The organism is Vibrio sp. GLN_1 (genome assembly GCF_043106015.1).
Classification (GTDB): domain Bacteria; phylum Pseudomonadota; class Gammaproteobacteria; order Enterobacterales; family Vibrionaceae; genus Vibrio; species Vibrio parahaemolyticus.
In genome coordinates this window covers 403,700-461,370 of the sequence record NZ_JBICMD010000004.1, presented here as the reverse complement: position 1 = coordinate 461,370, position 57,671 = coordinate 403,700, and the positions used below count along the sequence as shown (strand labels likewise).

The window sequence follows — 57,671 nt, the reverse complement described above, 5'->3', positions numbered from 1 at the left end:
GTGTATTGATAAACCTTTGACGCGCCACCTGTCGCTAGAACCACAAATTTGGCGCGCACGGTTTCTACGTGCTCTTCGTTTCGGTTCCAGATATAGGCACCGATGACTTTGTTTTTATCACCGCCGATTTTATCTTCAGTGATCAAGTCCAGAGCGTTATGGCGTTCAAGAACATGAATATTGGGATGGTTGTGGGCGTTGTCCTGCAATGAGGTTTGCATTGCCATACCGGTTGCGTCTGCGGCGTGCAGAATACGGCGGCGGCTGTGGCCACCTTCGCGGGTTAGGTGGTAACGAGGTTCATCGTCAGAATCATCGTCTTCACGGTCAAACGGTACACCGCCGTCAATCAGCCATTGCACACATTCTTTTGAGTGTTCTGCAATGAATCTCACGGTCTCTTCGTCGCAGATACCATCCCCGGCAATTTGGGTATCTTCAACGTGCGACTCAATGGTGTCGGATTCATCGAACACAGCGGCGATACCGCCTTGAGCGTAGTAAGTTGCCCCTTCGCTGCGCGGTCCTTTGCTGAGTACCATTACTTTACAGTGGTTTGCGACACGTAAAGCCAACGACAAGCCCGCAGCGCCACTCCCTACCACTAACACATCACATTCATGTTCACGATTTGTGTTCATATAACTTTTATAATCCCAAGCTAAGGTAACAACGTTACCTTGTGTATTATTTGCACACCATGTGCATTCCATATGCGTGACATCCGTCACTAAGGGCTAAGTTGGGAGACTTATCTAAATCACAGTTACTCTGGTGACTTGAGCCACTCTTCTTTTTGCATGCTTAGGTCATTGAGGCCTAATGACACACGGTTGTTTTCTGAGTTTTGGTTGAAAACGCGTTATTCAGACAGCCAATAGCCATGCAAATGAAAAGTAATAGTTTGTCAATCTCATTGCTTTTCTAGTTTCTACCCAGCACAATCTGGGACAGAGATCATCCATTATACCCATTTCCCTTTAATATGCTCGCTTGTCAAATTAGACATAAGTCAGGCAGTGCATGGGATTTGGCGCATGACATCACACTGTGAAAAAACAATGACAAAAAACTTGAGAAACCATGGAACTTTCTCATTCACATTGGAGTCACAATAGTGCTCAAGTAAGCAGTGGTGTCAATACTACGTTTTGCATAATTAGTACCCATATCTGAGAAGAGTAGGGGCATAACAAATAGGAGTATCCGCTCGAATGAACGAGCAGCTGACCGATCAAGTATTGATTGAGCGAGTTCAGAATGGTGATAAGCAAGCATTCAACCTGCTGGTAACAAAGTATCAGAACAAGGTGTGTAATCTTATTTCCAGATACGTTAGTAATCCTGGCGATGTACCAGATGTAGCACAAGAAGCCTTTATCAAAGCTTACCGAGCTATCCCTAGCTTTCGTGGGGAAAGTGCGTTTTATACGTGGCTGTATCGCATTGCAGTGAATACTGCGAAAAATCACATTGTGGCTCAAGGGCGCAGACCCCCAGCGACAGATGTTGATGCTGAAGAAGCTGAATTTTACGAAACAGGTAGTGCACTTAAAGAAATTTCGAACCCTGAGAACTTAACGTTGTCCAAAGAATTGCAACGGGTAGTGTTCAGTGCAATCGAAGCTTTACCTGAAGATTTAAAAACAGCAATGACATTGCGAGAGCTCGATGGCTTAAGTTATGAAGAAATTGCTGAAGTGATGGATTGCCCGGTAGGAACGGTACGTTCACGTATCTTCCGTGCTCGTGAAGCGGTGGAAAAGAAAATCAGACCTCTTTTACAGCGCTAGTACAAGTAATAACTATGGTGAAAACAATGGCTGACAAAGAACAACTTTCAGCTCTCATGGATGGAGAATTGGTCGATAAGGCTTTAATTCAAGAGTTAGAGCAAGACCAAGAGAGCCGTGAAGCTTGGCAGAATTATCACCTAATTGGTGATGTGATGCGAGGCGAAACGCCAGCAAAACCTGAGTGGAATATTGCTGAAAGCGTAGCGTTAGCGTTAGAAGACGAACCTGTGCATCGTGCGATCGATTCGCGCAGTGCCAATGTCATTTCAATCGCTGATGCGCCTAAAGAGTCGCAACCAGAACCGCAAAAAGCCAAACGTCAGTTGCCAGCGTGGTTAACTCAGTTTGGGCAAGTCGCTGTTGCTGCATGTGTGTCGCTAGTCGTTATCTTAGGTGTGCAGCAATACGGTGGTAGCGATCCAATGTCGCCACAAGCTGAACAGTTACCAGTTTTGCAAACCGTTCCGTTTGCAGGCAGTGCTGAACCTGTGAGCTTAACTCGTGAGTCCGTAGAGCGCTCAGTGGGTGAGGCAAATATGCAGGAGCAACGTAAACGCGTTCATGCTATGCTGCGTGACTACGAATTGCAGTTAAGAATTAACAGTGACGCATCTCAGCAAGATGCGCATCTGACTCCGGATAGTGAATGAAAAAATTTCTGATCAGCGCTTGCGCTCTGTTCAGTATGATGTCTTCGCAAGCCTTTGCTGGTGATAAGCCGGCGGAGGCTTTATTGCATCAAATGAGCGAGGCGAGTAAGAATTTAAGTTACGAACTTTCTTACATCCTTATCAAAAAGAACAGCATTGAGCCTTTGCTGTATCGTCACGCGACACACGGCGAAGATCAGTACGCTCATCTTGTTTATTTAAGTGGACCTGTACGTGAGGTGATTCGTCGCGGAACAGAAGTGAGTTATATCGAAACTGGCGTGGAACCGTTCACTATCGAATCAGGCAAAATGGTTGCACCAACGATACCGATGCTTAACACCAATATCGACGAGCTAAACCTGTATTACGACTACGTTCAAGTAGGGCGTGCGCGTGAAGCCGGTGTTCCAACTCAGGTATTACGCATTGTGCCGAAAGACGGACTACGTTATTCCTATGTCCTTTGGATTGACGAAAAGAGCAAATTGCCACTTCGCGCCGATCTTGTCGATCGTGATGGCGAGATGCTAGAGCAATACCGCACGATCTCTTACACAGTAAACCCTAAAATTGCAGAGTTGATGAGCGGCCTTGAAGACGTTCAACTTCCTGCTGTGCTTACCATGCCGAAAGGTGAAATTGGCACGAGCAATTGGACTGTGGGCTGGACTCCAGACGGTTTTCATCCAAACGATCTCAACCGCTACCGTATGGCATCAACAGACCAAATGGTAGAAAGTCAGTTGTATTCTGATGGCTTGTTCAACTTCTCTGTTTACGTAGCAAACAAAGATGAGCATTCATTAAAAGGACAACTGGTTCGTCAAGGCCGTAGAACCTTACACAGTTTTGTTAATGGTGATTATGAAATCTCTGTGGTCGGAGATATTCCGCCAGCTACGGCGCAGCGCATTGCTCAATCTGTCACATTTAATGTAACAAAGAGTAAGCAATAATGATGACTGCGTTAGCTACCGTGATCGGAGTAGAGCGTCACGGTAAGCAGTACGAGATAGATTTAAGCTGCGAGCAGCAAACGAGTTGCAGCAGCTGCTCCTCGCAAAAAAGTTGTGGCACAGGTGTTGTCACTAAAGCGATAGGTAATAAGAGCCTGTCGTGGCATCTGCGCACAGAAAAAAACGTGCAAGTCGGTCAAGTCGTGGAAATCGGCTTTCCTGAATCCAGCCTTATCAAGTCAGCCATGGCAGTGTATCTACTGCCTTTATTTGGTTTGATTCTTGGTGCTATGGTTGGTCATTTCTTACTGACTCCTTTGACCGCTGGTGGAGAAGGCATTGTTATTCTCGCATCCGTGCTATTTGCAGGCGGTGGTATGTGGTTCGCAAAACGCCTATCAAAACCGCTTGAAGATGAGTCAAAACGCCAAGTCACCCTCATTCGAGTTCTCGGTGAACCTATCCAATAAGCTCTACACTTTAAATTAGGTGCGCCCGTTAACGAAATTCGGTAGAATCTGCCAACTTGATTGAAATGCCGTCAAATGATGGCTTTCTTACTGTCCCAATTTGTAAAGAGTTAGTCACCCTAAATCTATGAAGCACATTCGTAACTTTTCGATTATCGCCCACATCGACCATGGTAAGTCGACCCTATCAGACCGTCTAATCCAAGTTTGTGGAGGATTAAGCGATCGTGAAATGGCCGCACAGGTTCTGGATTCTATGGATCTTGAACGTGAGCGTGGTATCACCATTAAATCTCAGAGTGTGACGCTAAACTACACCGCTAAAGACGGTGAAACTTATCAGCTGAACTTCATCGATACTCCGGGACACGTAGACTTTGCATACGAAGTATCACGTTCTCTAGCGGCTTGTGAAGGCGCGCTATTGGTTGTTGATGCTGGTCAGGGTGTAGAAGCGCAAACACTTGCTAACTGTTACACCGCGATCGAAATGGATCTGGAAGTAGTGCCAATCCTAAACAAGATCGACTTGCCAGCCGCTGATCCTGAACGTGTAGCTGAAGAAATTGAAGAAATCGTTGGTATTGATGCGATGGACGCAACACGCTGTTCTGCGAAGACAGGTCTGGGTGTTGAGGACGTTCTAGAAAACATCGTATCAGCAATTCCAGCGCCAGAAGGTGATCCTGATGCGCCGCTACAAGCGCTGATCATTGACTCATGGTTTGATAACTATCTTGGCGTAGTATCTTTGGTACGAATCAAAAACGGTTCACTGAAGAAGAACGACAAGATCAAAGTAATGAGCACAGGCCAAGCTTGGGGTGTAGACCGTTTGGGTATCTTTACACCTAAGCAAGTGGATACTGATGTTCTAAATACTGGCGAAGTAGGTTGGGTTGTTTGTGGTATCAAAGACATCCTAGGCGCACCAGTAGGTGATACGCTAACGTTAGCGAAAAACGGCAGCGATAAGCCACTCCCTGGCTTTAAGAAAGTAAAACCTCAGGTATACGCGGGTCTGTTCCCTGTATCATCTGACGATTACGAAAACTTCCGTGACGCACTGGGTAAATTGAGCCTAAACGATGCATCGCTATTCTACGAACCAGAAAACTCAGCAGCGCTTGGTTTTGGTTTCCGTTGTGGTTTCCTTGGCATGCTGCACATGGAAATTATCCAAGAGCGTCTAGAGCGTGAATACGATCTCGACCTGATTACCACAGCGCCAACGGTAGTTTACGAAGTTGAGAAAACGGATGGTGAGCTACTGTACGTTGATAGCCCAGCGAAGCTACCTGCAATTAACGACATCGAAGAGATTCGTGAGCCGATTGCGCGTTGTAACATCTTGGTGCCTTCTGATTATCTAGGTAACGTGATCACACTGTGTGTGGAGAAGCGTGGTCTCCAAGTTGATATGGTTTACCACGGTAACCAAGTGGCAGTGACTTACGACATCCCAATGGCAGAAGTAGTACTCGATTTCTTCGACCGTCTGAAGTCAACTTCTCGTGGTTACGCGTCTCTGGATTACAACTTCCAACGCTTTGAAGCGTCAAACATGGTACGCGTCGACGTACTATTGAACGGCGACAAAGTGGATGCACTTGCGCTTATCACGCACAAAGATCAGTCTCAGACTCGTGGTCGTCAGCTGGTTGAGAAGATGAAAGAATTTATCCCTCGTCAGATGTTCGATATCGCGATTCAAGCGGCTATTGGTAACCACATCATTGCGCGTTCTACCGTTAAGCAGCTACGTAAAAACGTAATCGCAAAATGTTACGGTGGTGACGTGAGTCGTAAGAAGAAACTTCTGAAGAAACAGAAAGAAGGTAAGAAACGTATGAAGCAGATCGGTAACGTTGAACTGCCTCAAGAAGCGTTCCTAGCAATTCTTCACGTCGGCAAAGATTAGAGTTGAACTTTGTCCCACTGTTGTTGGTCATAAGACGTTAGAACTTAAATAAGTGAAAGGGTTTAGGCTCTTTCACTTTCGTATTTTTAGATAAGGGAATTTAATGGCGAATACATTCTCACTGATGCTGGTTATCGTCACCTTGGTAACGGGTGTAGTTTGGCTACTGGAAAAGCTGGTGTTTGCAAAAAAACGTCAAGCGAAAGTAGCGGAGATTCAAGCGCAAACTACAAATGGTTTGGATGCGGTCACTCTACAGAAAGTGGAGCGCCAGCCATGGTGGATTGAAAACAGTGTGTCTATTTTCCCTGTTATCGCTTTCGTCTTAGTATTACGTTCTTTTATCTATGAACCGTTTCAAATCCCGTCAGGCTCAATGATGCCAACCTTGCTGGTTGGTGATTTCATTTTAGTTGAGAAGTACGCGTATGGTCTAAAAGACCCAGTATGGCGTACTCAGCTAGTGGAAACTGGTAAGCCTGAACGTGGTGATATTGTTGTCTTTAAATACCCACCTCAACCAAGCGTTGATTACATCAAACGTGTCGTTGGTTTGCCGGGTGATATTGTTCGTTATTCTGGTGATAAGCAGTTGTGCATTCAAAGCCAAGGCGAATCCAGCTGTAAGCCAGTTAAGCTGAGTAATGTAGAAGAGAGTCAATTCAAATCAAACGGTATCCCAATGATCCAACTGGATGAGAAATTGGGTAACGTTGAGCACAATATTTTGGTTAACCCACTTGTTCGTAACCGTGTGGAGCAATACTTCCCACGTAGCGGTACAACTGAATGGGTGGTACCTCAAGGTCAGTACTTTGTGATGGGTGATAACCGTGACAACAGTGCAGACAGCCGTTACTGGGGCTTTGTTCCTGAAGCTAACCTTGTCGGCAAAGCTGTTGCCATTTGGATCAGCTTTGAGTTTGATCGTGGCGCAGATAGCATTCTACCTTCATGGATCCCAACTGGTGTGCGTTTCAACCGCATCGGTGGTATTCACTAACTATTTAATATCGAGAGAGTATGAATTCTCCAATTGATAAACTAGAGAGAAAGCTCGGCTACCAATTTAAGGATGCTGGGCTTATCAACTTGGCGCTGACTCACCGCAGCGCCAACAGCAAGCACAATGAACGTCTTGAGTTTCTGGGCGATTCAATTTTAAGTTTTGTCATCGCTGATGATCTGTACCATCGTTTTCCGAAAGTGAACGAGGGTGACATGAGCCGTATGCGCGCTACTCTGGTACGTGGGCACACATTGGCGGAACTGGGTCGTGAATTCGATCTAGGAGATTATTTAAAATTAGGTCCAGGTGAATTGAAGAGTGGCGGTTTCCGCCGAGACTCTATTCTAGCCGATGCGGTAGAAGCCATTATCGGTGCGATTTACCTAGATAGTGATATTGAGAAAGTACGCAGTATTGTTCTGAGTTGGTACAACTCGCGTCTTGAAGCCATCAAACCTGGCGTATCACAAAAAGACCCAAAAACTCGCCTACAAGAGTTCCTGCAAGGCAGAAGAAAACCGCTGCCTGCCTACACAGTGACTAATATTAAAGGTGAAGCGCACAACCAAGAGTTTACGGTTGAGTGTGAAGTAGCAGGTGTGGATAAGCCTGTAATCGGTAAAGGCACCAGCCGCCGCAAGGCAGAACAGGCGGCAGCAGAAACAGCACTAGAGCAATTAACTAATGGCTGATAACGAATTCGACATCGATGCGTTTTTCGCATCACATGGTGAGGTGAGCTCACCGGAAAACCAGCATTGTGGTTTCATTGCCATTGTTGGTCGTCCTAACGTGGGTAAATCGACGCTTCTGAACAAAATTCTAGGTCAGAAGATTTCGATAACGTCACGTAAGCCACAAACGACGCGTCACCGCATCATGGGCGTCGACACAGATGGCGATTACCAAGCGATTTACGTTGATACACCAGGACTTCACATTGAAGAAAAACGTGCAATCAACCGTTTGATGAACCGCGCTGCAAACTCCTCGTTGAGTGACGTGAACCTAGTTTTCTTCTTGGTCGATGGTACCCATTGGACTAAAGACGACGAGATGGTGTTGACCAAGCTTCAGAAATCGAACTTCCCTGTTGTACTTTGTGTTAACAAAGTTGATAACGTGCAAGATCGTAATGAAGTGATGCTACACATGGCTGAAATGTCTAAAAAAATGGACTTTGTCGATGTAGTGCCAATCTCTGCGAAGCAAGGTAAGAACATTGATGTATTGCGCAAGCACGTACGTAATCACCTGCCGAAAGCGACGCATCACTTCCCTGAAGAATACGTAACGGATCGCTCTCAGCGTTTCATGGCTTCAGAAATCGTACGTGAAAAGCTAATGCGCTTTACTGGTGATGAACTGCCATATTCTGTAACGGTTGAGATTGAGCGTTTCGATTACAACCCAGAAACGGACGGTTTCCATATCAATGCTTTGATTCTTGTTGAACGTAATGGTCAGAAGAAAATGGTGATTGGTAAAGGCGGCGAGAAGATCAAAACCATTGGTCGTGAAGCACGTCTAGATATGGAAGAGTTGTTCGGCCGTAAAGTTTATCTAGAGACTTGGGTGAAAGTGAAGTCTGGTTGGGCAGATGACGAACGTGCACTACGCTCACTAGGTTACATCGACGATCTATAATTTGAGGCGAGAACACTTCGTTTCAATATTAAGTAGAATCCAATATCGATTAAAATAAGGAGCCGCATGGCTCCTTATTTTTTACTATTCTGGCATTAGATTTTTAGGCACACAGATTTAGATGAGCAACTTATCCGCAGAAGGTTTTCAACGCTGCTTTGTCCTGCACCGACGCCCTTACAGTGAATCGAGCTTAATCCTTGATGTATTTAGCGAGGAGTATGGTCGTATCACGCTAATGGCCAAGGGCGCGCGTAGTAAACGCTCCAATCTAAAAGGCGCACTGCAACCTTTTACGCCGCTATTGCTTAAATGGTCTGGTAAAGGGTCGATGAAAACGTTGCGCCAAGCAGAGCCTATCAGCCTCGGTTTACCTTTATTTGGGATCAACCTGTACTCCGCCATGTACGTCAACGAGCTCGTTGGGCGAGTGCTAATGGCAGAAGTCCCAATGCCTGCACTGTTTCATGATTACCTGCATGCCTTAACCGAGCTCGCTCAGTGTGAAAACCCAGAACCCGCATTACGCCGTTTTGAGTTGGCTTTGCTCTCTTCAATGGGGTATGGCGTCGACTTTTTGCACTGTGCTGGCACGGGTGAGCCGGTCGATCCTGAGATGACGTACCGCTATCGAGAACAAAAGGGATTTATCGCATCGGTAAGGCGGGACAACCTAACATTTCTGGGCAATGAGCTGATTGCAATCAGTGAGCGGCGGTTTGTCACTAAAGAGCAGTTAAAAGCGGCAAAACGCTTTACACGTATAGCCTTAAAGCCGTATCTTGGCGGCAAACCTTTAAAAAGTCGTGAATTGTTTATTCAGACACCCAGAGCACGGAGTAATGGAAAATGAGCTCAATTTATTTAGGCGTTAATATCGACCATATTGCCACTCTACGTAATGCGCGTGGTACAAAATACCCAGATCCTGTACACGCTGCGGAAATCGCAGAGCGTGCTGGGGCGGACGGCATTACCATCCACCTGCGTGAAGACCGTCGCCATATTTTGGATCGTGATGTGCGTATTCTACGTGAGACGATTCAAACACGTATGAATCTAGAAATGGCGGTCACTGAGGAAATGGTTGAGATCGCACTAAAAACTAAGCCAGAGTTTGTTTGTCTCGTACCAGAAAAGCGTGAAGAGCTCACCACTGAAGGCGGCTTAGATGTGGTTGGCCAACTTGAGAAAGTAAAAGCGGCAACGCAAAAGCTAACGGAAGCGGGCATTAAAGTTTCTCTGTTTATTGATGCGGATCGTCAGCAAATTGAAGCGGCGAAGCAGTGTGGTGCACCATTTATCGAGCTTCATACTGGTCATTACGCTGATGCAGAAACAGAAGAAGAGCAACAAGCAGAGTTGAAGAAGATTGCTGCGGGTGCAAGCTACGCTGATGACCTTGGTATTATTGTGAACGCTGGCCACGGTCTGACTTACCACAACGTGGCACCAATTGCTGCGCTACCAGAAATTTACGAGTTGAACATTGGTCACTCTATCATTGGACGTGCAGTGTTTGATGGCCTAGAAAAGTCAGTGGCAGAGATGAAAGCACTGATGATCGCGGCACGCAAATAACTAGGTTCTGCGAATGGCTATTTTAGGTTTAGGAACCGACATTGCTGAAATCGAGCGTATAGAGAAAGCGCTAGGCCGCAGTGGTGAACCTTTTGCTCGACGTATTCTCTCTGAGGATGAAATGGCAAAGTTTTCGCAACTTAAGCAGCAAGGGCGTTATCTTGCTAAGCGTTTTGCCGCTAAAGAGGCAGCATCGAAAGCGCTAGGTACAGGAATTGCACAAGGCGTAACTTTTCATGATTTTACCGTCTCGAATGATGAGTTGGGTAAGCCAATTTTAATGCTGTCTGGCGTGGCTCAAAAAATGGCGCAGACGATGGGCGTTAATCACGTGCACTTATCCATTTCTGATGAACGTCACTACGCGGTTGCGACCGTGATTCTTGAATCCTAACCCTTTAAGCTGAATAACAAAAGCCAGAGCAAATGCTCTGGCTTTTTTGTATGAAGTTTAGTCAGAATGCTACTGCTCTAGATAAAGTTTTGCAGTGGTGGTGACCTTAATCATTTCATCTTGCAGTTCAAACATTTCAGGTTCAATTTCTTCAATGCTGGCTCCTGAACGAAGTGCGTGTTCAAGCGTAGCACAGAGAGATTTTAGCCTTGGTACGCCACAATAAGAGCTACTGCCGTGCAGTTTGTGGATCACATGAATTAACTCTTCACGCGAATAATCGTCTTGTTCAAGTGCGTGGTCGACAACTTCTTCTACTTCTGGAATGAAATCGATCAACATACGCAGCATATCTTTGGCTAAGTCTTCCTTATTAGCGCTCTGTTTCAATGCGGCTTGCCAGTCAATAATCACATCAGGTTGTGTATTTTCAGCTGTAGCAGGTGCTTCACTTGCTGGTTCATCGACGTAGGACGGCGCAACTTTCCCTATGCTTTCTGTACAGGTATTCGGATTCCAGTGGACCAACACTTGTTGCAGTACATGCTCTTCAATTGGTTTGGTTAGGTAATCATCCATACCTGCGGCGAGCAGACGATCGCGCTCCCCGGCCATGGCGTGCGCGGTAACGGCGATAACTGGTGTGTCTTTGTTTAACTCAAGCTCTTTGATGTTCTGACAAGCGGTCACGCCATCCATTAATGGCATTTGGATGTCCATAAAAATCAGGTCGTATTTCTTCTCGGTAGCGAGATTTACGGCTTGCTGGCCATTGCTACAAGCCGTTACGGTTTCAACCCTTTCTTTCAGTAGTGCTGAAATCAGTTTTAGGTTTGCAGGGTTATCATCCACCGCGAGCACTGTCAGTGGCAGTCGTTCGCTTTCTTCTGTTTCAACAGGAGCGGCAATAGCTTGAGGTGCTTCAACATGTTCATTGATCAAACTTTGCAGCAGCTTACGGCGTGATAGCGGTTTGGTTAAGCACTGGATTTGATGCTCGGTCATGATTTGGTCGGCAAGCGCTAATTCGGTGCTCGGTGTACCCATGATGACACTTGGCGCCATGCGCTTCGCTTGCTCAATCCAAGCAGCGACTGATTGCTCGTCATAAGTTTGGTTAGCTGCCAAGTTCAGCAATACGTAATCGTAGTGCTCTTCGTTCTCTGGTAAGGAAGAACGATAGGTCACGAGAATACCTTCTTGACTCAAGATCTGCTGAGTCACCGATGCCGCTTGCATGTTTGGTTCTACCAACAGCAACTGTTTGCCCGTTAGTAGCTCGACTTCAATCAGATCGCTCATTGGCATTTCTGTCGAGTTGAGGCGAAGCGTAAACCAGAATGTCGAACCTTGGTGAAGACGACTGGTCAAACTGATTTCGCCGCCCATCTGACTAACCAGTTTCTGGGTGATAACCAAGCCCAGACCCGTACCACCATATCGACGAGAGATGCTGGCATCCGCTTGGCTGAATGCTTGGAATAACTGCGCTTGTTGACGCTCTGAAATACCGATACCGGTGTCTCGCACCATAAATTGCAGCTCAACCGAGTCACCTGCTTGTGAACGCATTTCGACGCTAACATCGATGTTTCCGCGCTCAGTAAACTTAATGGAGTTCCCCACCAAGTTAGTCAAAATTTGTTGGATACGTAGCGGGTCTCCGACTAGACCTGGCGGGATCTTCGGATCCACTTTCAAGGTGATCTCCAGACCTTTCTCATGCGCGCTGGTGGCTTGTAGGTTGATTACTTCTTCTAAGCTTTCGCGGAAATCAAACGGAATGTTTTCCAACGCCAGCTTACCGGCTTCCAATTTCGAGAAATCGAGAATGTCATTGATGATGTTTAATAGGTTGTTTGCGGACTTCTCAATGGTTTGCAAGTAGTCGGTTTGGCTATTAGAAAGCTGCGTTTTGAGCATTTGACGAGTAAAGCCAATCACGCCATTCAATGGCGTACGTAATTCGTGCGACATATTGGCCAAAAATTCTGACTTCACACGTGCGGCTTCTTGTGCACGCTTCTTCGCAATATCGAGTTCAACGTTTTGAATTTCTAACTGTTCCAAGGTTTCGCGTAGGTCTGACGTGGCTTGGTCTATACTGTGCTGCATCTCGACGTGGTATTCCGATAGCGAAACCGCCATGGCGTTAATACCGTTTTTCAGTTGGTCTAACTCGCCGTGCATTTTGCCTTCGATACGCACATCCAAGTGCCCACGACGAATGCGATCAACGACGTTTTTCATGTGCGTGATTGGTTGGGTAACATCATGCATTAAGCGGGAAGCAAACACGCTTGCAAGCCCTAGACCAAGGATCAAAACAAGGAAAGCGGAGAAGACTTCTTGGTATTGCTGTAAGCGCAGAGAAGAAAGATCCATTTCTACCGCGATGTAGCCAATGGCTTTCGTGCCTTGGTTTTCGTTAGACAGTTCTGATAAATAGTGTCCTTCCGATAAAATCGGCACACGCAGGATTAGGGAGTTCTCATAGATTTCCGAATTTCCCAGCTTCGGGATCGGCTTATCTTTTGGGAACATCAGCGCTTCAAAATTAGGATGGAAGTTTGACGTGACGAACAGTTCATGGTGTTCATCAAATACGGCAATACTGCGAACGAGTTTGGAATTTTTACGGTGCGCGTAGCTAATCAGGCGACGTACGGCTTCACGGCTTTCAGCAAGTAGGTGAGATTCACTGGCGATCGCAAGAGGTTCAATAATGCTATTGCCCGTAGTGATAACTTGTTTCTCTAGGTCCTGATAGCGATTAAAGGAGAAAAAGCCGCTCAGTAATAAACCAATAATGAGAGTGGGAGCGAGAGTCAGCGTAATTACACGTGCTCGTAAGCCATATCTGGTCATGTTATCTAATTACATCGGAGTCTGGATATGGGAAAATAACGCATTATTTCTCAAGAGTAGTCATACTGCCTTGAGCAAAGAAGTGACGTCACCGGATAAACGGTAAGCATAATCAAGTCACTCGAATCACACAACGGCTGCAATCAAGAATAGTGAAGCAGCAGAGCAATTAGACACTAATCAGGCACAGAGCATGGCACGTATCTTTCAACCTAAAAAGAAAACGCAATTAAACACTCGTCACCAAGCGGTACAAGTAGAGCGTTTGGATCACCACGGCGCAGGTATTGCTTACCTTAAAAAGAAACCGTTGTTCATTGACGGCGCATTACCAGGTGAAGAAGTGGTGACGCAATTGGTGGAAGAGAAGAGCAAATTTGCTCGCGGCAAGCTGATTAAAATCCTAAAACCAAGCGACGCGCGCGTTGAGCCATTTTGTCCGCATTATCATGAATGTGGCGGGTGCGATTTGCAGCATCTCAATTATGACCAACAATTGACGCACAAACAGCAGACGCTTCGTCAGTTAATGCGAAAATTTGCTGGCAGTGACATTGAGTTGGATGCGCCAGTATTGGGCGAGTCTTTAGGTTACCGACGTCGTGCTCGCGTGAGTTTGTTTGTCGATAAGAAAACGCGTCAGTTGCACTTCGGCTTCCGCAAAAAGCAAAGCAAGCAAATTGCGCAAGTGACGGATTGTCCGGTATTGGCTCCTGAGTTGAATGTACTATTACCTGAGATTTATTCGGTGCTAACAGCGTTCAAAAAGCCAGAGCAATTGGGGCATGTAGAACTGGTGTTGGGTGACAACGGGCCTTGTATCACGCTGCGACACTTAAGTAATTTGGCCGATGAAGAAGTCAGTGCATTAGTTGAATTAGCGACACGCCATCAAGCCTCGTTGTATCTGATGCCAGAAACTGACCAACTTAACTTAGTTGCAGGTGAGGTGCCTTTCTATCAAGAAGCGGGCGTAAAAATCCCTTTTGCACCGAACAACTTTATTCAGGTCAACCAAGCGGTGAACCAGAAAATGGTGGAACAGGCGATTGAGTGGTTAGACCCTCAAAGTGACGAACGAGTGTTAGATTTGTTCTGTGGATTAGGCAACTTCAGCTTGCCGATCGCAAAGCGTGCTAAACATGTCGTTGGCGTAGAGGGTGTGGCTGAGATGGTCGAAAAAGCCTCAAATAATGCATCTTTGAACCAAATCAATAACGCGCAATTTTATCACGCTAACCTTGAGCAGGATTTTGACGGCCAAGCTTGGGCTGCGGAAAAGTTTGACAAAGTATTGCTGGACCCTGCACGAGCAGGAGCGAGTGGGATCATCGATCAAGTTTCTGCGCTTGGCGCTCAGCGTGTAGTTTATGTTTCTTGTAATCCTGCTACCCTTGCAAGGGACAGTCAGAGCTTGCTAGAGCAAGGCTATCAACTAACCAAATTAGGTATGCTGGACATGTTCCCTCATACCAGCCATCTAGAATCGATGGCACTGTTTGAAAAGTCTTAACTTTTAAGACTTTGGCCGCTTACTTGTGGTGGGCGGTCATAAAGCCAACACTCAACGTGGAGGCAAAGAACTAACCTGGACGGTGTTAGTCAAACCACACAAATATAATAATTAGGATGATGAGATGGTTGCGGTAAGAAGCGCGCATTTAAACCAAAATGAACAGTTTGAACTTGAAAACTGGGTGGCTAGCCTAGGACAAGAGAAAAGCACAGCATCACGCTTAATCGAAGTTTATCGAGATTGCCAAACGATTTTGGCGGGTCACGAACAAGCCGAACTCCTGTTGTGGCGTGGACGAGAGATGATCGAAATTCTGATCACCTTGTCGATGGACAAAGCAACATTAGTGGCGGCTCAACTGTTTCCTTTGGTTTCAAGTGGTGCTTTCAACAGAGAACTTCTTGAAGAAAAATACAGCAAAGAAATCATTAAGCTCATTGATGGCGTAGAAGAAATGGCCGCTATCGGTCAGCTTAACGTCACGATGGAAGGCAGCGCTGCGTCGTCTCAAGTAGACAACGTTCGTCGCATGCTGCTTGCCATGGTGGATGATTTTCGTTGCGTTGTCATCAAGCTAGCAGAACGAATTTGCAACCTTATTGAAGTCAAAAAAGCGCCGGACGAAGTTCGACGTGCTGCGGCAAAAGAGTGTGCCAACATTTATGCTCCACTGGCTAACCGCCTAGGTATCGGTCAGCTTAAGTGGGAAATCGAAGACTACGCTTTCCGTTATCAACAACCGGACACTTACAAGCAGATTGCAAAGCAGCTTGCTGAGCGTCGTATTGTCCGTGAGCAATACATCAAAGATTTTGTCGAAGACTTATCTCAAGAGATGAAAGCTTGTGGCATTAATGCCGAAGTCAGTGGTCGTCCTAAACACATCTACAGCATTTGGCGAAAAATGCAGAAGAAGAGTTTGGCGTTTGATGAATTGTTTGACGTGCGTGCAGTACGTATCATCGCCGACAAACTGCAAGATTGTTATGCTGCGTTAGGTGTGGTTCATACCAAATACAAGCACTTACCGAGTGAGTTCGACGACTACGTTGCAAACCCAAAACCAAACGGTTACCAATCGATTCACACCGTGATTCTTGGCCCTGAAGGCAAAACTATCGAGATTCAAATTCGTACCAAGCAAATGCACGAAGAATCTGAGCTGGGCGTTGCCGCACACTGGAAATACAAAGAAGGTGCGAGCAGCCGCAGTGGTTACGATGAGAAAATTACCTGGCTGCGTAAACTGTTGGATTGGCAAGAAGAGATGTCCGATTCTGGTGAAATGTTGGATGAACTCCGAAGCCAAGTCTTCGATGATCGCGTCTACGCATTTACACCACGCGGCGATGTTGTCGACTTACCAATGGGGGCAACTCCACTAGACTTTGCCTACCACATTCACTCAGAAGTCGGGCACCGTTGTATTGGTGCCAAAGTTGGTGGCCGAATCGTGCCGTTCACCCATAAACTCCACATGGGCGATCAGGTCGAAATCATCACTGCAAAAGAGCCAAACCCATCGCGAGACTGGTTAAACCCATCACTAGGCTTTGTTCACTCAGGTCGTGCTCGTGCGAAGATCAACGCTTGGTTCCGTAAACAGAGTCGTGAGAAAAACCTCGAAGCGGGACGTGAAATCCTAGAACACGAGTTGGTGAAGATTGGTGCGACGTTAAAAGATGCAGAGCATTACGCCCTAAAACGCTTCAATGTCAATACGCCGGATGAACTCTACGTCGGTGTAGGCAGTGGCGACCTGCGTATCAATCAGATCATCAACCACATTAATGCACTGGTGAATAAACCAACCGCGGAAGAAGAGGATCAGCAAGCGCTAGAAAAACTTCAAGAAGCCGAGCACAAAGCACCAGCGCAAAGTCGCCCGAAAAAAGACGCGGTAGTAGTAGAAGGTGTTGATAACCTAATGACGCACCTAGCTCGCTGTTGTCAGCCAATTCCAGGTGATGACATTTGTGGGTACATCACCCAAGGCCGAGGCATCTCAGTGCACCGCAGTGACTGTGAACAGCTCGAAGAACTGCGTCATCACGCTCCAGAACGTATCATTGATACCGTATGGGGCAGCGGATTTGTAGGGTCATACATCCTCACCGTGCGTGTTGAAGCGATGGAGCGAGGCGGTCTATTGAAAGACATCACCACACTATTTGCCAACGAGAAAATCAAAGTGACCAGCATGAAGAGCCGTGTCGATTACCGTCGTCAGCTCGCCATCATGGACTTTGATCTTGAGGTGACCAATATTGAGGTGCTCTCTCGCGTTTCGAAACGTGTCGAGCAGATTAAGGATGTTATGTCGGTAAAACGCTTAGGCTAACTTTCACGTCGTACTTGTCACTTTTACTGCGTTTACTCCGGAGTGCCGGCCCAGGCTCATCACATAGGCGAGCTATGCTCAGGAGTCGCGAAAACTTGTTGCCTTGTCAAAGTAACAATTACTTAGTGAAAGCTGCTGAGAAAATATAATGTAGAAGGTGAGTGGTTTTGGCTGCTCACCTTTTTCTTTAGATAACAAGGTTTAAAGGAACGAAAATGAGTCATCCAATTGAACAATTAGAACAAATCATGGCGAAGCTACGTGACCCTGAAAGCGGTTGCCCTTGGGACTTAAAACAAACCTTTGACACCATCGTTCCGCACACCATCGAAGAAACCTACGAAGTGGTGGATGCGATTCAGAATCGTGATTGGTCAAATCTGAAAGAAGAGCTGGGTGATTTGTTGTTCCAGGTGATTTTTTACAGTCAATTAGCGAAAGAGCAAGGGCTGTTCGAATTTTCGGATGTGGTCGAAACCGTGAACGAAAAACTGACGCGTCGCCATCCGCATGTTTTTTCGGATGTTGAGTTTGAGTCTGACGAGGAAATTAATGCCAACTGGGAAACGGAAAAAGCAAAAGAAAAAGCGCAAGTAGGCAAAGCTGAAGAAAGTATCCTAGACTCAATACCAAACTCTTTACCGGCGCTTTCTCGTGCTACAAAGATTCAGAAAAAATGTGCGAAATACGGATTCGATTGGGATTCGCTTGGGCCAGTAGTCAGTAAGGTTCAAGAAGAAGTGGATGAGGTGATGGAAGAAGCGCTTCAAATCGAACCAGATGAAGAGAAAGTTGAACTTGAGTTAGGGGACTTGTTGTTTGCCACGGTCAACTTAGCACGTCATCTTGGCAAAGACCCAGAAGTGGCATTAAGCAAAGCGAACATTAAGTTTGCCAAGCGTTTTAAGCAAGTTGAAGGTAAGGTCGCACAATCAGGAAGAACACTCACCGAGTGTACGTTGTCAGAACTCGACAATTTTTGGAATGAAGTGAAAAAAGAAGAGTGAAGTTGCAGACAAAATAGTCACAGCGCGATTTATGGGACAAGTCTGACTCAGAACATAAATAAGCACTTTGCTTTGTCTCTACCCACTTTGATTTGAAGCAAAAAATAAAAAATTACGGTGTGATAGATTTCACGTTGTGGCGGTAAGGAGCTTCTGGTATATTTATCTCCCGTCCAGAAGCACTCCATTTCCCTCATTCAACCAATTTCAGGTTAAACATGACGACAAATTACATTTTTGTTACTGGCGGGGTTGTATCCTCTCTAGGTAAAGGTATTGCAGCAGCATCTCTTGCAGCTATTCTAGAAGCTCGTGGTCTTAAAGTGACTATGATGAAGCTTGACCCTTACATCAACGTTGATCCAGGCACAATGAGCCCAACTCAGCACGGTGAAGTGTTTGTTACGGAAGATGGCGCAGAGACTGACCTTGACCTTGGTCACTACGAGCGTTTCATCCGTACCAAGATGACCAAGCGTAACAACTTCACTGCAGGTCGTGTTTATGCCGACGTACTTCGTAAAGAACGTCGTGGTGACTACCTAGGCGCAACAATTCAAGTTATCCCTCATATCACTAACGCTATCAAAGACCGCGTAATCGCAGGTTCTGAAGGCCACGATATTGCTATCGTTGAAGTTGGTGGTACGGTAGGTGATATCGAATCGCTACCATTTATGGAAGCAATCCGTCAGCTAGCAGTAGAACTTGGCCGTGAACGCGCAATGTTCATGCATCTAACTCTTGTTCCTTACCTAGCAGCAGCTGGCGAAGTGAAAACTAAACCGACTCAGCACTCTGTTAAAGAGCTACTGTCTATCGGTATCCAACCAGACATCCTAGTTTGCCGCAGCGATCGCATGATCCCAGCGAACGAGCGTAAGAAGATTGCACTTTTCTGTAACGTTCCTGAGAAAGCGGTAATCTCAATGAAGGACGTAGATTCAATCTACAAGATCCCTCAACTTGTTAAGTCTCAAGGTCTTGATGACCTAGTGTGTACTCGTTTCGGTATTGATGCGCCAGAAGCTGACCTTTCTGAATGGGAACAGGTTATCTACGAAGAAGCGAATCCAACAGGTGAAGTAACTATCGGTATGGTCGGTAAATACATCGAACTACCAGATGCGTACAAATCTGTGAACGAAGCACTTAAGCACGCAGGCTTGAAAAACCGCCTAAACGTAACCATTAAGTACGTAGACTCTCAAGACATCGAAACTAAAGGCGTTGAGCTTCTAGAAGGTCTAGACGCTATCCTAGTTCCAGGTGGTTTCGGTGATCGTGGTGTTGAAGGCAAGATCCGTGCGGCTCAATACGCACGTGAAAACAAAGTGCCTTACCTAGGTATCTGTCTAGGTATGCAAGTTGCCCTTATTGAATACGCGCGTAACGTTGCGGGTATGGAAGGTGCACATTCAACAGAATTTAACAAAGACACGAAGTACCCTGTGGTAGGTTTGATCACAGAATGGGTTGATGAAACAGGTAACGTGGAAGAGCGTACTGAATCATCTGATCTTGGCGGTACGATGCGTCTAGGTTCTCAGCTATGTCACCTAGAAAAAGGTACAAAAGCTCGTGAACTGTACGGTAGCGCGACGATCCATGAACGTCACCGTCACCGTTACGAAGTGAACAACGTTCTTCGTCCACAAATTGAAAAAGCAGGTCTTAAAGTGTCAGGCCTATCTGCGGACAAGAAGCTAGTGGAAATGATTGAGAACCCAGCTCACCCATGGTTTGTAGCGGCTCAGTTCCACCCTGAATTCACATCGACTCCTCGCGATGGTCACCCATTGTTTGCAGGTTTCGTTAAGGCTGCGGGTCAATACTCACGCGGCGAATTCGAGAAGTAAAAGGATACGGGCGGCGGCGAAGGTTGTGCTGCTGCCCTTTAAAATTGACATTTATATTTGAAACGAGAGGAAACATTAATGTCTAAGATCGTTAAAGTTCTAGGTCGTGAAATCATCGACTCACGTGGTAACCCAACTGTAGAAGCTGAAGTACACCTAGAAGGCGGTTTCGTAGGTATGGCGGCAGCTCCATCTGGCGCATCTACTGGTTCTCGCGAAGCTCTTGAGCTACGTGACGGTGACAAAGCACGTTTCCTAGGTAAAGGTGTTCTTAAAGCAATTGAAGCTGTAAACGGCCCAATCGCTGAAGCTCTAGTTGGCAAAGACGCTAAAGACCAAGCTGCAATCGACGCAGTAATGATCGAACTAGACGGCACTGAAAACAAATCTAAATTCGGTGCGAACGCTATCCTAGCAGTTTCTCTAGCAAACGCTAAAGCTGCAGCAGCAGCTAAAGGCATGCCTCTATACGAGCACATCGCTGAGCTAAACGGTACTGCTGGTCAGTTCTCTATGCCTCTACCAATGATGAACATCATCAACGGTGGTGAGCACGCAGACAACAACGTTGACATCCAAGAATTCATGATTCAACCAGTTGGCGCTGCAACTCTTAAAGAAGCTGTACGCATGGGTGCGGAAGTATTCCACAACCTAGCTAAAGTTCTTAAGTCTAAAGGCTACAACACAGCTGTTGGTGACGAAGGTGGTTTCGCTCCTAACCTTAAATCTAACGCTGAAGCTCTAGAAGTTATCGCAGAAGCTGTTGCTGCTGCTGGTTACGAGCTAGGCAAAGACGTTACTCTAGCTATGGACTGTGCTGCATCTGAGTTCTTCGACAAAGAAGCTGGCATCTACAACATGAAAGGTGAAGGCAAAACTTTCACTTCTGAAGAGTTCAACCACTACCTAGCTGGTCTAGTTGAGCAATTCCCAATCGTATCTATCGAAGACGGTCTAGACGAGTCTGACTGGGATGGTTTCGCACACCAAACTCAACTTCTAGGCGACAAGATCCAACTAGTTGGTGACGATCTATTCGTTACAAACACTAAGATCCTAGCTGAAGGTATCGAGAAAGGCATCGCTAACTCAATCCTAATCAAGTTCAACCAAATCGGTTCTCTAACTGAGACTCTAGCTGCGATCAAGATGGCTAAAGACGCAGGTTACACAGCAGTAATCTCTCACCGTTCTGGCGAAACTGAAGATGCAACTATCGCTGACCTAGCGGTAGGTACAGCTGCAGGTCAAATCAAAACTGGTTCTATGAGCCGTTCTGACCGTGTTGCTAAGTACAACCAACTAATCCGTATCGAGGAAGCTCTAGGTGAGCGCGCTCCTTTCAACGGTCTTAAAGAAGTTAAAGGCCAAGCTTAATTCTTAGTGAGTTAGTTTAGCTAAATAGCTTTTTGAAACCCTCGCTAAGGCGGGGGTTTTTGTTTATTGGCGTATGTTTAAAAGCAGATGGTTAAGAGCGATGAGCTGTTTTGACCGTGTTGCTGCTATACCTAAAAGAAAGCAACCAACTCATCTGTATCTAGCAAGCTCTTAGTTAGCTAACTGCCCTGGTTTCTCAGGTAATTGAAACCGAGCCTTCCTCTTTCTAGCACGTAAACGGTTCTTTACTTTCTCGATTAAAGAGTGCCATCGAACTTAGGCATTTTTTATTTTCGTGCTTATTTCCTGTAAGGAGCGTGTGAGTCTCCCTTTATCCCCTAGAGGCAACTCGGCATTTATGCTATATATGTCACCTTATCTAATTCCTTCCGGTACAGAATGTTAGCAGCGATATGCGAATCTTTGTTATAGCCCTTACGTTACTGTTTGGTTGGCTTCAATACACTCTATGGTTTGGTAAAAACGGGGTGTCTGACTACTACACAGTAAAAGATGAAATTGAAGTTCAACAGCAGGTGAACAGCAAGCTACAAGCTCGCAATAATGAAATGTTTGCTGAGATAGATGACTTAAAGCAAGGACTTGATGCGATTGAAGAAAGAGCTCGTCATGAACTTGGCTTGGTGAAAGAAGGAGAGACCTTCTACCGCATAGTTGGTGAGGAAAACCCGTAAGATGTCAGAGAACGTTTCATCTCATATCGCTATTGTACCTGCGGCTGGTGTTGGTAGCCGAATGAAAGCAGATCGACCTAAACAGTATTTGTTAATCGATGGAAAAACGGTATTGGAACATACCGTAGAGAAACTGCTTGCTCACCCTCAAATCGCGAAAGTTGTGGTTGCGATTACAGAAGGTGACCCATACTACCCTGAACTATCGATTGCCCAGCACCCAGACGTAATACGTGTCGCTGGTGGTAAAGAAAGAGCCGATTCAGTGCTTTCAGGGCTAAACTATGTAAGTGCGCAGCTTCCGTGTGAATGGGTTCTGGTCCATGATGCCGCGAGACCTTGCGTAACATTAAACGATATTGATCGTCTGATTGATGTTTGTTGTGCTCATCCTACTGGTGGCATTCTTGCCTCGCCCGTGAGAGATACAATGAAACGAGCGAACAAAGAAAACAACATCGATCATACCGTAGACAGAGAAGCATTGTGGCATGCACTGACTCCACAAATGTTTAAAACTCAGCAGCTAACAAGAGCACTGGCAGACGCATTGCAGCAAGGTGTTGCGATCACTGATGAAGCATCGGCTTTAGAGTGGTTGGGAGAAACGCCAGCTTTAGTTCAAGGTAGTGCGAATAACATTAAAATTACTCAGCCAGAAGATCTCGCCTTAGCCGAGTTTTATCTTAGCCGCGAGCGCGGTTAGAAAATAAAGGATAAAAAATGATTCGAATTGGTCATGGTTTCGACGTACACAAATTTGGCGGTGAAGGCCCTGTGATTATTGGTGGTGTTGCAATTCCTTACGAACAAGGCCTGATTGCGCACTCAGACGGCGACGTTGCTCTGCATGCTCTCACTGACGCTTTGTTAGGTGCGATTGCTGCGGGTGATATTGGCCGTCATTTTCCAGATACCGACGATAAATGGAAAGGTGCAAACAGCCGCGAATTATTGAAAGACGTTTACCGTCTAGTAAAAGAACAAGGCTACCGCCTTGGTAATGCAGACGTCACCATCATGGCGCAAGCGCCGAAAATGGCGCCTCACATTGATGCAATGTGTGCAGCCATTGCCGAAGATCTAGAAACCGATATTAGCAACATTAACGTAAAAGCAACGACGACAGAACGTCTTGGTTTTACTGGACGCAAAGAAGGCATTGCTACAGAAGCAGTCGTGCTTCTATTTAAGCAATAATCGAATAATTTGCTCCTTAAAGCTGCGTAAGCAGTGGAAATACATCATGTCAGATATTTTATCCTCATTGGCTTACCTCACAGGCAAGCCAGTCGCATCAGCAAAAATTAAAGCGCAACCAGAACACTTTCAGGTTCGCGAAGATTTGGGTTTTGCCTTCACGGGAGAAGGTGAACACTTAATGGTGCGCATTCGAAAAACAGGTGAGAACACCAGTTTCGTCGCTAACGAGCTAGCGAAAGCTTGTGGTGTTAAGTCTAAAGACGTTAGTTGGGCAGGCCTGAAAGATCGCCATGCAGTAACCGAACAATGGCTAAGTGTTCATCTGCCTAAAGGTGAGACTCCAGATTTTTCGACATTTTTGGCGCAATACCCAAGTATTGAAATTCTAGCGACCGATCGACACAACAAAAAACTGCGTCCTGGTGACTTAATCGGGAACGAGTTTGTGGTTACCTTGTCTGAAGTGACAGATGTGGCGGATGTAGAGCAACGCCTTGAAAAAGTTAAACAAGTTGGTGTGCCAAACTACTTTGGTAGCCAACGTTTTGGTAACGATGGAAATAACCTCGACGAAGCCCGTCGTTGGGGACGAGAGAACGTTCGTACGCGTAACCAAAACAAACGCAGCATGTACCTGTCTGCCGCGCGTTCATGGATCTTCAACCGCATCGTTTCTGCTCGTCTAGAAAATGGTGTGTTTGATAAATTCATCGATGGTGACATCGCACAGACATCACAAGGATTGTTGGCTGTTGATGCGAATAACCTTGCTGATATGCAAAACAAGCTTGCATTGAGTGAAGTTGAGATTACTGCCGCTTTAGCGGGTGATAATGCGTTACCGACCCAAGCTGATGCACTTGCATTAGAACAGCCATTTATTGATGAAGAACCTGATTTAATGGCTCTGATCCGTGGTAATCGTATGCGTCACGATCGTCGTGAAATCGCACTCAAACCAAAAGACTTAGCTTGGAACGTTGAAGGTAACAATATTACGTTGACCTTCTCACTCGATGCAGGCTCTTTTGCCACATCTATTGTTCGTGAGTTGGTGAATGAGGTCAAAGTAGAAAGAGAATACTAATGGAACTGGATTCACTAAATACAAAACCTTTAAGAATTCTAATTAGTAATGACGACGGTGTGCATGCTCAAGGAATTCACGCGTTAGCGGATGAGCTGAGAAGCATCGCGGAAGTGATCATTGTTGCCCCAGACCGAAATCGTTCTGGTGCATCAAACTCACTGACATTGGAACAGCCTCTGCGAGTCACAGAAATTGCTCCTAATACTTATTCGGTTCAAGGGACACCGACAGATTGCGTTCATTTTGCTCTAAATGAGCTGATGAAAGATGACCTGCCAGATCTTGTATTATCTGGCATTAATCATGGTGCAAATCTGGGGGATGACGTTCTGTACTCTGGTACCGTCGCTGCTGCAATGGAAGGGCATTTTCTTGGCGTGCAAGCCATTGCATTTTCACTGGTTGGTAAACGTCATTTTGAGTCGGCTGCTAAAATTGCTCGACAGTTGGTTGAGCAACACTTGGCAGCGCCAATTCCAACCAACCGTTTGTTGAACGTGAATGTACCTGATTTGCCTCTCGAGAGTCTTGGTGAAATCGAAGTGACCCGTTTAGGTGCTCGTCATCACGCAGAGAATATGATCAAGCAGAAAGATCCGCGTGGGCATGATATCTATTGGTTAGGGCCTCCGGGGAAAGAACAAGATGCGGGTGAAGGTACCGACTTCTATGCGATTGAGCATGGTCGAGTTTCTATTACCCCACTGCAAGTAGACCTCACGGCTCATGAGTCTCTGCGTGCGATGGATAGTTGGTTGAAGGAAGAGAAGTAATGAGTAACCCACATGCTGACAGGTTGATAGCGTTTCTTATCTCCAGTGGCATCAAAGATCAACGCGTTTTGGATGCAATGCATTGTTTACCGAGAGAGAGCTTTGTTTCTCAAGCGATGATGCACCAAGCCTACGATAACAATGCGCTACCGATTGGTCAGGGACAAACTATTTCTCAACCTTACATCGTCGCTCGCATGACCGAGCTGCTTGAGCTTCAACGTGCTAGTAACGTTTTGGAAATCGGAACCGGTTCTGGGTACCAAACCGCAGTTTTAGCACAAATCGTTGACCATGTTTATTCCGTTGAACGCATCAAATCTTTGCAATGGGAAGCGAAACGTCGTCTTAAGCAACTTGATATTTACAATGTCTCGACGAAGCATGGTGATGGCTGGTTAGGATGGGAAACGAAAGGTCCGTTTGACGCCATCATTGTTACCGCTGCTGCAGAAGTGATTCCCCAAGCGCTTCTCTCACAGCTAAAAGATGGCGGTAAAATGGTGATTCCTGTCGGAGATGCTGAGCAGCAACTACTTAGAATTGAACGCAAGGGTGACGAGTACCTTTCTACCGTTGTGGAAATGGTTCGCTTTGTTCCTCTTGTCGCGGGTGATTTGGCTTAAGGATCTGAGGTTAGGTGAGTAAGTTACTGCGTCATATTGGTATTAGCTTTGTATTAGCTGCGGGACTCGTTGGTTGTGCGGCTCACTCACCTGCGCCTGTTTCCAGCTTAAAGAAGGATTATTCGAGCGTTGAGCGTGGTAGTTATAGAGGGAGTTACTACGAAGTAAAGAAAGGTGACACACTTTATTTCATTGCTTACGTCACAGATAAAGATGTAAATGATCTTGTACGTTACAACGAACTCTCTCAGCCTTACACCATTTATCCAGGTCAAAAGCTAAAACTTTGGGCTCCGAAATATGTCGCGCCAAAATATGGCCAAAAAGTTGAACCCGTTGTAGTACCTGTAGTTACAACGACACCGCCGCCAGTGGTGAAGCCAACGACGACGACAAAGCCTGTGACTTCAAGTAAAAACTCTAGTCAAAAGCCTACAACAACTCCGACTAAAGTCGCACAAAAAGAGCCGCCAAAGAAAGTTGAACAAACCAAAGCAAAGGAGTATGTTGGTTCAAAAGATAACCAACCTACTAAACCGAAGCCGCCAACAACGACGGTACAAAACGACAAAGTATCGAAGTGGTTGTGGCCGACAAAAGGGAGAGTAATCAAGAACTTCTCGGCGGGAGAACAGGGAAATAAAGGCATTGACATCGCAGGACAGCGTGGTCAGCCTATCGTTTCAACCGCAGCCGGCACGGTCGTTTATTCGGGTAATGCGCTAAGAGGTTATGGCAACCTAATTATAGTGAAGCATAACGACAATTATTTAAGCGCATACGCACATAACGACAAACTGCTGGTAACAGAAGGTCAGAGTGTAAAAAGCGGACAGAAAATTGCGACCATGGGTAGTTCAGGCGCAAAATCCGTCAAGCTGCACTTTGAGATTCGCTACCAAGGTAAATCAGTGAATCCAAAACGCTATTTACCGTAAGACTTTGAAAAACAACTTGCGAAATCATTTAGCGACATATTGAGTTGTCATGTCTTGCTAACTCGCCAGGGGGAGGCGTTATGAGTATCAGCAACACAGTATCCAAAGTTGAAGAGTTTGAATACGACAATGCGTCAGAGACGACCATTGATAACGAACTCGAAAAATCATCATCTACTACCGAAGGCAAAACAGCTGTCCGTGAAGAGTTTGACGCGAGCAGTAAAAGCCTAGACGCAACTCAATTGTATCTAGGTGAAATTGGCTTCTCACCTCTACTTACTGCTGAAGAAGAAGTCCTTTACGCCCGCAGAGCATTGCGTGGTGATGAAGCGGCTCGTAAGCGCATGATCGAAAGTAACTTGCGTTTAGTAGTAAAAATTTCTCGTCGGTACAGCAACCGTGGCCTAGCGCTACTCGATCTTATTGAAGAAGGTAACCTCGGTTTGATCCGAGCGGTTGAAAAATTCGATCCAGAAAGAGGCTTCCGTTTCTCAACTTACGCAACATGGTGGATCCGTCAAACGATCGAACGTGCGTTGATGAACCAAACTCGCACCATTCGCTTGCCTATTCATGTCGTGAAAGAGCTGAACATTTATCTGCGTACTGCGCGTGAACTTTCTCAAAAGCTCGATCATGAACCAACTGCAGAAGAAATTGCTGCTCAATTAGATATACCAGTAGAAGATGTCAGCAAAATGCTGCGTCTTAACGAGCGTATTAGCTCCGTTGATACCCCAATTGGTGGTGACGGTGAAAAAGCACTTCTGGATATTATTCCTGACGCAAATAACTCTGATCCAGAAGTGTCGACTCAAGATGATGACATCAAATCGTCTTTGATCCATTGGTTGGAAGAGTTGAATCCAAAACAAAAAGAAGTGCTTGCACGCCGTTTTGGTTTGCTTGGTTATGAGCCGTCTACGCTTGAAGAAGTGGGACGAGAGATTGGTCTTACCCGTGAGCGTGTACGTCAAATTCAAGTGGAGGGTTTACGTCGACTTCGTGAAATCCTAATTAAACAAGGCCTAAATATGGAAAACTTGTTTAACGTTGAAGACGATTAATACTAAGCTTTCTCGAAACACAAAGGGCTATGGATAACCATAGCCCTTTTTCTGTTTTAGGGGAGATTAGATATTCTCGTTAAAGCATTTTCTTCAAACGATACAGCTCTTCAAGGGCTTGACGAGGTGTTAAGTCGTCTGGATCGATGTTTGATAACGCTTGTTCAATTTCGCTAGGTTCAGGGATTAAGCTGAGCTGATTTGCTACATCCACAGTGCTTGGACGAGGCGAGTCGCTAGCTTGACCGAGTTGCTCTAGTTGAGACAGTTTAGTACGAGCATTTTTGATGACCGTTTTAGGTACGCCAGCTAAGCCCGCAACCGCCAAGCCGTATGATTTGCTTGCGGCGCCTTCTTGAACAGCGTGCATGAAAGCAATGCTGTCGCCATGTTCTACCGCATCTAGGTGAACATTCGCTAAGTTTGGTAGCAAGTTCGGTAATTCGGTTAGTTCAAAATAGTGCGTAGCGAAAAGTGTCATCGCGCCAATTTGTGTTGCAAGCCATTCGGCACTTGCCCATGCCAATGAAAGACCATCGTAAGTACTGGTACCGCGACCGATCTCATCCATTAACACCAAGCTGTTCTTGGTTGCGTTGTGGAGAATGTTGGCTGTTTCTGTCATCTCTACCATGAAGGTTGAACGACCTGATGCCAAGTCATCTGAAGCACCGATACGAGTAAAGATGCGATCCAATGAGCCAATTTGTGCTGATTCTGCAGGTACATAAGAGCCGATGTGAGCCATCAACGCAATTAGTGCAGTTTGGCGCATGTAGGTTGATTTACCCCCCATGTTTGGACCCGTGATGATGAGCATTTTACGGCTTGGGCTTAATTCTATTGGGTTAGCAATGAACGGGTCCGAGGTGACTTGCTCTACTACCGGGTGGCGACCTGCTTGAATGTGAATACCTGCGTCTTTAACTAGAGTTGGGCGGCAATAATCCAATGAGTCTGCGCGTTCTGCTAGGTTTTGTAACACGTCCATCTGTGAAACGGCAGAAGCTAGGTTTTGCATTTGTTCAAGATGAGGCATCAGCAAATCGAACAGCTCTTCCCACAGTTTTTTCTCTAGTGCGAGTGCTTTTGATTTTGAGTTCAGAACTTTGTCTTCATGCTCTTTAAGCTCAGGAATAATGTAGCGCTCGGCATTTTTCAGAGTTTGGCGACGCACGTAATGTGGCGGTACCAAATGGCTTTGGCCACGGCTTACCTGAATGAAGAACCCATGTACGGCGTTGTAGCCAACTTTCAGCGTATCGATGCCATGACGCTCGCGTTCATCCGCTTCGAGCTTTTCTAGATACTCGGTTGCACCATCAGCGAGCTTGCGCCACTCATCCAATTCTTCGTTATAGCCTTCTGCAATCACACCACCATCGCGGATCACTACCGGCGGGTTTTCTTTGATAGCACGTTCAAGAAGCTCACATACTTCATCTATTGGCGCAGCATATTGAGCCAACTTCACTAGGTATGGATGAGTTAAGGATGCAGTGAGTGATTCTAGTTCAGGAAGTTGCTGCATGGCATGGCGTAGGCGAGCCATATCTCGTGGACGAGCAGAACGTAGAGCAAGACGCGCTAAGATACGTTCAATATCGCCAATCTGTTTTAAAGTTGGCTGAAGATCGGTAAATAAGCCTTGATCTTTAATTTCACCAATCGCATCCAGACGGTTGTTTAGCGTATCAATACAACGCATCGGTTGATGCAGCCAACGCTTTAACATGCGGCTGCCCATCGGGGTTGAGCAATGGTCGAGAACTGCGGCGAGTGTATTGTCCGTGCCGCCAGCTAAATTTTGGGTGATTTCTAGATTGCGACGCGTTGCAGCATCTAAAATTACAGAGTGATCTTGGCGATCAAACGTTAGTGAGCGGATATGTGGTAGAGCAGTGCGTTGTGTGTCTTTTACGTATTGGATCAAACAACCTGCGGCGCATAAACCAAGAGAGGCGTGCTCAACACCAAAACCGACAAGATCACGAGTGCCAAACTGCTGGTTCAACTGTTGTTTGGCAGTATCTAGTTCAAACTCCCATACAGGGCGACGACGGTTCCCGTTACGGTTCGACATCAAGTGGACTGGCTCGAAATCTTCAGGGAACAACAACTCACGCGGTGCGGTGCGTTGTAGTTCTGCCATCATGGCTTCTTCGGTTTCTGGCTCCGTTAATTGAAAACGGCCAGAAGTCACGTCCAATGTCGCGTAACCGAATTTACCATTGTGGTGGTAAATCGCCGCAATCAGGTTATCGATGCGCTCAGACAGCAGTGCTTCGTCAGTCACTGTACCTGGCGTGACGATGCGTACTACTTTACGTTCAACCGGACCTTTGCTTGTTGCAGGATCGCCAATCTGTTCACAGATCGCGACTGACTCACCAAGCTGAACTAGTTTCGCGAGATACCCTTCCACTGCATGGAATGGCACTCCCGCCATAGGAATAGGTTCTCCGGCCGATGAACCGCGCTTGGTTAATGAAATATCAAGCAGTTGAGACGCTCGTTTCGCGTCATCATAGAAGAGTTCGTAGAAATCGCCCATGCGGTAGAACAGCAAAATTTCTGGGTTCTCAGCTTTTAGCTTGAGATATTGCTGCATCATCGGAGTGTGTTTTTGTTCAGCTTTCACAGGTAAGTTCTTTTGTTTATTTCCGTAGCGGCTTAGGATACGTGAATCCCTATCAAGTAAAAAGAGACAAAGGGCATTTTGGCTATGGAAAAAACAACAAAATTAAGTGCTGATTTAGGTGTGTTACTTGCGCGACATGGGCATGTGCTGACTACAGCAGAGTCCTGTACTGGCGGTGGCGTTGCAGCCGCAATTACTGATATTGCAGGTAGCTCCGGTTGGCTTGACCGCGCTTTTGTTACGTACAGTAATGAGGCCAAAATGGAGATGCTTGGAGTGCAGTTTCAAACACTCGAAGCGTATGGCGCAGTGAGTGAGCCAGTTGTAACTGAAATGGTGCAGGGGGCATTAAAACATTCCAATGCAACAATTGGGGTGTCTATCAGTGGCATCGCTGGTCCTGGTGGTGGCAGTGAGGAAAAGCCGGTTGGAACGGTGTGTTTTGCCTTTGCAGATAATCAGGGGTGGCAGTTAGTAGAAACCATGCATTTTTCTGGAAATCGAGCAGAAGTTCGCGAACAAGCGGTGATTCATGCATTGAGTCAATTGCACCAACACTTAATCTAGATTTTTTGGATCTGCGTAAGCCCAGAGAAAACAAGGGCTAGAGAAAACTGCACGATATTGTGAGCCAAATTTTTTTCATACAGGTATAGACACTGTATGAATCAACAGTATAATGACTTTCATTGCTGAGCAGAACTTCTGCTTAAGAAAAATGAATTACTATTCGTCGCCCAAAGAAGATGAATAAATCGGAGAAAGTAATGGACGAGAACAAACAGAAAGCGCTCGCCGCTGCGCTAGGTCAAATTGAAAAGCAATTCGGTAAAGGCTCTATCATGCGCCTTGGTGATAACCGCGCAATGGATGTAGAAACCATTTCAACGGGTTCGCTTTCTCTTGATATCGCTTTGGGTGCTGGTGGTCTACCAATGGGTCGTATCGTTGAGATTTACGGTCCAGAATCTTCAGGTAAAACAACACTAACTCTTGAACTTATTGCTGCTGCGCAACGTGAAGGCAAAACTTGTGCGTTTATCGATGCAGAGCACGCTCTAGATCCTGTATATGCAAAGAAACTTGGCGTTGATATCGATGCACTATTGGTTTCTCAACCAGACACTGGTGAGCAAGCTCTAGAGATTTGTGATGCATTAGCTCGCTCTGGCGCAATCGACGTAATGGTTGTTGACTCTGTTGCTGCTCTAACACCTAAAGCTGAGATCGAAGGCGAAATGGGCGACAGCCACATGGGTCTCCAAGCTCGTATGCTTTCTCAAGCAATGCGTAAGCTTACAGGTAACCTGAAACAGTCTAACTGTATGTGTATCTTCATCAACCAAATCCGTATGAAGATTGGTGTGATGTTCGGTAACCCTGAAACGACTACTGGCGGTAACGCGCTTAAGTTTTACGCTTCTGTTCGTCTAGATATCCGTCGTACTGGCGCAATCAAAGAAGGCGATGAAGTTGTAGGTAACGAAACGCGTATCAAAGTGGTTAAGAACAAGATTGCAGCACCATTTAAAGAAGCAAACACGCAAATCATGTATGGCCAAGGCTTTAACCGTGAAGGTGAGTTGATTGACTTAGGCGTGAAGCACAAGCTAGTAGAAAAAGCGGGTGCTTGGTACAGCTACAATGGCGATAAGATTGGTCAAGGTAAAGCAAACGCTTGTAACTACCTGCGTGAGCATCCAGAAATCGCGAAAACAATCGATACCAAACTGCGTGAAATGCTACTTTCTCCAGCTCAACCAGAAGCACCTGCTGCCGGTGAGAAGCCTGAGCAAGAAGAAGAGTTTTAATCTTCTGATAGACTAAAAATAAAGCCCTGCGTTGCAGGGCTTTGTTGTATTTGTCGAAATCAAAATCGAAGAAATTTAAGGCAAACGAAAAGCCTGTACAGCCAAATTACCTTTAGGATCACTATGTACCAAAAGCGACAAGCACCGACGCTATCTAGCAAAGAAGCCGCGATTCAGTTACTTAGTCGTCGAGATCATGGCTTATATGAGCTCCATCAAAAGCTTGCGATGAAAGGCTATGAAGAGGCTGATATTGAAGCTGCGATTAACTTTTGTTTAGAACACAATTATTTGGATGACTTGCGTTACGCCAAAAGCCAAGTGCGTCAACACGTTTACAAAGGTCATGGTGAGCGTCGTATTCGCCAAGAGCTTAACCAGAAGCGAGTTGCAGAATCTGTCATTGAACAAGCAATGGCAGAAGAGCCCCAAGATTGGTTTGAATTGGCAAAGTTGGCAGCAGAGAAGAAATTTAAAGGAATAAAGGCCAAAGACCAGAAAGAGTACGCTAAACAGGTTCGTTTCTTACAATATCGCGGCTACAGTTTTGACCAAATTAGCTATGCGTTAAGCTTTGAAGACGAAGATTAGGCGTGAATTATTCACGCTGATTTTTGTTTTGCTTCAAATTTTTTCTTCTACCCCCTCTTTTCCGCAAGAAAACTAGTCTCAGCTGATTGCATGATCTACAATACGGCAAAATTCTAACTCGACTATTTTCAGGAAGAGCTGCATGTACATGAGCACTGACGAGGTTCGTAACGCGTTCCTCAAGTTCTTTGAAAGCAAAGGACACCAAATCGTAGAAAGTTCATCGTTAGTTCCACATAACGACCCAACCCTGCTGTTCACAAACGCAGGTATGAACCAATTTAAGGATTGTTTCTTAGGCTTGGAAAAACGAGCCTATACTCGAGCGACTACGGCTCAACGTTGTGTACGTGCTGGCGGTAAACACAACGACCTGGAAAACGTGGGCTTTACAGCTCGCCACCATACTTTCTTTGAAATGCTAGGTAACTTCAGCTTTGGCGATTACTTCAAAGAAGACGCGATTTCATTCGCTTGGGAATTTCTAACAGACGTTCTTAAGCTGCCTGCAGACCGTCTATTGGTGACCGTTTACGAAACTGATGACGAAGCATTCGATATCTGGAACAAGAAAGTAGGTGTTCCTGCAGATCGCATCATCCGCATTGGCGACAAGAAAGGTGGTAAGCCATACGAGTCAGACAACTTCTGGCAAATGGGTGACACTGGTCCTTGTGGTCCATGTACTGAAATCTTCTACGATCACGGTGAGCATATCTGGGGTGGCCGTCCTGGCACACCTGAAGAAGATGGTGACCGTTTCATCGAGATCTGGAACAACGTATTCATGCAGTTCAACCGTCATGCTGATGGCACGATGGAACTGCTACCAAAACCGTCGGTAGATACAGGTATGGGTATCGAGCGTATCTCTGCAATCATGCAAGGCGTTCACTCAAACTACGAAATCGACGTATTCCAAGCTCTTATCAAAGCAGCCGCAGAAGTGATCGGTTACGAAGACCTATCAAACCAATCGCTACGCGTTATCGCTGACCACATCCGTTCATGTTCATTCCTGATTGTTGATGGTGTTATGCCTTCAAACGAAGGTCGTGGCTATGTTCTACGTCGTATCATTCGTCGTGCTGTTCGTCACGGTAACAAGCTAGGTGCGCAAGGTGCATTCTTCCACAAATTGGTTGGTGTACTAGCTGACATCATGGGCACTGCAGGTGAAGAACTGAAACGTCAGCAAGCTGTCGTAGAAAAAGTACTGCGTATCGAAGAAGAAAACTTCGGTCGTACACTTGAACGCGGTATGGCGATTCTAAACGAAGCGCTAGATAACTTAGATGGTAAAGTACTCGACGGTGAAACCGTATTCAAACTTTACGATACTTACGGCTTCCCAGCTGATTTGACTAACGACGTTGCGCGTGAACGTGAGTTCGCGATTGACGAAGAAGGCTTCGAGAAAGCAATGGAAGAGCAGCGTCAGCGTGCGCGTGAAGCGGGTCAGTTCGGTACAGACTACAACGCAGCAATTAAAGTTGATACACAAACTGAATTCTGTGGTTACGTTGGAACAAAAGGCTCTAGCTCAGTGGCGGCAATGTTCGTTGAAGGCAACGAAGTGGATTCTCTATCTGCTGGCGACAAAGCGATCATTGTGCTTGGTGAAACCCCATTCTACGCTGAGTCAGGCGGTCAATGTGGTGATGCGGGTGAAATCCGCACTGAAGCTGGTGTATTCCGAGTAGAAGATACTCAAAAGCTAGGCAACGCAATCGCACACCACGGTGTTATGGCGGAAGGCGTTCTAGCGAAAGGCGATGAAGTCGCTACTATCGTTGACGCAGAACGTCGCGCAGCTATCTCTCTAAACCACTCAGCAACGCACTTGCTACACGCCGCACTTCGTCAAGTTCTTGGTGAGCACGTGACGCAAAAAGGCTCTTTGGTTAAAGCAGAAAACTTACGTTTTGACTTCTCTCATCTAGAAGCGGTAACGGCGGCAGAGCTAAAAGAAGTTGAACGTCTAGTGAACGCGCAAATTCGTCGCAACCACGTTATTGAAACCAACGTGATGGACATTGAGTCTGCGAAGAAGAAAGGCGCAATGGCACTATTTGGCGAGAAGTACGATGATGAAGTACGCGTACTGTCTATGGGCGATTTCTCTACAGAGCTTTGTGGTGGTATCCACGCTTCTAACACTGGCGATATCGGCTTATTCAAGATCACCTCTGAGAGCGGCATCGCGGCGGGCATCCGTCGTATTGAAGCAGTAACAGGTGAAGCAGCTCTAGATGCGATCGAAGCTCAAGCAGCAAAATACGAAGAGAAACTAGCAGAATCTGCACAAAAAGCGAAAACGCTAGAAAAAGAACTTCAGAAGCTTAAAGACAAGATGGCTGCTGCTGAAAGCGCAAACATCATGGGTAAAGCAGTGGAAGTAAACGGCACGAAAGTACTGGTTGCTGCACTAGAAGGCGCAGATAGCAAAAACCTACGTACAATGGTTGACGACATCAAGAACCAAATGGGCTCAGGTGTTGTGCTTCTAGCAAACGTAACTGATGACAAAGTTGGCTTGATTGCTGGTGTGACGAAAGATCTCGTAGGCAAAGTTAAGGCGGGCGACCTCGTTAAAATGGTTGCAGAGCAGGTTGGTGGTAAGGGCGGTGGTCGCCCTGACATGGCGCAAGCTGGTGGTACTGATGTGTCAGCATTACCAGAAGCGATCAAAACTGTTCAGCCTTGGCTAGAAGAGCGCTTATAAGCATTACATAACGAATTTACGCTCAATCAAGTTTCTTTGATTGGGCGTAATTTTTTTACGGTAACCAAGTGGTTTAATTGACCGAAAAATAACCAGGTCATTTAAGCTGCTTGGTTTTTGTTGTAACTACCGCTTATATAATTTCAACTAGTGGAATATAAGTGGTCCGAATGAGACTTTGGTCTTGGGAAGGTGAAGACTGGTGAAAAAGCCCCTTATCGTGCAAAAGTTTGGTGGAACCTCCGTGGGTTCAATTGAAAGAATCCACCAGGTCGCTGAACACATCATTAAGGCGAAAAATGATGGTAATCAAGTTGTCGTAGTTGTGTCTGCAATGTCAGGCGAAACAAACCGACTAATGGACCTAGCGAAACAAGTAGATAGTGTTCCTACGGCTCGAGAACTTGATGTTTTGCTCTCTGCTGGTGAGCAAGTGTCAATGGCGCTATTGGCGATGACACTCAATAAATTGGGCTATGTAGCTCGCTCACTTACCGGAGCACAAGCGAACATTGTGACGGATAATCAACACAATGACGCGACGATTAAACATATTGATACCTCAACGATTACGGATTTACTTGAACAAGATCAAATCGTCATTGTCGCAGGTTTTCAAGGTGTGAATGAAAATGGGGATATCACCACATTAGGTCGAGGCGGCTCTGATACGAGCGCCGTGACGCTTGCAGGCGCATTGCGCGCTGACGAGTGTCAAATCTTTACCGACGTTGATGGTATTTATACTTGTGACCCACGTGTAGTGAAAAATGCTCAGAAAATGGCGGTCATTGACTTTCCTTCAATGGAAGCAATGGCAAGTCGAGGAGCAAAAGTTCTACATTTACCTTCTGTGCAGTTCGCATGGAAGAATAATGTACCGCTACGCGTGCTTTCGACCTTTGAAGTTAATGAAGGCAGTTTGGTTAAGGGGGAATCAGGCCATCAAGCCGTCTCTGGTATAGCCATTCAACGTGACCTTGCCATTATTGAAGTCGATAAAGAACATTTATCTAGTGCTACAAAACAATGTCAGATGTTAGGCATAGACATTTGGAATGTGATCGAGGAAACAGAACGAACAGGTATCATGATAAAACAAGAAGCATGTGCCAAGTTCGATCTGGTGTTCAGCGATAAAATCCGTAATAGTGAAGCAGTAAGTCTGTTAACCGCAGTAGGGCTTGAAGCCAATGGAATGGTGGAACATGCATGCGGTTTGTTGGCTCAGCAAGATATTGCGATCAATTTCTGCGCAACGAATGCACTCACTATGATGCTGGTATTGCCACCTGAGAGTGTGGATACAGCTGCAAACATTCTTCATGATGCTTACATTACGTCTAGTGAAGCATTGAACATTCAGCAAAAACATGCCTTTTTAGGCTGATTTTCCGTGACAAGGTAGTTTACGAAAATATAACTTTTGTTGGATAATAGCTTTGTAGCAAGAAAATTTAGAGATTACTCAAGGAGCAAAGAATGCTAATTTTGACTCGCCGCGTAGGCGAAACACTTATGATTGGTGATGAAGTGACTGTAACTGTACTAGGTGTTAAAGGTAACCAAGTACGTATCGGTGTTAACGCTCCGAAAGAGGTTTCGGTTCACCGTGAAGAAATCTACATGCGCATTCAGGCTGAAAAAGGCAATGGCAACGTTGCTTCAGGTAACTACTAAGTCGCTCCTGTTTACAGAGCTTAGTTTGAATGAAAAAGGCTAGCCGATCGGCTAGCCTTTTTAGTTTCTGATAAATGTCATTTTTTAAGAGAAGATTCTCTTTTTTTCATCATAATAGAGTGATAAGGTTTGTTTTATAGTCACTTTGATTAAATCCGCATCGGTTAAGCGTTTTTTGCGTTTTTTTTCAAAGAAAGTGTTTGACATATTTTCGGTAAAACGTAATATGTGCCTCCGCAAGACGGTGAGGTGGCCGAGAGGCTGAAGGCGCTCCCCTGCTAAGGGAGTATACGGTTTATCCCGTATCGAGGGTTCGAATCCCTCCTTCACCGCCATTCTTGCAACGTTGATTTATCAACAAAAAGTGCGTCCTTAGCTCAGCTGGATAGAGTACCTGGCTACGAACCAGGCGGTCGGAGGTTCGAATCCTCCAGGACGCGCCATATCTCTTTTGAGATATAACAATGAAAACGGTGAGGTGGCCGAGAGGCTGAAGGCGCTCCCCTGCTAAGGGAGTATACGGTTTATCCCGTATCGAGGGTTCGAATCCCTCCTTCACCGCCATTCATTGATTGGCCCGATGGCCTTTTTTTTGTTTCGCAAGAAATGAATGTGATTTACTTCACAACTTCCTAGCAAGAAGATCTGCGCGTCCTTAGCTCAGCTGGATAGAGTACCTGGCTACGAACCAGGCGGTCGGAGGTTCGAATCCTCCAGGACGCGCCACTATTTAATAATTCGTTTGATAAACGGGTTATACAAAGTAAAATAAAGATTATTGCGCGTCCTTAGCTCAGCTGGATAGAGTACCTGGCTACGAACCAGGCGGTCGGAGGTTCGAATCCTCCAGGACGCGCCACTCTTTAGGGTTTCCTTGTGAACTCCTGATGTTGGTAATACTGATATCGAAAACTGCGCGTCCTTAGCTCAGCTGGATAGAGTACCTGGCTACGAACCAGGCGGTCGGAGGTTCGAATCCTCCAGGACGCGCCACTCTTTAGGGTTTCTTTGTGAACTCCTGATATTGGTAATACCGATATCGAAAACTGCGCGTCCTTAGCTCAGCTGGATAGAGTACCTGGCTACGAACCAGGCGGTCGGAGGTTCGAATCCTCCAGGACGCGCCACTCTTTAGGGTTTCCTTGTGAACTCCTGATATTGGTAATACTGATATCGAAAACTGCGCGTCCTTAGCTCAGCTGGATAGAGTACCTGGCTACGAACCAGGCGGTCGGAGGTTCGAATCCTCCAGGACGCGCCACTTATCAAAAAGCCTCGCTTATGCGAGGCTTTTTTTGTATCTGAAAAACAAACACTCACTACTTATTCTCTAGTCTGCGCTGTCAAAGTAGGTTTCTTTTCTTATCTGATTGAACTGCAATGTCACTTTGCGTATCTAGTCAATCATCTCTAATAATTCATCATCGGTGCTCCATGCTTTCTTCGTTTCCAGCAAAATGATGACTAGCGTGATTTAAATAAAATATGTTAATCACATGTTGTAATGGTGTTTTTGTTTTGATCTTTACTCCTATCTTTTTGTTTTAATGGTTCTTTCTTTTAATCTCACTTGTTTTGTTTTGAAATCTTAATCGCAGTTTTCTCGTGCTCTTTGAATTAACCTGTTTATATATTGAGCATTCGTTCTAACTCGATGGTTTAAGTTTGAATTGTGATCTGGGTAGTGAATAAATAATCAATTATGGAGATTATTTAAATCCTTCCTTAAACAAAATTGACAAAATTTAACCAATCGAGATAATCCATTGGTCGGGATTTGACGCTAATAAAGTCCTGCACGTTGTCAGGATGACAAAGAAAGGAAGCAACATGACGAATATAGGAAGCCTGCTAGTAGATGCGGCCACCCTTATGGTTACGGGGATGGCGGTCGTATTTATTTTCCTCACCATTCTTGTTTATCTCGTTCGGCTATTGTCGAAACTGGTACCAGAAGAAGTACCAGAGCCGATCGCAGCACCAAAAACAAATACCAAAGTTCAATCAACCTCTTCAGCTGTTAGTCCACAAGTAGTGGCAGCGATTTCAGCGGCGATTCATCAACATCGCGCTTCAATCGCGAAGTAGCCGAATATAGGATTAAAAAGGAGTTTAAGAGCATGTCTAAACCACTAGCTATTACCGATGTGGTCCTTCGAGACGCCCATCAATCACTGTTTGCTACGCGTATGCGTATCGAAGATATGCTGCCTATCGCAGCTGAGTTGGATAAGATTGGATACTGGTCCCTAGAAACCTGGGGTGGTGCAACGTTTGATTCGTGTATTCGATTCCTTGGGGAAGACCCTTGGGAGCGTCTACGTGAGTTGAAAAAGGCGATGCCAAATACACCAATGCAAATGCTACTTCGTGGTCAAAACCTTTTAGGATATCGCCATTATGCTGATGACGTAGTAGAGAAGTTCGTTGAGCGTGCTCATGCCAACGGTATGGATGTATTCCGTATCTTTGATGCGATGAACGATGTTCGCAATTTCCAAAAAGCGGTGAAATCGGCGGTAGATGTTGGCGCTCATGCGCAAGGCACCCTGTCATACACAACAAGCCCTGTACACAATACGGATACTTGGGTTGATTTAGCAAAGCGTTTGGAAGATCTCGGTTGTCATTCACTGTGTATTAAAGACATGTCTGGCTTGCTAAAGCCTTACGAAGCGCAAGAGCTAATCACACGCATTAAATCCTCTTGTGATGTACCACTGGCACTTCACTGCCATGCTACCACTGGTCTTTCTACTGCTACGGCAATCAAAGCGGTAGAGGCTGGTATCGACATCCTCGATACGGCTATTTCTTCGATGAGCTGTACTTACGGGCATACTCCGACAGAAACGGTTGTAGCAATGCTGCAAGGTACTGAGCGCGACACCAACCTGAAACTTGATCAACTAGAACCTATTGCAGCTTACTTCCGTGAAGTACGTAAGAAATACGCGAAGTGGGAAGGGCAACTAAAAGGCGTGGATTCTCGTATCCTTATCGCTCAAGTGCCAGGTGGTATGTTGACGAATATGGAAGGTCAGCTAAAAGAGCAAGGTGCAGCGGATCGTATCGACGAGGTGTTAGAAGAAATCCCACGTGTACGTGAAGATCTTGGCTTTATTCCTCTCGTAACACCGACGTCTCAGATCGTTGGTACTCAAGCCGTCATTAACGTACTGACCGGTGAGCGCTACAAGAGCATCACTAAAGAAACCGCTGGTGTTCTCAAAGGTGAGTACGGTGCCGCTCCTGCGGCAGTGAATGCCGATCTACAAGCTAAAGTCCTTGAAGGTAAAGAGCCAATTACGTGCCGTCCTGCTGATTTGTTAGAGCCAGAAATGGAAGCTCTAACGGTGGATTTAATGGATAAGGCTCAATCAGAAGGCATTAAGCTTGCGAGTGAACGCGTTGATGACGTACTTACTTATGCGTTGTTCCCTCAAGTTGGTCTGAAGTTCCTTAAAAACCGTGGTAACCCTGACGCTTTTGAACCAGCACCTACATTGGAAAGTGCAAAACCAGTTGCAGCGCCTGCGGCTCCAGTCGCGTCTGGTAGCGTAGAAACTTACAGTGTTCGCGTTGATGGACAAGTCTACGAAGTTGAAGTGGGGCCAAAAGGACAATTGACTTCTGTGACGCCAAGTTCAGCTTCTGCACAAGTGGCCGCTCCCGTTGCTCCTGTGACGGCAAATGCGGAATCGGTTCCTGCACCGCTTGCAGGAAACATCTTTAAAGTGAACGTTCAGCCGGGTGCTGAAGTCGCGGAAGGTGATGTCCTACTGATCCTTGAAGCAATGAAGATGGAAACGGAAGTTCGTGCAGCTCGCGGTGGTATCGTTCAAGAACTGAACGTAAAAGAGGGTGATGCCGTTACCGTTGGTGCACCTCTTCTCAGTTTGGCGTAAGGGAGTATCATGGACGGATTGATGACCTTATGGTCAGAAACAGGGATCGCTAACTTTGAGTTTGGCCAAATCTGCATGATGCTGGTTGGCTGTACGCTGTTGTTTTTAGCGATTCGTAAAGGCTTTGAACCATTACTTTTATTGCCAATTGGCTTTGGCGCTATCTTAGCTAACATTCCTAATGCGGGCTTCACTGAGCCGGGCGGTTTGTTGTACTACGTCTACTATATCGGGATCGAATCGGGAGTTTTCCCATTGTTGATCTTTATGGGCGTTGGTGCGATGACGGACTTTGGCGCATTGATCGCGAACCCTAAAACACTTTGGTTAGGGGCGGCAGCGCAGTTTGGTATTTTTGCGACCTTGTTTGGGGCGATTTTACTTAACTTTGTGCCAGGGATGGAATTCTCGATGGCAGATGCATCATCGATCGCCATCATCGGTGGTGCTGATGGTCCAACGGCGATCTTCTTGGCCAGCAAGTTGTCGCCAGACTTATTGGGGGCGATTGCGGTAGCGGCATACAGCTACATGGCATTAGTTCCGATCATTCAACCGCCAATTATGAAAGCGCTGACTACCAAAGAAGAGCGTGAAATCAAAATGGCACAGCTTCGTCATGTTGGTAAGTGGGAAAAAGTGTTCTTCCCGATGGCCGTGCTGTTGATGACGATTCTGTTCCTACCTTCTGCGACGCCATTGGTTGGTATGTTCTGTCTCGGTAACCTGATGCGTGAAGCGGGTGTAGTGGATCGTTTATCGAAAACTGCACAAAATGAACTGATCAATATTGTGACTATCTTCTTGGGTTTAGGGGTTGGCTCGAAACTGCAAGCTGACCAGTTCTTAAACTTGGAAACATTAGGCATTCTTGGTCTAGGCGCTGTGGCGTTCAGTATCGGTACAGGCGCAGGTGTGCTCATGGCTAAGCTTCTCAATAAGTTCTCAGAAGAGGACATCAACCCACTCATTGGCGCGGCAGGGGTGTCTGCTGTACCTATGGCAGCGCGTGTGGTGAACAAAGTCGGGCTTGATGCAAACCCTCAAAACTTCTTGTTGATGCATGCGATGGGACCAAACGTAGCTGGCGTACTTGGCTCCGCGGTAGCGGCAGGTATTCTGTTGGCCTTGGTTGGATAAAGACTCTTGTAACACGTAAATACAGTTATCGTGTTGAAGATAAAATTATCAACCAATTTACATGCTTGCCATTAACTTGGTTAAACAAAATGGTTTATAGTCAAAGGGATGCTCCGGCATCCTTTTTTATTTGTCCCTCAGGGAGTGAGTTATGGAACATAAACAGATTGTTATCACTGAGTTTGGCGACGCCAATGTTCTGGCGATTCAAAGCGCTGAAACTCCGATCCCTAAGTCTGGCGAAGTGTTGGTCAAGGTGCATTATGCTGGCGTGAATCCTATCGATGTCAAAACACGAGCGGGACTTGGCTGGGCTGCTTCCCAGAATAAAGACAAACTGCCTTGGGTGCCAGGTTACGATATTTCTGGGAAAGTCGTCTCTTGTGGTTCTAAGACTTCTCGCTTTGCTGTGGGAGATGAAGTGGCCGGTTTTATTGGCTTTCCTCTCCAAGGTGGTGGCTACAGCCAATATGTTTGTGTTCCGGAGTCGGAGCTAAGTCACGTGCCAAGTTCGGTTACGCTAGAAGCGGCGGCGGTTTTACCATTGGCGGGGCAAACCGCTGCTCAAGCATTAAGCAAAGCGAATGTCAGCGAATGCGATAGAGTATTAATTCTCGCAGGAGCGGGTGGCGTCGGGCACTTAGCGGTGCAGATTGCCGTGGCGACAAAAGCCGAAGTGTTTACCACCTGCAGTGAACGAAATTTAGATTACCTCGCCACACTTGGCGCTCATGCAGTGAACTATCAATTTGCACCAGTGTCAGAACGTGTTGAAGGCGTTGATGTTTTAATTGATTTGGTTGGTGGCGATGCGGCTTTAGATGCTCTCAAGTGCCTAAAAGACAATGCCCGCGTGATCACGGTACCAACGATTAGCGCTGAATTAATTTGTGACAAGGCCAAGCTGTTAGGCTTCGAGGCAAGCGGTATGTTGGTTGAGCCAGATCCTTCACAGTTAGACACGTTGTTGTACATGGTAGGTGTGGGATTACTTAAAACAGAAGTGCAACACATTTACCCAATGACTGAAGTTATCGCCGCACACCAACAAGTGGAATCGGGGCGAACGAGAGGCAAGGTATTACTTGATATGACATGCTAGACGCATTCAATTCAGCTTTTGAACATTTAGCCCTTTGGTTTTCTGATTCAGCATTGTGGGTGCTTTTTTTAACGGGCTTTCTGAGCGCCACCTTACTGCCTGGTGGCTCTGAAGCTGGGCTGATAGCAACTCTCTCACTCAATCAATATGCGGTTTCTTCTATTCTATTGGTTGCCACAATAGGTAATACGCTTGGTGGCTTAACCAATTACTGGCTTGGGTTATGGATCCCCAATAAAACCCAAGAAGAAAAACATGGTCATACCGCTTTAAAGTGGCTAGCAAAATATGGCTACTGGGGATTGTTTTTCAGTTGGTTACCAATTATTGGTGATCCGTTGTGTCTCGCGGCTGGATGGTTAAGGATGAAATTTCTGCCGTGTGTGATTTTAATATTTTTAGGAAAAGCTGCTCGGTACAGCTTGTTGGCGGCCATTTATCTCGGATTATTTTAAGGAAAGTACATGAGAATGTTTTGGGTTGGCGCGTGCTCACTGTTAGTGATCACGGGCTGTGCATCAAATTCCCCTGTTTCATCGTTGCCAAAAGGGGTGACTTTCGTCGAATCATCGAAAGCAGAAGACGGCAAAGTTAAGATCCCATATCAAAAATACAAACTCGATAACGGCTTGACCGTAATTGTAGCGCCAGAGGGCTCTGATCCATTGGTACACGTTGATGTCACGTATCACGTCGGTTCAGCTCGTGAAGAAATTGGTAAGTCGGGCTTTGCGCACTTCTTTGAACATATGATGTTCCAAGGTTCAGAGAATGTTGGCGATCAAGAACACTTCAAAATCATCACAGAGGCGGGTGGTACGTTAAACGGTACGACCAATCGCGATCGCACCAATTACTTTGAAACCGTTCCTGCGAATCAGCTGGAAAAAATGCTGTGGCTTGAATCGGATCGTATGGGCTTTTTGCTTGATGCGGTTTCACAGCGAAAATTTGAAATTCAACGATCTACGGTGAAAAATGAGCGTGCGCAACGTTATGACAACCGTCCGTACGGTTTGATTTGGGAACGTATGTCTGAAGCGTTATACCCAGAAGGTCATCCTTACTCATGGCAAACCATCGGTTACGTTGAAGATCTTGAACGTGTTGATGTGAATGATCTTAAAGCGTTTTTCTTGCGTTGGTACGGTCCAAATAATGCGACGATCACGATCGGTGGTGACTTAGATGTCGAGCAAACACTGGCGTGGGTAAACAAATACTTCGGTTCCATTCCTCGCGGCCCAGAAGTTGAAAACGCACCGAAACAACCAGCTAAGTTGCAAGAAGACAAATACATTACGTTGGAAGATCGTATCCAACAACCGATGGTAATGATTGCGTGGCCAACCACATACAGCGGCGAAGAGAGCCAAGCATCTCTGGATACGCTATCGGAAGTATTAGGTGGTGGTACCAACAGCGTGCTGTACCAAGATTTAGTGAAGACGCAAAAAGCGGTTGATGCGGGTTCCTTCCATGACTGTGCAGAGCTTGCGTGTAATTTCTATGTGTACGCGATGGGAGATTCTGGAGACAAAGGCGATCTTTCGACCTTGTATGATGAGCTTATGAAGTCGATGAGCAAGTTTGCAGAGAAAGGCGTCACTGACGATCGTCTGGAGCAGTTGAAAGGTAAAGCTGAAGCGGATGCGATTTTCGCGCTTGAAAGCGTGAAAGGTAAAGTCACACAGCTAGCGTCGAATGAAACTTTCTTTGGCCAACCTGATTTGATTGAAAAACAATTGGAACAGATTCGTGCCGTGACTCCTCAATCTGTTGAGAAGGTGTACCAAAACTTTATTCAAGGTAAGTCGAAAGTCACCTTGAGCGTGGTACCAAAAGGCAAAACGGATCTTGCTGTTAAGTCTGCGACATTTACAACGCCAGAACGTACCTTGCCAGAGTACAAAAAAATTACCGATGATCAGTTAGCCTATCGCCGCGCAACGGATAATTTTGATCGTTCAGTGCAGCCACCGGTCGGTGAGCCAGTGAAAGCAACAATGCCAGAACTGTACAATGTGCACTTTGACAACGGCTCTGAACTACTCGGTACCGTGAGCAACGAAACCCCGACAGTCATGATGCAGTTCAGCTTGCCTGCGGGCACGCGTTTTGTGGAAAAAGGCAAAGAAGGCCTAGCGCAACTGACAGCCGCTATGTTGCAAGAAGGAACGACCAAACGTAGCGTGGAACAAATTCAAGCTGAGCTCGATAAACTCGGCAGCATGATCTCTGTCGATGCCACAGGCTACACGACGAACATCAGCGTTTCTTCTTTAGAAAAGAATTTAGAGCCAACACTGAAAATTGTTGAAGAGATGCTGCTGTCGCCAGCGTTCAAACAAGAAGATTTTGATCGTGTGAAAATGCAGGCACTCGAAGGGCTTGTGTACGAACATCAAAATCCAAGTTGGATGGCATCTCAAGCAAGTCGACAAGTGCTGTATGGCGATTCTGTTTTCGCTCGTCCGAAAGACGGCACGCAAGCCGGGGTCAGTGCGCTAACGCTTGATGATGTACGTGAGTTCTACGCTAAGCACTACACACCGCAGAGTGCACAAGTCGTGGTGGTGGGTGACATTGCTAAACAAGACATTGAGCAGAAGCTTGCGTTTTGGGCTGAATGGAAAGATGAAGCGGCACCACTTTATGCTCCTCAAACAATACCAGCATTAGGTGAGCAGAAAATTCATCTTGTCGACAAACCAGGGGCACCGCAAAGTGTGGTTATGATGGTTCGTCAAGGCATGCCTTATGATGCCACGGGTGACTTTTATCTAAGCCAGCTCGCGAACTTTAACCTAGCGGGTAACTTTAACAGTCGCATCAACCAAAACCTGCGTGAAGACAAAGGCTACACCTACGGTGCTTACGGTTACTTCTCGGGGAATCCTGAAACCGGTTCGGTTGTATTTACCGCGCAAGTTCGTGCCGATTCGACGGTCGCATCGATTATCGAGATGGAAAATGAGCTGAATGAATACGCTCAATCTGGAATGACTGATGAAGAAATGAAATTTATGCGCCAAGCGGTCGGTCAAAAAGATGCACTGAAGTATGAAACGCCGACACAAAAAGCGGAACTCATTAGTGATATTCTCAAGTACAACCTCGATCAAGATTACTTGCAGCAAAGAAACGCTATCGTTGAGAAAGTGGATAAGCAAACTTTGAATGCATTAGCTCAAAAATGGTTTGATTCGAATGACTATCAAATCATTGTCGTTGGTGATGCTAAATCACTTCGTCCTCAACTAGAAAAGTTGGGGAAAGACGTAGAAGAGCTTGAAATCATTCGATAGAGTACACATTTAATAGCGGAGAGTGATCTCTCCGCTATTCATCTAGATAAGCGACTTTTAATGGGTTGTTTATCTAGATGCATGAACTATCAATAACTTAGCTTTCACTTGTCCCGAGCGACAAGTGTCCTGCTCCTAATATAAGCGAACCTCATTTTGACTGATTTTGCTGCGCGACTAAAAAAAGTTGCATCAAACCCCGAAGTATTTAAGCAGTTTGGACGCGGTGTTGAGCGAGAAACTTTGCGCTATCGTCAGGATGGACACCTAGCAACAACACCTCATCCAGAGGGTTTGGGCTCAGCGTTCACAAACAAATGGATCACCACCGACTTTTCTGAATCGTTGCTGGAGTTCATCACTCCGGTTTCTCATGACATTCCAGAATTGATGGCGCAACTGAAAGACATTCACCATTTCACTCAAACCAAAATGGGCGAAGAAAAGATGTGGCCACTTTCTATGCCATGTTATGTCGGCAGTGAAGATGATATTCAGCTTGCTCAGTACGGTTCATCGAACTCGGCGAAAATGAAAACATTGTACCGTGAGGGGCTAAAACGCCGTTACGGTAGCTTGATGCAGATTATTTCTGGTGTTCACTTCAACTTTTCATTCCCTGAGTCATTTTGGGATGCGCTTTATGGTGAGCAGGATGAGCAAGCTCGCCAAGACACCAAATCAGCTGCTTACTTTGCTTTGATTCGTAACTATTACCGTTTTGGTTGGATGATCCCTTACTTCTTTGGTGCATCGCCAGCGTTATGTGGTTCGTTCATTCAAGGCCGTGAGACTAAACTCCCGTTTGAAAGCATCGGTGGGACACTGTATCTCCCTAAAGCGACGTCTCTTCGCTTGAGTGATCTTGGTTATACCAACAGTGCTCAAAGCGTATTGAAAATTGGTTTCAACAGTATTGACCAATATCTTGAAGGTTTAGGTGATGCGATTCGTCGACCATCTGAAGAATTCGCAAAAATTGGAGTAAAAGTGGATGGTGAGTACCGTCAGCTCAATACCAACATTCTCCAGATTGAAAATGAATTGTACGCACCAATTCGTCCGAAACGCGTAGCGAAAAGTGGTGAGAAGCCATCAGATGCATTGAGTCGCGCGGGCGTGGAATACATTGAAGTGCGCTCATTAGATGTGAACCCATTCAGTGCCGTTGGTGTTAGCGAAGAGCAAGTTCGTTTCTTAGATCTTTTCCTAACGTGGGCGGCGTTGTCAGATTCTGACCCAATGGATAACTGCGAACTAGAATGCTGGCGTGACAACTGGAACAAAGTGATCATCTCTGGTCGTGAAAAAGGTTTGATGCTGCAAATCGGTTGCCAAGGTGAACGCTTATCTTTGCAAGATTGGGCGAAGCGAGTATTCGTTGAGTTGCGCCAAATTGCAGTAGAGATGGATTCTGCGGCTGGTGGCGACGCTTACCAAGCTGTATGTGACAAGCTAGAAGCATGGATTGATAACCCTGAACTGACGATTTCTGGCCAATTGCTTGAGCTAACCAAAGAACTTGGTGGACTTGGCAAAGTAGGTTGTGCTCTTGGCATGAAGTTCCGTGAAGAAAATCTGGCTCATGGTTACCAACATTACTCGCAAGATATAATGGAAACGGAAGTGGCTTCTTCAGTTGAGAAACAGCGACAAGCGGAAGAAAGCGATACGTTATCTTTTGACGAGTTTCTGGAAAACTACTTCGCTTATTTAAAACAATAATCAATAAGTAAGGATTGGGTGGGATTGAACATTAAGCCGTTGGTTGTATCGGTGCTAGGAAGTGTGTTGCTTGCGGGATGTGCGACAGCGCCACCAAAACAGCAAGATAACCTGTGTGAGATATTCCGAGAAAAATCTGGTTGGTATGATGATGCGAAAGACATGGAAAAAGAGTGGGGAACCCCCATTCATGTTGCCATGGCCATCATCAAGCAGGAAAGCAGCTTCCGCCATGATGCCAAACCACCCAAAGATTACGTATTGGGTTTCATCCCTTGGGGACGCGTAAGCAGTGCGTATGGCTATGCACAGGCTCAAGATCCAGCTTGGGATGACTTCCAAGATTCCACCGGGCAAGGTGGTTCGCGCACCAATTTTGATGATTCGATAATGTTTGTTGGGTGGTATACCCACGAGACTCGTCGCCAGTTAGGCATTTCATTGTGGGACCCTTATAACCAGTATCTGGCCTATCATGAAGGGCGAGGCGGTTATAAACGTGGAACTTACAAAAGAAAGCCTAGTTTGATGAAAGTGGCTCGGCGAGTTGAGCAAACCGCAAAGACTTATGGCTGGCAGCTGAAACAATGTCGTCAGGAATTGGAAGACAACAGCAGCTGGTTCTTTTAACCCCATTTGGGTATAAAAACCAAACCAATACCTCAAGGTGTTGGAATTACGATCAGGAGAGATGTAATGCCTTTACTCGATAGCTTCACCGTAGACCACACTCGCATGAATGCACCAGCAGTGCGTGTCGCGAAAACCATGCAAACTCCAAAAGGAGATACCATTACGGTTTTCGACTTACGCTTCACTGCGCCTAACAAAGACATTCTTTCAGAGAAAGGCATTCATACACTAGAGCACTTGTACGCAGGTTTCATGCGCAATCACCTAAATGGTGACAGTGTGGAAATCATTGATATCTCCCCGATGGGATGTCGCACTGGTTTTTACATGAGTCTCATTGGTACGCCTTCTGAACAGCAAGTTGCAGACGCATGGCTTGCTTCTATGGAAGATGTGCTAAAAGTGGAAAGCCAGAACAAAATCCCTGAGCTAAATGAGTACCAGTGTGGTACTGCAGCGATGCATTCTTTAGAAGAAGCACAGCAAATTGCCAAGAACATTCTAGCCGCAGGTGTGTCTGTTAATAAAAACGACGAGTTGGCTTTGCCAGAATCAATGCTAAAAGAGCTGCGCGTAGACTAAGTTCTTTTGGAACGGCAACACAAAACAAAAAGCCTGACATGAGTCAGGCTTTTCTTTTGGTTATTTGGACGTTGATTTTTTCTTCTTCGGATAGACTCGAACTAACTTGATTCGGTTTTCTTCGATTTCAACAATTTCCATCGGGTGGCCCGCGACACGGACACTTAAATGACTCTCTGGAATATCTTCTAGGTGTTCCAAAATCAGACCATTCAAGGTTCTAGGGCCATCGGTAGGTAAATCCCATTTCAAACCTTTGTTGATATCGCGGATATTGGTGCTGCCTTCAATTAAGAAACTGCCATCGCCTTGTGGGCTGATTTCATCAGACAAACTAGGAGAAATAGACGTCGTGAACTCACCAATGATCTCTTCTAGGATGTCTTCAAGGGTGATTAGACCGATAATATCACCGTACTCGTCTACGATCAGACCGATGCGCTGCTTGTTGCGTTGGAACTTCAACATTTGTACGTTCAGCGGCGTTCCTTCGGGAATGTAATACACTTCATCTGCCGCGCGCAGTAACGTCTCTTTGTTGAACTCGTTCTTTTCTAGCATCAAACGGTACGCTTCACGTAAACGCAGCATACCAACCACTTCATCGATTTGGTCGCGATAAAAAACGATTCGACCGTGTGGCGAGTGTGTTAACTGACGAACAATGGATTTCCAGTCATCGTTAATATCGATACCCGTAATCTCATTACGTGGCACCATAATGTCATTTACAGTAACGTGTTCGAGGTCGAGAATAGACACCAACATGTCTTGGTGACGACGAGGGATAAGTCCGCCAGCTTCATTTACGACCGTGCGTAACTCTTCCGAACTTAGATGGTCCTCTACCGTGTGATCAGCTTTCACGCCAAGCAAACGAATGAAACCATTAGTAATAAAGTTCACCAGCATTACGAGCGGTGATAGCACTTTCATTAGGATAGTGAGCAAGATGCTGCTCGCGTAGGAAACACGCTCTGGATACAACGCTGCAACGGTTTTTGGTGTGACTTCGGCAAACACCAAGACAACCATAGTTAGCGCACCCGTTGCGATCGCGACACCTAAATCGCCGTATAGGCGCATGCCGATGATGGTCGCAATTGCTGAAGCAAGAATGTTCACGAGGTTGTTGCCGATAAGAATAAGACCAATCAAGCGATCTGGTCGGTCTAATAACTTTTCGACACGTTTGGCGCCCTTATGCCCACTTTTCGCTAAGTGCTTCAAGCGGTAACGGTTCAAAGACATCATCCCTGTTTCTGAACCAGAAAAATAACCTGATATGACGATAAGACACGCGAGTAGCGCAAATAAGATACCCGTAGATATGTCGTCCAAAACGTAGCTGTTCCTTGTATGTTTTTGGCAATTCAACAGCAAAGTGAGCTGCGAATTCAATGAATTAATGCGTACTGTATTTTATCTGTCCGCGAATATAAAGGATTAAGGAGCCCGAGAGCTCCTTAATTCAAGATGATTTCTTTTACAAAACGACTGCCAAAATAGGCCAACGTTAATAACGTCGCACCAGCAACCGCAAACCACGTTACTTTTCGACCGCGCCAACCTTTATGGTAGTGGCCCCAAAGTAAGGTGGAATAAACGATCCACGCAATGAAGGAAAGAATACCTTTATGCGCTTTGCCTTGCGCAAACATGTCTTGTACAAACACAAAACCAGTGATGAGTGTGCCTGTCAGCAGTAAGTTACCAATCAGAATGATTTTAAATAGCTGACGTTCAACCATTAAAAGCGGTGGTAAATTAGGGTTAATAGCCAGCGACTTCTTCGCTTTTAATTTGTGATCGAGCCAAGCCAATTGCAGCGCGTACAAAGCGCCGATGGTGAGCGTTGCATAGGAAAATAGTGCAAAAGAGATATGAATGAGCAGCTTCGGGTCATTTTCTAAGTGCTTGACAAACGTGCTTGGTAAAAATGTGGCAGCAGTTAAGTTGATGGCAGCAAAGCTATAAACGACAGGCAATAAAAACCACAGTCGGTTTTTCAACATTGCAATGCTCATGACCAGCGAAATAATAAAACTGATCAAAGACGCGACGTTAAGAATACTCAGGTTTTGACCAGAACCATCAAATATCAGGTCACTCAAAATCCACGCATGAAAAACAAGCGCACAGGCAGCACTGGCAAACACTGTTTTTGCTTTGATTCCTGACTGTTGAGAGAGTCCAGGTATGATGGTCGCAATCGCCAAAACGTAGAGCATGGCGGCCGCGATGGCAATTAAGCTATCCATGAATCCTAAATGTTGTTGTGCACGGTGACGAAATTATACCTTGCATTACTCTTTGGGGCTACGTTATATGCGTCATCAATCATGAGAGATGAGATATTGAAATTAACAAGTTAGCCCTCAACTTAGTTATAAGAGTAGTGTTCGGGTATGACTGTGACGTTGGCTAAGGTATACTCACCCTAATTAATCGCCATTTTAGCGAAGAGACAAAGATGTTTGAGAATTTAACGGATCGATTATCCAAAACGCTGAAAAATATCAGTGGCAAAGGTCGTCTGACCGAAGACAATATTAAAGAAACCCTACGTGAAGTTCGTATGGCCCTTTTAGAGGCTGACGTTGCACTTCCTGTTGTTCGCGAATTCGTAAACCGCGTTAAAGAAAAAGCGGTTGGCGTAGAAGTTTCTAAATCCTTAACTCCGGGTCAAGAATTCATCAAGATCGTTCAAGCAGAGCTTGAAGCGGTAATGGGTGAGTCTAACGAAGCGCTTAACCTAGCAGCACAGCCGCCAGCAGTACTTTTGATGGCAGGTCTACAAGGTGCGGGTAAAACCACATCGGTAGGTAAGCTATCTAAGCTTCTAAAAGAGCGTGATAAGAAGAAAGTGCTTGTGGTGTCTGCCGACGTTTATCGTCCTGCGGCGATCAAACAGTTAGAAACACTAGCATCAGACATCGGTGTCGACTTCTTCCCATCTTCACCAGATCAAAAGCCACTTGATATTGCTAACGCAGCAATCGACCACGCGAAGAAGAAATTCTACGACGTATTAATTGTCGATACCGCGGGTCGTTTGGCTATCGATGAAGAGATGATGGGGGAGATCAAAGATCTTCACTCAGCTATCAATCCTGTTGAGACGCTGTTCGTTGTTGATGCAATGACAGGTCAAGATGCGGCGAACACAGCAAAAGCCTTTGGTGATGCACTACCACTTACTGGTGTGATTCTTACTAAGGTTGATGGTGATGCGCGTGGTGGTGCGGCGCTGTCAGTTCGTCATATCACGGGCAAGCCAATTAAGTTCTTAGGTGTCGGTGAGAAAACTGACGCACTAGAGCCGTTCCACCCTGATCGTGTTGCATCGCGTATTCTTGGCATGGGCGACGTTCTGTCTTTGATTGAAGACCTACAACGCAATGTTGACCAAGAAAAAGCAGAGAAGCTAGCGAAGAAGTTCAAAGAGAAGAAAGGTTTCGACCTTGAAGACTTCCGTGAACAGCTAGGTCAAATGCAAAACATGGGTGGCATGATGGGCATGCTAGACAAGCTACCAGGTATGTCTCAGCTACCATCTGACGTGAAAGACAAAGTCGATGACAAGATGTTCAAGCAAATGGAAGCGATCATCAGCTCAATGACGATGAAAGAGCGTCAACGTCCTGAAATCATTAAAGGCTCGCGTAAAAAGCGTATTGCTGCAGGTTCAGGTGTACAGGTTCAAGATGTTAACCGTCTACTGAAGCAGTTCACCCAAATGCAGAAGATGATGAAGAAAATGCAGAAGGGCGGCATGAAAGGCATGATGCGTAACATGCAAGGCATGATGGGCGGTATGGGTGGCGGCGGCGGCTTCAATCCATTTGGTCGATAATTCATCGATGTGACTATAGTTTCAGGGTGTTAGCTGCGTCACAAACTTGAATTTCGATTTATGTTGGTGAAAAAGTAACTAAACCCTTGCATTGCTCCGGGATAAGAGTAAAATTCCGGAGCTTTATTTTGGCACGAGACCCCAGATTGTTCAGGTTATTGAACGGTTTTTGGGGTTAATTTTATTTTTGAGAAAGCAAAGAGGACGACATGGTAACCATTCGTTTGGCACGTCACGGCGCTAAGAAGCGTCCATTTTATCAAATCGTAGTAGCGGACAGCCGCAACGCTGCAACTGGCCGTTTCATCGAGAAAGTTGGTTTCTTCAACCCAACTGCTAAAGGTCAAGAAGAAGGTCTACGTCTAGACCTAGACCGCGTTAACCACTGGGTTGGTCAAGGCGCGTCTGTATCTGACCGCGTTGCTAAGCTAGTTAAAGACGCTCAAAAAGCGGCTTAATTTTTACTTCAGAAGTAGAAACTAGTTTATGTCGATGAAAGGTAAAGAAACAATGAGCAACGAAAAGATTGTTGTAGGCAAGTTTGGTGCTACTTACGGCATTCGAGGTTGGCTTAAGGTTTTTTCCTACACAGACAATGCTGAAAGCATTTTCGATTACAGCCCTTGGTATATTAACCAAAAGGGCAAGTGGGTTGAGTACAAAGTAGAAAGCTGGAAGCGCCATAACAAAGGTATGGTGGCTAAGCTGGAAGGCATGGATGTTCGTGAAGACGCGCATTTAATGACTAACTTTGAAATTGCTATTGACCCTGCAGTACTTCCTGAATTGTCAGAAGATGAATTCTACTGGCGTGAATTGTTTGGAATGCATGTAGTAACCACTAAAGGTTACGATCTAGGTGTCGTTACTGACATGCTAGAAACTGGCTCAAACGATGTTCTGGTTGTTAAAGCAAATCTTAAAGATGCTTTCGGGCAAAAGGAACGACTAATTCCGTTCCTTGAAGAGCAAGTGATCATCAAAGTTGATCGCGAAGCTCAACGGATCGAAGTTGACTGGGATCCTGGATTCTAATCTCCAAAATTACAGAGCGAGATAAACATGTGGGTTGGCGTTATTAGCCTTTTTCCTGAAATGTTCCGTTCTGTTACTGATTTTGGAGTAACAGGTCAAGCGGTTAAAAAAGGTCTTTTGTCGATTGAGACATGGAATCCTCGCGATTTCACTCACGACAAACATCGCACTGTCGATGACCGACCTTACGGTGGTGGCCCTGGTATGTTAATGATGGTTCAGCCTTTGCGCGATGCCATTCATACCGCAAAGAAAGCCTCACCGGGTAAGACGAAAGTCATTTACCTATCTCCTCAAGGTCGTAAGCTCGACCAAAAAGGAGTCGAAGAACTGGCAACAAATGAGAATTTGCTTCTGATTTGTGGTCGTTATGAAGGGGTAGATGAGCGCATCATTCAATCTGAAGTCGACGAAGAATGGTCGATTGGGGATTTTGTGATGACGGGTGGTGAGATACCAGCCATGACGTTAATTGATTCTGTATCTCGGTTTATTCCGGGCGTATTAGGAGATTTTGCGTCAGCAGAAGAAGATTCTTTTGCTAATGGCTTGCTAGATTGCCCTCACTATACGCGTCCAGAAGTATTGGATGACAAAGAGGTGCCATCGGTACTGATGTCAGGCAATCACAAGGACATTCGTCAATGGCGACTAAAGCAGTCGCTGGGCCGAACTTGGCTTAGAAGACCAGAGCTCCTGGAAAACCTAGCTCTGACTGACGAACAGGAACAATTACTTGCAGAGTTCATTAGTGAGCATAATGCAAAGTAACCTAATTTATTTAGTATCAGTTTATTCTAGGAATTTTAAAAATGAGTAACATCATCAAGGCTCTTGAAGAAGAGCAAATGAAATCAGGCCTACCTAAATTTGCACCAGGTGACACTGTTGTAGTTCAGGTTAAAGTTAAAGAAGGTGACCGTGAGCGTCTACAGGCTTTCGAAGGCGTTGTAATCGCAATCCGTAACCGTGGCCTGCACTCTGCTTTCACTGTACGTAAGATCTCTAACGGTGAAGGTGTTGAGCGTACGTTCCAAACACACTCTCCAATCGTTGATAGCATCGAAGTTAAACGCCGTGGTGCAGTACGTCGTGCCAAGTTGTACTACCTACGTGAGCGTTCTGGTAAGTCAGCTCGTATCAAAGAGAAACTTGCTAAGAAGTAATGCTATAACTAGCGTTCTCATTAAACGGAGCCCTTTTGGGCTCCGTTTTTTTTATGTTTGCCTCATAACTGGCTATTTCTCTTTTTACCGTTGTCATCGGTGCTCATGTACTGGCGTACACTCCGCGCCTCTTCCTAGGTAGCAAGAAAAATATCTGCGTTCTGCGCTAAACAAATTGCTTGTGTTTAAATAACTTACTTAACCCGCTGATATTGAGTGGAACTGTAACTTGAAAGGTTACAACCCCGATAGTAGTGGAGAAGCCTTCAGGGAAAGTTTTCCGACAGGCAATAAAAAAGTTGACGCTTTCACGCCAACTTCCTCAACTTTTAGAACCTAGAACCTCTAGTATTGATCTTCTGACCAGCCGTCACTGTCTGACATATCTGGGGCGCCAGCAATGGCATTTTCTTCATCTGCCCATTCACCAAAATCGATCATTTGGCATTTTTTACTACAGAAAGGGCGATGAGGACTTTGTTCTCCCCATTCAACGTCGGTACCACATTGAGGGCATTGAACGATAGTAATTTTAGACATAGTTGAATCGTCCCATTGTAATCTTGGTATTAAAGCGAAGTATTTAGAATAATAGCCTGATGTTTTGATTAGCTACAAACGGCTAATTCAAACTCGACATCTTGTGTGCATGCCTGACCATTTTCAAAAGCCATAAATTTAATCGCAAAACGATTTTTATGACCTGAAATCATAGGGTAGACGCCATACTTCATAGGAATATGAAGTCGGAGGATATTTGCTTCATCTGCGTCACTTTGGAAGAATCCGGCGCGCGCGATTTGGGCTTTAAAATGACCGGTTTCACGAGCAAGCTTTAGCCACAAGGTGAGCGCATCGGAAAGTGGTTTCAAACTCTTTTGCCATTGGTTGGCATCATGCTTTTTACGTTCAATAGGCAGATGAAGCCAATAGTGTAATGCAGGTAAATCAAAGCAGCACGAGCCACCTGGTAGATTGAAACGTTGGCGAATAGAGCTAAGGAAGCGATCTTCTTTTAACGCTTGACCAAAACGCTCTGCACCCATTAATTGACTATGAACCACATCAATTTCGTTGAGTAAGGAATTGAGGGCTTCTTGATCAACACCTTCTACATTTAGCCAATGGCGATAGGAGAGGCGCTGTTTCTCAAGATCTTTGGCCAATTCACTTTTTAGTTGGATCTGCTCGAAGATCTCTACCATGTCAAAAAGAGCACGGAAAAAAAGTTGATACTGGTGATTATCGGCAAAACCAGAGGCCAAGTGAGCCTGACGCAGCAGAGACTCTACTCTTAGATAAATACGAGTTTTCTCATTTAACGGATGTTCAAATTTGTGCGTGGTCATCGACATAAGCCTTGGTGAGTTTCATTCCTATTTTCGCAGATTTTTCTTACACATGGCTAGGTACTTTTCGTGCAAATCTGTGATTTGAAGCAAAAGATCTGGGTCATTTGGATTGTTTTTAACCACATCGTCAGCGATATCGAGTCTCTGCTGTCTCGAAGCTTGAGAGGCGAGAATCGCATGTGCTTGCTCTTCACTTACGTTGTCGCGTTTAACGGTGCGAGAAATTTGAGTTTCAGGTTCTACATCTACAACGAGGACACGATCGCACAAACTATCGAGGTTGTTTTCAACGAGTAATGGCACGACCAATAATGCATAATCCGACGTGACCTGTTGAAGGTCTTCTATCATTTTTTCTCGAATGATCGGATGTAACAATGCATTGAGCCAAGCTTTTTCTTCTGGATTAGAAAAGATTTTTTCGCGTAACTTGGCACGATCTAAGGTGTTGTCGTCATGCGTAATGTCTTGACCAAAATGTTGAATGATTGCATTTAACCCGGGAGTTCCAGGTTCGACGACTTCTCGTGCGACAATATCTGCATCGACAATACCAATTTTAAACTGCTGCTTGAACAGATTCGCTACGGTGGTTTTACCGCTGGCGATACCACCCGTTAAGC

Annotated in this window: 52 protein-coding genes and 8 tRNA genes (2 of these 60 running past the window's edge); 52 read left to right on the top strand and 8 right to left on the bottom strand. The window is 45.7% G+C overall.

The annotated features are described in order from the left end of the window. On the bottom strand, window positions 1-641 hold the 5' end (the start) of the coding sequence (nadB, locus tag ACF8OV_RS02450) for an L-aspartate oxidase (protein ID WP_021450035.1). It extends 982 nt beyond the left edge of the window; only the first 641 of its 1,623 coding nucleotides appear in the window; it begins with the start codon at window positions 639-641; its stop codon lies off the left edge, out of view. A gap of 573 nt (window positions 642-1,214) precedes the next feature. On the opposite strand from nadB, the gene rpoE reads away from it, so the two are divergent. The 11 genes from rpoE to acpS all read left to right on the top strand — a co-directional run bounded on the left by rpoE (window position 1,215) and on the right by acpS (window position 10,427). Next, window positions 1,215-1,793, top strand: a complete 579-nt coding sequence (rpoE, locus tag ACF8OV_RS02445; RefSeq protein ID WP_005493913.1) for an RNA polymerase sigma factor RpoE — start codon at window positions 1,215-1,217, stop codon at window positions 1,791-1,793. A 26-nt stretch (window positions 1,794-1,819) separates the two neighbouring features. Further along, window positions 1,820-2,446 carry a sigma-E factor negative regulatory protein gene (locus tag ACF8OV_RS02440; protein ID WP_203503808.1) on the top strand — a complete coding sequence of 209 codons (627 nt, stop codon included), beginning with the start codon at window positions 1,820-1,822 and terminating at the stop codon, window positions 2,444-2,446. After that, window positions 2,443-3,405, top strand: coding sequence for a sigma-E factor regulatory protein RseB (rseB, locus tag ACF8OV_RS02435; protein ID WP_005490311.1), 963 nt, complete (start codon window positions 2,443-2,445; stop codon window positions 3,403-3,405). Before ACF8OV_RS02440 ends, rseB begins: the two co-directional genes overlap by 4 nt. Next, a complete protein-coding gene (locus ACF8OV_RS02430; RefSeq protein WP_025592730.1) occupies window positions 3,405-3,875 on the top strand; it encodes a SoxR reducing system RseC family protein in 471 nt (156 codons plus the stop codon). The genes rseB and ACF8OV_RS02430 overlap by 1 nt, the downstream gene beginning before the upstream one ends. A gap of 127 nt (window positions 3,876-4,002) precedes the next feature. Next, complete coding sequence (gene lepA / locus ACF8OV_RS02425; protein WP_005460681.1) at window positions 4,003-5,796, top strand: translation elongation factor 4; 1,794 nt, start codon at window positions 4,003-4,005, stop codon at window positions 5,794-5,796. A gap of 103 nt (window positions 5,797-5,899) precedes the next feature. Next, window positions 5,900-6,799: a signal peptidase I gene (lepB, locus tag ACF8OV_RS02420; RefSeq protein WP_140141449.1), complete on the top strand. Its 900-nt coding sequence runs from the start codon at window positions 5,900-5,902 to the stop codon at window positions 6,797-6,799. A gap of 20 nt (window positions 6,800-6,819) precedes the next feature. Continuing rightward, window positions 6,820-7,497 carry a ribonuclease III gene (rnc, locus tag ACF8OV_RS02415; protein ID WP_031430624.1) on the top strand — a complete coding sequence of 226 codons (678 nt, stop codon included), beginning with the start codon at window positions 6,820-6,822 and terminating at the stop codon, window positions 7,495-7,497. Next, the gene (era, locus tag ACF8OV_RS02410) at window positions 7,490-8,452 is read left to right on the top strand and encodes a GTPase Era (RefSeq protein WP_005460684.1); all 963 of its coding nucleotides are present in this window, start codon (window positions 7,490-7,492) and stop codon (window positions 8,450-8,452) included. Before rnc ends, era begins: the two co-directional genes overlap by 8 nt. A 121-nt stretch (window positions 8,453-8,573) precedes the next feature. Then, entirely contained in the window at window positions 8,574-9,305 is a 732-nt protein-coding gene (gene recO / locus ACF8OV_RS02405) for a DNA repair protein RecO (protein ID WP_005482573.1), read from the top strand. Continuing rightward, the gene (gene pdxJ, locus ACF8OV_RS02400; protein WP_005484124.1) at window positions 9,302-10,033 is read left to right on the top strand and encodes a pyridoxine 5'-phosphate synthase; all 732 of its coding nucleotides are present in this window, start codon (window positions 9,302-9,304) and stop codon (window positions 10,031-10,033) included. Before recO ends, pdxJ begins: the two co-directional genes overlap by 4 nt. Before the next feature lie 13 nt (window positions 10,034-10,046). Next, window positions 10,047-10,427, top strand: coding sequence for a holo-ACP synthase (gene acpS / locus ACF8OV_RS02395; protein WP_017449143.1), 381 nt, complete (start codon window positions 10,047-10,049; stop codon window positions 10,425-10,427). Between the two features lie 69 nt (window positions 10,428-10,496). Here acpS and barA read toward each other — a convergent pair whose 3' ends face one another. Beyond that, window positions 10,497-13,295 carry a two-component sensor histidine kinase BarA gene (gene barA, locus ACF8OV_RS02390; protein WP_020835384.1) on the bottom strand — a complete coding sequence of 933 codons (2,799 nt, stop codon included), beginning with the start codon at window positions 13,293-13,295 and terminating at the stop codon, window positions 10,497-10,499. A 193-nt stretch (window positions 13,296-13,488) separates the two neighbouring features. Between barA and rlmD the strand changes: the two genes are divergently transcribed. The 13 genes from rlmD to rpoS all read left to right on the top strand — a co-directional run bounded on the left by rlmD (window position 13,489) and on the right by rpoS (window position 27,793). Next, the gene (gene rlmD, locus ACF8OV_RS02385; RefSeq protein WP_025500985.1) at window positions 13,489-14,808 is read left to right on the top strand and encodes a 23S rRNA (uracil(1939)-C(5))-methyltransferase RlmD; all 1,320 of its coding nucleotides are present in this window, start codon (window positions 13,489-13,491) and stop codon (window positions 14,806-14,808) included. A 124-nt stretch (window positions 14,809-14,932) separates the two neighbouring features. Then, window positions 14,933-17,152, top strand: coding sequence for a GTP diphosphokinase (relA, locus tag ACF8OV_RS02380; protein WP_005490307.1), 2,220 nt, complete (start codon window positions 14,933-14,935; stop codon window positions 17,150-17,152). A 215-nt stretch (window positions 17,153-17,367) separates the two neighbouring features. After that, entirely contained in the window at window positions 17,368-18,159 is a 792-nt protein-coding gene (gene mazG, locus ACF8OV_RS02375; protein WP_065779643.1) for a nucleoside triphosphate pyrophosphohydrolase, read from the top strand. A 218-nt stretch (window positions 18,160-18,377) separates the two neighbouring features. Then, window positions 18,378-20,018, top strand: coding sequence for a CTP synthase (locus ACF8OV_RS02370; protein WP_005455581.1), 1,641 nt, complete (start codon window positions 18,378-18,380; stop codon window positions 20,016-20,018). Between the two features lie 78 nt (window positions 20,019-20,096). Beyond that, a complete protein-coding gene (gene eno / locus ACF8OV_RS02365; protein ID WP_005455579.1) occupies window positions 20,097-21,398 on the top strand; it encodes a phosphopyruvate hydratase in 1,302 nt (433 codons plus the stop codon). Between the two features lie 413 nt (window positions 21,399-21,811). Next, window positions 21,812-22,093 carry a cell division protein FtsB gene (gene ftsB, locus ACF8OV_RS02360; protein ID WP_005455577.1) on the top strand — a complete coding sequence of 94 codons (282 nt, stop codon included), beginning with the start codon at window positions 21,812-21,814 and terminating at the stop codon, window positions 22,091-22,093. A gap of 1 nt (window position 22,094) precedes the next feature. Then, window positions 22,095-22,799 carry a 2-C-methyl-D-erythritol 4-phosphate cytidylyltransferase gene (gene ispD / locus ACF8OV_RS02355; protein WP_005455574.1) on the top strand — a complete coding sequence of 235 codons (705 nt, stop codon included), beginning with the start codon at window positions 22,095-22,097 and terminating at the stop codon, window positions 22,797-22,799. A 17-nt stretch (window positions 22,800-22,816) separates the two neighbouring features. Next, window positions 22,817-23,293 (top strand): 2-C-methyl-D-erythritol 2,4-cyclodiphosphate synthase, encoded by a 477-nt coding sequence (gene ispF / locus ACF8OV_RS02350; protein WP_203503810.1) that lies wholly within the window; start codon window positions 22,817-22,819, stop codon window positions 23,291-23,293. 46 nt (window positions 23,294-23,339) lie between these two features. Further along, window positions 23,340-24,383, top strand: a complete 1,044-nt coding sequence (gene truD, locus ACF8OV_RS02345) for a tRNA pseudouridine(13) synthase TruD (RefSeq protein ID WP_020835387.1) — start codon at window positions 23,340-23,342, stop codon at window positions 24,381-24,383. Next, window positions 24,383-25,159: a 5'/3'-nucleotidase SurE gene (surE, locus tag ACF8OV_RS02340; RefSeq protein WP_005493942.1), complete on the top strand. Its 777-nt coding sequence runs from the start codon at window positions 24,383-24,385 to the stop codon at window positions 25,157-25,159. Before truD ends, surE begins: the two co-directional genes overlap by 1 nt. Then, on the top strand, window positions 25,159-25,785 hold the full coding sequence (locus ACF8OV_RS02335) for a protein-L-isoaspartate(D-aspartate) O-methyltransferase (RefSeq protein ID WP_005455562.1): 627 nt from the start codon (window positions 25,159-25,161) through the stop codon (window positions 25,783-25,785). Before surE ends, ACF8OV_RS02335 begins: the two co-directional genes overlap by 1 nt. Before the next feature lie 14 nt (window positions 25,786-25,799). Then, window positions 25,800-26,723: a peptidoglycan DD-metalloendopeptidase family protein gene (locus ACF8OV_RS02330; RefSeq protein WP_005455560.1), complete on the top strand. Its 924-nt coding sequence runs from the start codon at window positions 25,800-25,802 to the stop codon at window positions 26,721-26,723. An 80-nt stretch (window positions 26,724-26,803) separates the two neighbouring features. Beyond that, a complete protein-coding gene (gene rpoS / locus ACF8OV_RS02325) occupies window positions 26,804-27,793 on the top strand; it encodes an RNA polymerase sigma factor RpoS (RefSeq protein ID WP_005478537.1) in 990 nt (329 codons plus the stop codon). Window positions 27,794-27,872: 79 nt separating this feature from the next. Here the strand turns inward: rpoS and mutS are convergent, their stop codons facing one another. Further along, the gene (mutS, locus tag ACF8OV_RS02320) at window positions 27,873-30,434 is read right to left on the bottom strand and encodes a DNA mismatch repair protein MutS (protein WP_042782299.1); all 2,562 of its coding nucleotides are present in this window, start codon (window positions 30,432-30,434) and stop codon (window positions 27,873-27,875) included. An 84-nt stretch (window positions 30,435-30,518) separates the two neighbouring features. Between mutS and pncC the strand changes: the two genes are divergently transcribed. The 23 genes from pncC to luxS all read left to right on the top strand — a co-directional run bounded on the left by pncC (window position 30,519) and on the right by luxS (window position 49,639). Continuing rightward, window positions 30,519-31,001 carry a nicotinamide-nucleotide amidase gene (pncC, locus tag ACF8OV_RS02315; RefSeq protein ID WP_017449151.1) on the top strand — a complete coding sequence of 161 codons (483 nt, stop codon included), beginning with the start codon at window positions 30,519-30,521 and terminating at the stop codon, window positions 30,999-31,001. A 200-nt stretch (window positions 31,002-31,201) separates the two neighbouring features. Beyond that, the gene (recA, locus tag ACF8OV_RS02310) at window positions 31,202-32,245 is read left to right on the top strand and encodes a recombinase RecA (protein WP_005478550.1); all 1,044 of its coding nucleotides are present in this window, start codon (window positions 31,202-31,204) and stop codon (window positions 32,243-32,245) included. 123 nt (window positions 32,246-32,368) lie between these two features. Then, complete coding sequence (gene recX / locus ACF8OV_RS02305) at window positions 32,369-32,836, top strand: recombination regulator RecX (RefSeq protein ID WP_005455548.1); 468 nt, start codon at window positions 32,369-32,371, stop codon at window positions 32,834-32,836. 142 nt (window positions 32,837-32,978) lie between these two features. After that, a complete protein-coding gene (alaS, locus tag ACF8OV_RS02300; RefSeq protein ID WP_203503812.1) occupies window positions 32,979-35,561 on the top strand; it encodes an alanine--tRNA ligase in 2,583 nt (860 codons plus the stop codon). A 202-nt stretch (window positions 35,562-35,763) separates the two neighbouring features. Then, a complete protein-coding gene (locus ACF8OV_RS02295) occupies window positions 35,764-36,951 on the top strand; it encodes an aspartate kinase (RefSeq protein ID WP_005478552.1) in 1,188 nt (395 codons plus the stop codon). A 92-nt stretch (window positions 36,952-37,043) separates the two neighbouring features. Next, window positions 37,044-37,241 (top strand): carbon storage regulator CsrA, encoded by a 198-nt coding sequence (csrA, locus tag ACF8OV_RS02290; RefSeq protein WP_004415691.1) that lies wholly within the window; start codon window positions 37,044-37,046, stop codon window positions 37,239-37,241. Between the two features lie 243 nt (window positions 37,242-37,484). Next, window positions 37,485-37,576 (top strand) — tRNA-Ser (locus tag ACF8OV_RS02285). Window positions 37,577-37,607: 31 nt separating this feature from the next. Continuing rightward, a tRNA-Arg gene (locus ACF8OV_RS02280) sits at window positions 37,608-37,684 on the top strand. A 29-nt stretch (window positions 37,685-37,713) separates the two neighbouring features. Further along, window positions 37,714-37,805 (top strand) — tRNA-Ser (locus tag ACF8OV_RS02275). Between the two features lie 85 nt (window positions 37,806-37,890). Next, window positions 37,891-37,967, top strand: a tRNA-Arg gene (locus tag ACF8OV_RS02270). A 56-nt stretch (window positions 37,968-38,023) separates the two neighbouring features. After that, window positions 38,024-38,100 (top strand) — tRNA-Arg (locus ACF8OV_RS02265). A 57-nt stretch (window positions 38,101-38,157) separates the two neighbouring features. Then, window positions 38,158-38,234, top strand: a tRNA-Arg gene (locus ACF8OV_RS02260). 57 nt (window positions 38,235-38,291) lie between these two features. Beyond that, window positions 38,292-38,368: transfer RNA gene (locus ACF8OV_RS02255), tRNA-Arg, on the top strand. A 57-nt stretch (window positions 38,369-38,425) separates the two neighbouring features. After that, window positions 38,426-38,502 (top strand) — tRNA-Arg (locus tag ACF8OV_RS02250). A 569-nt stretch (window positions 38,503-39,071) separates the two neighbouring features. After that, window positions 39,072-39,329 carry an oxaloacetate decarboxylase subunit gamma gene (locus tag ACF8OV_RS02245; protein ID WP_005493951.1) on the top strand — a complete coding sequence of 86 codons (258 nt, stop codon included), beginning with the start codon at window positions 39,072-39,074 and terminating at the stop codon, window positions 39,327-39,329. A 32-nt stretch (window positions 39,330-39,361) separates the two neighbouring features. Continuing rightward, complete coding sequence (gene oadA / locus ACF8OV_RS02240; protein WP_203503814.1) at window positions 39,362-41,149, top strand: sodium-extruding oxaloacetate decarboxylase subunit alpha; 1,788 nt, start codon at window positions 39,362-39,364, stop codon at window positions 41,147-41,149. Between the two features lie 9 nt (window positions 41,150-41,158). After that, window positions 41,159-42,289 (top strand): sodium ion-translocating decarboxylase subunit beta, encoded by a 1,131-nt coding sequence (locus ACF8OV_RS02235; protein ID WP_005462536.1) that lies wholly within the window; start codon window positions 41,159-41,161, stop codon window positions 42,287-42,289. A 151-nt stretch (window positions 42,290-42,440) separates the two neighbouring features. Next, window positions 42,441-43,391 (top strand): NADP-dependent oxidoreductase, encoded by a 951-nt coding sequence (locus tag ACF8OV_RS02230; RefSeq protein ID WP_060657293.1) that lies wholly within the window; start codon window positions 42,441-42,443, stop codon window positions 43,389-43,391. Beyond that, window positions 43,385-43,846, top strand: a complete 462-nt coding sequence (locus ACF8OV_RS02225) for a YqaA family protein (protein WP_005462564.1) — start codon at window positions 43,385-43,387, stop codon at window positions 43,844-43,846. The genes ACF8OV_RS02230 and ACF8OV_RS02225 overlap by 7 nt, the downstream gene beginning before the upstream one ends. 9 nt (window positions 43,847-43,855) lie before the next feature. Further along, window positions 43,856-46,699 carry a pitrilysin family protein gene (locus tag ACF8OV_RS02220; protein ID WP_203503817.1) on the top strand — a complete coding sequence of 948 codons (2,844 nt, stop codon included), beginning with the start codon at window positions 43,856-43,858 and terminating at the stop codon, window positions 46,697-46,699. Between the two features lie 156 nt (window positions 46,700-46,855). Beyond that, complete coding sequence (gshA, locus tag ACF8OV_RS02215; RefSeq protein ID WP_015297257.1) at window positions 46,856-48,424, top strand: glutamate--cysteine ligase; 1,569 nt, start codon at window positions 46,856-46,858, stop codon at window positions 48,422-48,424. Between the two features lie 24 nt (window positions 48,425-48,448). Then, window positions 48,449-49,054 carry a hypothetical protein gene (locus ACF8OV_RS02210; RefSeq protein WP_015297256.1) on the top strand — a complete coding sequence of 202 codons (606 nt, stop codon included), beginning with the start codon at window positions 48,449-48,451 and terminating at the stop codon, window positions 49,052-49,054. 66 nt (window positions 49,055-49,120) lie between these two features. Further along, on the top strand, window positions 49,121-49,639 hold the full coding sequence (gene luxS, locus ACF8OV_RS02205) for an S-ribosylhomocysteine lyase (protein ID WP_005462534.1): 519 nt from the start codon (window positions 49,121-49,123) through the stop codon (window positions 49,637-49,639). 60 nt (window positions 49,640-49,699) lie between these two features. Here the strand turns inward: luxS and ACF8OV_RS02200 are convergent, their stop codons facing one another. Both ACF8OV_RS02200 and ACF8OV_RS02195 read right to left on the bottom strand, forming a co-directional pair. Beyond that, window positions 49,700-50,980, bottom strand: coding sequence for an HlyC/CorC family transporter (locus ACF8OV_RS02200; RefSeq protein WP_005462557.1), 1,281 nt, complete (start codon window positions 50,978-50,980; stop codon window positions 49,700-49,702). 125 nt (window positions 50,981-51,105) lie between these two features. Beyond that, the gene (locus tag ACF8OV_RS02195) at window positions 51,106-51,900 is read right to left on the bottom strand and encodes an inner membrane protein YpjD (protein ID WP_203503819.1); all 795 of its coding nucleotides are present in this window, start codon (window positions 51,898-51,900) and stop codon (window positions 51,106-51,108) included. 212 nt (window positions 51,901-52,112) lie between these two features. Between ACF8OV_RS02195 and ffh the strand changes: the two genes are divergently transcribed. From ffh to rplS, 5 genes are all read left to right on the top strand, one after another. After that, window positions 52,113-53,495: a signal recognition particle protein gene (gene ffh / locus ACF8OV_RS02190; protein WP_005462555.1), complete on the top strand. Its 1,383-nt coding sequence runs from the start codon at window positions 52,113-52,115 to the stop codon at window positions 53,493-53,495. A 209-nt stretch (window positions 53,496-53,704) separates the two neighbouring features. After that, complete coding sequence (gene rpsP / locus ACF8OV_RS02185; RefSeq protein ID WP_005379962.1) at window positions 53,705-53,953, top strand: 30S ribosomal protein S16; 249 nt, start codon at window positions 53,705-53,707, stop codon at window positions 53,951-53,953. Window positions 53,954-53,981: 28 nt separating this feature from the next. Next, a complete protein-coding gene (rimM, locus tag ACF8OV_RS02180; protein WP_005462552.1) occupies window positions 53,982-54,530 on the top strand; it encodes a ribosome maturation factor RimM in 549 nt (182 codons plus the stop codon). Window positions 54,531-54,557: 27 nt separating this feature from the next. Next, on the top strand, window positions 54,558-55,301 hold the full coding sequence (trmD, locus tag ACF8OV_RS02175; protein WP_005462562.1) for a tRNA (guanosine(37)-N1)-methyltransferase TrmD: 744 nt from the start codon (window positions 54,558-54,560) through the stop codon (window positions 55,299-55,301). 41 nt (window positions 55,302-55,342) lie between these two features. After that, on the top strand, window positions 55,343-55,696 hold the full coding sequence (gene rplS, locus ACF8OV_RS02170) for a 50S ribosomal protein L19 (protein WP_005462554.1): 354 nt from the start codon (window positions 55,343-55,345) through the stop codon (window positions 55,694-55,696). 345 nt (window positions 55,697-56,041) lie between these two features. Here the strand turns inward: rplS and yacG are convergent, their stop codons facing one another. The 3 genes from yacG to coaE all read right to left on the bottom strand — a co-directional run. After that, window positions 56,042-56,236 (bottom strand): DNA gyrase inhibitor YacG, encoded by a 195-nt coding sequence (yacG, locus tag ACF8OV_RS02165; RefSeq protein ID WP_005462546.1) that lies wholly within the window; start codon window positions 56,234-56,236, stop codon window positions 56,042-56,044. A 68-nt stretch (window positions 56,237-56,304) separates the two neighbouring features. After that, window positions 56,305-57,045, bottom strand: coding sequence for a cell division protein ZapD (gene zapD, locus ACF8OV_RS02160; protein WP_023624252.1), 741 nt, complete (start codon window positions 57,043-57,045; stop codon window positions 56,305-56,307). 27 nt (window positions 57,046-57,072) lie between these two features. Beyond that, window positions 57,073-57,671: the 3' portion of a dephospho-CoA kinase gene (gene coaE, locus ACF8OV_RS02155; RefSeq protein WP_203503821.1), read on the bottom strand. 16 nt of this gene lie beyond the right edge of the window; only the last 599 of its 615 coding nucleotides appear in the window; its start codon lies beyond the right edge, outside the window; its stop codon occupies window positions 57,073-57,075.

What these genes read in the sequence shown, in the direction of transcription:
- acpS (WP_017449143.1), top strand. Translation starts at nt 10,047, where the DNA reads ATGGCTATTTTAGGTTTAGGAACCGACATTGCTGAAATCGAGCGTATA.
- barA (WP_020835384.1), bottom strand. Translation starts at nt 13,295, where the DNA reads ATGACCAGATATGGCTTACGAGCACGTGTAATTACGCTGACTCTCGCT.
- recO (WP_005482573.1), top strand. Translation starts at nt 8,574, where the DNA reads ATGAGCAACTTATCCGCAGAAGGTTTTCAACGCTGCTTTGTCCTGCAC.
- rimM (WP_005462552.1), top strand. Translation starts at nt 53,982, where the DNA reads ATGTCGATGAAAGGTAAAGAAACAATGAGCAACGAAAAGATTGTTGTA.
- era (WP_005460684.1), top strand. Translation starts at nt 7,490, where the DNA reads ATGGCTGATAACGAATTCGACATCGATGCGTTTTTCGCATCACATGGT.
- rpoE (WP_005493913.1), top strand. Translation starts at nt 1,215, where the DNA reads ATGAACGAGCAGCTGACCGATCAAGTATTGATTGAGCGAGTTCAGAAT.
- ACF8OV_RS02245 (WP_005493951.1), top strand. Translation starts at nt 39,072, where the DNA reads ATGACGAATATAGGAAGCCTGCTAGTAGATGCGGCCACCCTTATGGTT.
- mazG (WP_065779643.1), top strand. Translation starts at nt 17,368, where the DNA reads ATGAGTCATCCAATTGAACAATTAGAACAAATCATGGCGAAGCTACGT.
- trmD (WP_005462562.1), top strand. Translation starts at nt 54,558, where the DNA reads ATGTGGGTTGGCGTTATTAGCCTTTTTCCTGAAATGTTCCGTTCTGTT.
- lepB (WP_140141449.1), top strand. Translation starts at nt 5,900, where the DNA reads ATGGCGAATACATTCTCACTGATGCTGGTTATCGTCACCTTGGTAACG.
- rpsP (WP_005379962.1), top strand. Translation starts at nt 53,705, where the DNA reads ATGGTAACCATTCGTTTGGCACGTCACGGCGCTAAGAAGCGTCCATTT.
- oadA (WP_203503814.1), top strand. Translation starts at nt 39,362, where the DNA reads ATGTCTAAACCACTAGCTATTACCGATGTGGTCCTTCGAGACGCCCAT.
- alaS (WP_203503812.1), top strand. Translation starts at nt 32,979, where the DNA reads ATGTACATGAGCACTGACGAGGTTCGTAACGCGTTCCTCAAGTTCTTT.
- luxS (WP_005462534.1), top strand. Translation starts at nt 49,121, where the DNA reads ATGCCTTTACTCGATAGCTTCACCGTAGACCACACTCGCATGAATGCA.
- ftsB (WP_005455577.1), top strand. Translation starts at nt 21,812, where the DNA reads ATGCGAATCTTTGTTATAGCCCTTACGTTACTGTTTGGTTGGCTTCAA.
- ACF8OV_RS02225 (WP_005462564.1), top strand. Translation starts at nt 43,385, where the DNA reads ATGCTAGACGCATTCAATTCAGCTTTTGAACATTTAGCCCTTTGGTTT.
- lepA (WP_005460681.1), top strand. Translation starts at nt 4,003, where the DNA reads ATGAAGCACATTCGTAACTTTTCGATTATCGCCCACATCGACCATGGT.
- rlmD (WP_025500985.1), top strand. Translation starts at nt 13,489, where the DNA reads ATGGCACGTATCTTTCAACCTAAAAAGAAAACGCAATTAAACACTCGT.
- ACF8OV_RS02220 (WP_203503817.1), top strand. Translation starts at nt 43,856, where the DNA reads ATGAGAATGTTTTGGGTTGGCGCGTGCTCACTGTTAGTGATCACGGGC.
- ACF8OV_RS02235 (WP_005462536.1), top strand. Translation starts at nt 41,159, where the DNA reads ATGGACGGATTGATGACCTTATGGTCAGAAACAGGGATCGCTAACTTT.
- surE (WP_005493942.1), top strand. Translation starts at nt 24,383, where the DNA reads ATGGAACTGGATTCACTAAATACAAAACCTTTAAGAATTCTAATTAGT.
- relA (WP_005490307.1), top strand. Translation starts at nt 14,933, where the DNA reads ATGGTTGCGGTAAGAAGCGCGCATTTAAACCAAAATGAACAGTTTGAA.
- ACF8OV_RS02335 (WP_005455562.1), top strand. Translation starts at nt 25,159, where the DNA reads ATGAGTAACCCACATGCTGACAGGTTGATAGCGTTTCTTATCTCCAGT.
- rpoS (WP_005478537.1), top strand. Translation starts at nt 26,804, where the DNA reads ATGAGTATCAGCAACACAGTATCCAAAGTTGAAGAGTTTGAATACGAC.
- truD (WP_020835387.1), top strand. Translation starts at nt 23,340, where the DNA reads ATGTCAGATATTTTATCCTCATTGGCTTACCTCACAGGCAAGCCAGTC.
- rnc (WP_031430624.1), top strand. Translation starts at nt 6,820, where the DNA reads ATGAATTCTCCAATTGATAAACTAGAGAGAAAGCTCGGCTACCAATTT.
- recX (WP_005455548.1), top strand. Translation starts at nt 32,369, where the DNA reads ATGTACCAAAAGCGACAAGCACCGACGCTATCTAGCAAAGAAGCCGCG.
- ACF8OV_RS02230 (WP_060657293.1), top strand. Translation starts at nt 42,441, where the DNA reads ATGGAACATAAACAGATTGTTATCACTGAGTTTGGCGACGCCAATGTT.
- ACF8OV_RS02440 (WP_203503808.1), top strand. Translation starts at nt 1,820, where the DNA reads ATGGCTGACAAAGAACAACTTTCAGCTCTCATGGATGGAGAATTGGTC.
- ACF8OV_RS02195 (WP_203503819.1), bottom strand. Translation starts at nt 51,900, where the DNA reads ATGGATAGCTTAATTGCCATCGCGGCCGCCATGCTCTACGTTTTGGCG.
- pncC (WP_017449151.1), top strand. Translation starts at nt 30,519, where the DNA reads ATGGAAAAAACAACAAAATTAAGTGCTGATTTAGGTGTGTTACTTGCG.
- zapD (WP_023624252.1), bottom strand. Translation starts at nt 57,045, where the DNA reads ATGACCACGCACAAATTTGAACATCCGTTAAATGAGAAAACTCGTATT.
- ispF (WP_203503810.1), top strand. Translation starts at nt 22,817, where the DNA reads ATGATTCGAATTGGTCATGGTTTCGACGTACACAAATTTGGCGGTGAA.
- eno (WP_005455579.1), top strand. Translation starts at nt 20,097, where the DNA reads ATGTCTAAGATCGTTAAAGTTCTAGGTCGTGAAATCATCGACTCACGT.
- rseB (WP_005490311.1), top strand. Translation starts at nt 2,443, where the DNA reads ATGAAAAAATTTCTGATCAGCGCTTGCGCTCTGTTCAGTATGATGTCT.
- recA (WP_005478550.1), top strand. Translation starts at nt 31,202, where the DNA reads ATGGACGAGAACAAACAGAAAGCGCTCGCCGCTGCGCTAGGTCAAATT.
- ACF8OV_RS02430 (WP_025592730.1), top strand. Translation starts at nt 3,405, where the DNA reads ATGATGACTGCGTTAGCTACCGTGATCGGAGTAGAGCGTCACGGTAAG.
- ispD (WP_005455574.1), top strand. Translation starts at nt 22,095, where the DNA reads ATGTCAGAGAACGTTTCATCTCATATCGCTATTGTACCTGCGGCTGGT.
- ffh (WP_005462555.1), top strand. Translation starts at nt 52,113, where the DNA reads ATGTTTGAGAATTTAACGGATCGATTATCCAAAACGCTGAAAAATATC.
- yacG (WP_005462546.1), bottom strand. Translation starts at nt 56,236, where the DNA reads ATGTCTAAAATTACTATCGTTCAATGCCCTCAATGTGGTACCGACGTT.
- csrA (WP_004415691.1), top strand. Translation starts at nt 37,044, where the DNA reads ATGCTAATTTTGACTCGCCGCGTAGGCGAAACACTTATGATTGGTGAT.
- ACF8OV_RS02370 (WP_005455581.1), top strand. Translation starts at nt 18,378, where the DNA reads ATGACGACAAATTACATTTTTGTTACTGGCGGGGTTGTATCCTCTCTA.
- pdxJ (WP_005484124.1), top strand. Translation starts at nt 9,302, where the DNA reads ATGAGCTCAATTTATTTAGGCGTTAATATCGACCATATTGCCACTCTA.
- rplS (WP_005462554.1), top strand. Translation starts at nt 55,343, where the DNA reads ATGAGTAACATCATCAAGGCTCTTGAAGAAGAGCAAATGAAATCAGGC.